Here is a 57,047-nt window from a genome sequence, read left to right on the forward strand (position 1 = left end):
AAAGGCTGCTCGCCTTGCACAAGGGAGACAAGCCGCCGCTCGTCCATCGCATGATCGAAAGGCAGACTGTGCCGGTTCATGACGACATGCCGCTGAAGGCGCATCTGGACCTGTCGTGAGCGGCGATTTCAAATTGAGGCAAAACCGCGATTTTTGCCTAAACCTGCGTTTTTCGCATCGAAATTTGTGGCGAAGGACGGATTATTTTGTGGCGAAATAAAGGCTAGAAGCCCAGGCGCTCCCGCAGGGCTTTCCGGTAGGATCGTGACACGGGCCATGATTGATTGATGCCGCGCATCCTGACTAACCATTTGTCGATTGTGCTTCGGTCTATGTCGGAGACGTGCAGGGCGTTTACGAATGCCGTGCGGTGAATGCGGAAAAACAGGCTTGCCGGCAGGATGCCTGCCCATATGCCAAGCGGTCGGGAATCAAGAATTGCAGAACCGTCGGCAAGCCAGACCTCGCTGTAATTGCCTGCCGAGCGGACCCCGATGATCTCCTCCGGTGAAAATCCGCGCATTACGCCGCGTTTGCTGACATAGATCACCGATGTCGGGTCGGGTTCCTCGCAGGAGGCTTGTCTATTTTCGGGCGTCGCGTATTTCGCCTGGGCGATCAGGCTTGCGCACTGGAACATCGCCTTGATTTCCGCGCGGGACCAACGCCGGGTTTCTTCCGTCGTGTCGAAACCGATTATTCCGCGCAGCCGATCATGATGAAAAAGCGGGATACTGAGAATACTCTGATTGCCCTGCCGCAGAAATTCCGCCTGAAGCGCGCGTGCGCTGCGCGGCAGTCCCTTTACGTCATGAACCGCGACGGCCCGCCTTTCGGTCAGGTAGCGATGCAGCCATGCAATAAGCGTGGTTGGAGCCTGCTGAAGCTCGGAAATATAGGCTACCGTATCGCCCTTGCACCATTCATGCGTGTTGCGAAACCGCAGGAGGTCAGGCCCATATTCGATCATCCATGCCCGGTCTGACCGTGATGCATTGCCGACGGCGGCGAGGAATTCCGAAATGGCCTTTTCGACGGGTTTCCTGAGCAGGTACAAGGCACAAACATAGGGCCAGTCGAGCGCCGGTGCTTCCGCACACTCGGTCTCGGAATAGATCCGGTAGGCGCCAGCCGTGCTGTCCAAACTGTCTCCCCTGATGTTGCGGTATCAATATCCGCCGCCCGGCCATAGCCGGACAGTATATTGAATATAATTGCCCGCTATTTGCAATAGAGCTAAAGCAAGCAATGCAACCACTGTGACGGGTGGCTTATCTTTCCGTATGGGAGATGAGCTGGAATGGAGCGCCCGCAAAACGGCTGAAATCTCCAGAAAGCTCAAAAGAAAGCCTCGGTATGTGTGGTGATAGCATAATCATACCGAGGCTGCGCATTTGCCTGATTCCGCCGAAGCGTGCGCCACACCAGATTAAGGATCATTGCGACAGAAAGAAGTCTTTCTTCGATCCTGTATGGAATGGCTGTGGATCAATTAATCCGAAGCAAAATTGCTCGCATATCGCATGTATTTTATTTCAAATACTGCGTGCGCCAACTTTGATTTAACTTCCGTTCAGCCGATGTCTTCGACCTGATCGAGATACTGACCGTATCCTTCCGCTTCCATCCGGTCCTTCGGAATGAAGCGAAGCGAGGCCGAGTTGATGCAATAGCGAAAACCGCCGCGGTCTATCGGGCCGTCAGGGAAAACATGTCCCAGATGGCTGTCGCCATGGGCCGAGCGCACTTCGGTGCGCACCATGCCGTGAGACATATCGGTCAGTTCGGCGACATTGGCGGGTTCGATCGGCTTGGTGAAGCTTGGCCATCCGCAATGGGATTCATATTTGTCGGACGAGGTGAACAGCGGCTCGCCGGAGACGATATCGACGTAGATTCCCGGCTCCTTGTTATAGAGATATTCGCCGGTGCCGGGGCGCTCGGTGCCGCTTTCCTGCGTGACGCGATATTGCTCCGGGGTAAGCTTCGCAATCGCTTCGGGATCTTTTCTGTAGGTCATGATGTGCGCTCCCTTGATAGGTGCCCTGAATCTAGGCTGTAGGAAGCAACTATTCCAGTCCCGCGCAAATGACGAACTGTTGAAGAACCCCGGAAAAAACGAACTTACCGGCTGATCCGAACGCGCGGGAAGATTTCCATGGTCAGGTAATGCTCGTCGAAGCTTGAAATGTGAACGAGCGCGGAACGGTTCAGAAACTCGACTTCATTATTGCGAAAAACCAGAAGGTCATCCTCGCGCAGTTCGCGCAGCATACGGTTGATATGGATCGGCGTAAGCCCCAACGCATCGGCCAGTTCGCTCTGCGTCAGCGGGCAAAAGAAGCTGTTCTCGTCGCCGGTGCCGTTGATGCGGGCCCGTTGGCCAAGCTCCAGCAGAAGATGCGCGATGCGCACGAGCGCGCTGCGGCGGCCGATGCTGATGAGATGCTCGATGAGAATGGCCCGCTGCCGGGCCATCAGTTCCATGAATGTCATGGCAAGGCGCGGCGATTTGAGCAGGCTTTCGGTGAGATGGTCCAGCGAGATTTCGAGGACAGAAAGCTCCGTAACCGAAATCAGCGTGTAATAGTTGAAGCCCAGCCCGGTGCGGAAACCCAGAAAATCGCCTTTCATGGGGAAATCGAGGATCTGCCGGTCGCCATCGGGCAGATCGCGATAGATGCAGCCCCAGCCGCTCTTGATGATGTGAACCGAATTGGCCCAATCGCCCTGGCTGCTGACGACAGTGTGCGATGCGTAGTTCTTTGATGTTATTGGCAGGGCCCCGAGCACGCCAAGATCGCTTTCTTCAAAGACCGCGCCAATGGGGGCGCTTTCCAGAAAATGGCGCAGCGTTTTTGCTTCGTCGGCATTTACCACCATTGAGCCTACCTGCCGTTTCGCCCAGCAAAGGAAATATAAATTTTAAGTCTGGTATCCCCGCGTTCTTTCCCCGCTCTCGCCCGGAAGCAGGGCTTCGCAAGAGTGTTATCGAGGGAGCGTGTTTTGGCAAGGTAGTAATTTCTACCACTAATTGGGTATATATCCGCGCTTCTACTAAACCATATTTTCCTGAAGTCCTTAATCTAGGTTAATGACACTGAAGCAAATGCGAGGCAGTATCTCGGTGATCTGATAACAATAAATAAGAATTTTTTGGCGAGTCAAATATATCTAATAATTACTAGGAATAGTAGGCTGGATAAGTATCCGCTAAAACTGTACAAAAATTATGGAGTATTTTTTATACAACAGGGTAGAGGGCGAGCAAATGAACATTTCTCCACAGTTTAGCAACAGAACCACTGAATTAAAGAATAACGGTTTGGGGGTAACGAAAGACACTTCCTTTAAGCCTGAACTGCCGAGCGACAGCGTGCTGCCGCTGCTGGTTATCATAGACAACCGCGCACTGGATCGCGAATGTCTTGCGCATGGGCTGACGAACCACAGCATCGAAATGTCGATTGCCACATTCAGCTCGTTCGAGCAGTGGCAGCATCAGCGCCGTGGCCGCACGGCGGGCGCGGTGCTTTTCAACATCGGCGGTCAGAAGGTTTCAGACCCGGCGGTTGGTAATTACCTCAATCGCATTGTCACTGATTGCGCTCCAGCGCCTGTCATTCTCCTGGCCGACAAGGAAGAAATTTCTCAGGTTCTCAAGGCGCTCGACCATGGTGTGAAGGGCTATATTCCGACATCGGTCAATGTGAATGTCTGCGTCGAGGCATTGCGGCTTGCCATGGCGGGGGGAACCTTCGTTCCGGCCAGCAGCGTGCTGGCTCTGCGCCATGCCACCGATCCGAACTCACAGCGGCTGCAACCCCTTGGCGGCATGTTCACCCAGCGTCAGGCCGAAGTGGTCAATGCGCTGCGCCGGGGCAAGGCGAACAAGATCATCGCCTATGAACTGAAGCTGCGGGAAAGCACCGTGAAGGTTCATATCCGCAACATCATGAAGAAGCTGAAAGCGTCCAACCGTACCGAAGTGGCGTGTATCATCAACGAGCTGTTCCCGTCGGAAACATCGTTTGCCGATCTGCAATAGGCCATTGGCGGGCGTTTGCCAGCCGGCGCATTGAATTATTCCGTGAAGGAGAATTTGGGTGATTATCTCCGACGTTTCGGCAGGAAACGGGCGGCAGCCGGTGGCTGACCTGCTCGACACAATAAGACGCAGAAAAATGATGCTGATCGTGCCGGTGGTCGCGGGCATCGGCGTGGGTTTTGCGGGCTATCTTACCGCGCCGGTCAGTTATGTGTCGGAGTCCGTGCTGGTGCTGGATATGCGCCGCTTGCAGGCGCTTCCCAATGAAACTGCAATCACGCCGTTGCCACAGGACAGCCCGGTGCTGCGTTCCGAACTCGATATCATCAATTCCCGCATGATGGCGCGCAAGGTCATCGACATCCTGCAAGCGGAGAACATTGCCGTGCCGACGGAATTCCGTTCGCGCACGGTGCTGTCGTCCGCTTCAGATACGAGTTCGCGCGCCAAAGGCGCCCGGGATGTCGATCCTGCCTTGCGTGAACGCCAGCAGATAGACCTGCTTCTTTCGCGGCTGCGCGTCACCAATGATGGGCGGTCCTATACGATCTTCATATCCTATCGCGCTTCCGACCGGGTTTATGCGGCGCAGGTCGCCAACGCCTTCGCCACCGCTTATCTCGACCATCAGATCGATGTGCAGCAATCGGCGACACGGCGCATCAGCGAGTGGCTTGGCGACAAGCTGGGCAACCTGCGCAGCGACCTTGAAAGTGCGGAACGTGCGGCGGAAGAATTCCGCCAGAAGTCACGGCTTGCAGGCGATCAGGGACAGATCAGCTTTCAGGCCCAGCGCGTGGCGGCGCTGAACAGCGAGATTGTCGCGGCGACGGGCGCCGTTTCGCTTGCCGAGGCGCGGTTGCGCACGGCGGAAGAACTCAAGAGTAACGATGAAGCGCCTGCACTGGCCGAGGTTCTGGCCTCGCCTGCCATCCAGACCTTGCGCAGCGAGCAGGCGCGCGTCGAGCGGCAGCTTGGCGAGTTACAGTCGAACGGGGCGCTGAAGAGCGCCGAAATCCCGGTTCTGAAGGCTGAACAGGAAGCGCTGAAACAGCAGATTTCCAGCCAGGTTGGCGAAATCATCAAGAGCCTCGGCAACGAAATCCAGATAGCGCGCCAAAGGCGCAGCGGACTGGAAGAGGCGTTGCGAAAAGCGGAGGCCGATCTTGCCGAAGCCAATCAGGCGCAGGTGAAAGCCGTGCAGCTTGACCGGGAAGCCAATGCCAGCCGCACGGTCTATGAAAGCTATCTGACGCGGTACAAGCAGCTGATCGAGCAGGACGGCATGGCCGCGCCCGAAGCGCAGATGATTTCTCCGGCGGAACCGGCAATGGCCAAGGCCAGCCCCAACTTGCCGAACTGGCTGTTGCTGGGGCTGGGGCTTGGCGGCCTGGTAGCACTTGCGGGCACGATGCTTAAGGAAACGTTCGACAAAATCAGGCCCGCGCAGACGGCTTCGCTGATGCTGCCCGGCATTCCGGCAGCGACGCTGCTGCCGGTTTCGCCGCAAATGACCGTGCCGCTTCTTGTCAATCGCGGCCTCGACCCGGCAAGCCCGTTCGGTCGGGCGATCAAGTCCGTGCATGATCGCCTGCGGGCTTTGACCCGCGGTCGGGATTCGCTGGCGCTTTCGGTCGTTTCCCTGTCCAACGGGGAGGGAAAGACTTTGCTGATCACCGCGCTCGCACAACAGATCGCCGCCACCGGCCTGACGGTTGCGGTTATCGATGCGACCAGCAGGCGGTCGGGGCTGGCGGAGGCTTTCGGGCTTCCGCAAGGGGATAACGGCATCATTTCCAGCGGCCGCGCGCTGGCAGGCGCGACACTGGTGCACGACCATGGTTCGGGCATCGATATCGTCACGCCCAACAGCCAGAGGCGCGAGGGCGACTGGCTGGCCGAGCTGATTGCCCAGTTGCGCACCGATCACAAGATTATTCTGGTCGATCTCCCGGCGGTCATGGAGGACAAGCGCTCGGTTCTGCTGTCGCGGGCAACGGATACGGCGCTTCTCGTGGTGCCGTCGGACCGGCAGGACCAGTATGCGACCAATGCGCTGATCCAGACGATGGCGTCCTTCGGGCGCAAGCCAGCGCTTGCGGTCGTGAACCATAATTCGTCGTCCTATCACGGCTGGCAGGCCGTCATTGGCGTCATGGGCGGGATGGGCCTGTGGGCGAAGCGAGGCGTGAGTGCCATCTTTTCGCGACGGCCAAAGTCAGCCGCAGGCAGCGTTCAGGAACAGGCGTGAGGGCAAGCCATGTCACACAGGATCATCAGAAACCGCATTGTCACCCACCTGCGGGCCACGATGCTCTCGGGGCTCATTCTGGCTGGCGGAAGTTTTGCCGCGCTTGGCGAAGGGCAGGCCTACCGGGTCGGCGCCAACGACGTGTTGCAGGTGACCGTTTATGGCCAGCCGTCCCTCACAGGGCTTTACCCGGTCGATGTGGATGGCAATATCGGCTATCCGATCGTGGGCAACATCCCGGTAAACGGGCTGACCATAAACGAGGTTGGTGAAAAGATCGCCGGGTCGTTGTCCCAGCATATTCCCGGCCTGACGGTCACGGCAACGGTCAACCAGTACGCGCCGGTGTTTGTGGTCGGCGACGTGAAGATGCCGGGAAAATATCAATTTCGGCCCGGCATGGTGGTGCTTGAACTGACGGCGCTTGGCGGCGGGGCAGGCAAGACCGAGACGCCAGCGCTGACCGCCGGAATGCAGCTCATCACCGTCCAGCAGGAATATGCGGATTTGCAGATGCAGATCACCGCCATGACAATCCGGCGGGCGCGTTTCGAGGCGGAGCTGAACGGTGCGGAATTCAATTATGCCCTGCCGGAACAGCCTGCTGCGAACAAGGAAACGGCGGCGCTGACGCAGCAGATGCTGGACGGGGAAAAGACCGTCTTCAATGTTCGCCGCAACAATCTCGTCGCCGAACGTCAGGCACTGGAAGCGCAAGCCGCAAGCTATGGCGACGAGATCGAGACCTTGCAGCAGAGCATCAAGTTGCACGACACGGAAATCGGGCTGTTGCAGGAGAATGTGGATTCCAGCAAGTCGCTGGTGGATCGCGGCCTTGCCGCCAAATCCAACCTTCGCGACATGGAGCGCGATCTGTCGGCTACGCGGCGGGCCGCGCTGGAGCTTGCCTCCTTCCTCGCGCGGGCGAGGCAGAACCAGCTTGCCATGCGGCAGCGCATCGCCAATCTGGACGAAATCCGCAGGAGCGAGGCTGCGACTGCGTTGCAGGACATTGACCTCAATATTGCCCGTATGGAGCACCGCAGCAATGCGCAGCTTCAGACCATGGCCGAAATCGCCAAGTCATCCGGCAATATCGCTTCATCCACGCTGCGCCAGAAGCTGATCTTTTCGATCAGCCGTATCGTTGATGGCAGCTTCCAGGATATCGTTGCCAATGAGCGCACGGAGATCAAGCCGGGCGATATCCTGCGCGTCGAACTGGATATGAGCAGGGTAGGCGGCTCGCCTTCATAAAGCGAGCTTCTCAAGCCGCGACGGGATCCGCGGATTCCTGCAACCAATCGCGATAGACTTGACGCAAGCCATCTTCGAGACGAATACGCGGCTTCCAGCCAAGCGCCCGCATCTTCGACGTGTCGAGAAGTTTGCGCGGCGTGCCGTCGGGCTTGCCGAGATCATGTTCAAAGCGGCCTTCATAGCCGACGACGCGGGCAACCGTCAGCGCCAGATCCCTGATCGAAATCTCGTCGCCCGTTCCGATATTCATCGGCTCTATGCCGTCATAGAAGCGCAGCATGTGCAGGCAGGCATCGGCAAGGTCGTCCACATGCAGGAATTCCCGCAAGGGCTTGCCGCTGCCCCAGAGCGTCACATGGTCGACGCCCCGCACCTTGGCCTCATGAATCCGACGGATCAGTGCGGGCAGCACATGCGAGCTTTCGGGATCGAAATTGTCGTTCGGGCCGTAGAGATTGGTCGGCATAGCCGTCATGAAGCGGTTGCCATATTGCCGCGCGCAGGCTTGCGCATATTTCAGTCCGGCGATCTTGGCGACGGCATAGGCTTCGTTGGTCGACTCCAGGGGGCCGGTCAAAAGCGCGTCTTCGGTGAGAGGCTGCGCCGCGTCGCGCGGATAGATGCAGCTTGAGCCGAGCCATAAGAGGCGCTCCACGCCTGTTTGATGGGCGGCGCGGATGAGGTTCATGCCGATGGCGAGATTGTCATAGAGAAAATCCGCCGGATATTGCGAATTGGCCAGAATGCCGCCGACGCGGGCGGCAGCGATGATGATGACATCCGGCTTGCGGCCGCTGATGAAATTTTCCGTCGGTCCCTGCCGGGTCAGGTCGAGCGTGCTGTGCGCGGCAGTGATGATGTCGCAATCCGTGCCATGCAGGCGGCGGAGGATGGCCGAACCGACCATGCCCGTGTGCCCGGCAACGAATACCTTCTTGCCTTCCAGCGAATAGAGTGGGGCGATATCAGCCGTAGAAGTCATTGCGTCCGACCTCCCGCATGATGTTGCGCAAATCCCAATCGACCATTTCGGCAACAAGGCTGTCGAAGCCGGTCGTATGCTGCCAGCCGAGGCGATCTTTCGCCTTGGACGCATCGCCGAGCAGGAAATCGACCTCGTTCGGACGGAAATAGCGCGGATCGATCTCGATCAGGCAATTGCCGGATTTACGGTCGCGGCCGATTTCTTCCACGCCGTCGCCTTGCCACACGATTTCCTTGTCGACCGCCTTGAAGGCGCGTTCGACGAACTCCCGCACGGTGTGCGTTTCTCCGGTTGCCAGCACATAATCGTCGGGAACATCTTCCTGCAGGATGCGCCACATACCCTCGACATAGTCACGGGCATGACCCCAGTCGCGGCGGGCATCGAGATTGCCGAGCCGAAGCCTGTCCTGAAGACCGCGTTCGATGGCCGCTACGGCGCGGGTGATCTTGCGGGTGACGAAGGTTTCGCCGCGAAGCGGGCTTTCGTGATTGAACAGGATGCCGTTGGATGCATGGAAGCCATAGGCGTCGCGGTAATTCACCGTTGTCCAATAGGCATAGAGCTTTGCCGTCGCATAGGGACTGCGCGGCGCAAAAGGTGTCTGTTCGTTCTGCGCCTTGGGCGAACTGTTGCCGAAAAGCTCCGATGTGGAAGCCTGATAGAACCGGCATGTTTTACCCAGCCCCAGAATGCGCATGGATTCAAGCAGGCGAAGCGTGCCGAGCGCATCGGCATTGGCCGTATATTCGGGCGTCTCGAAACTCACCTGCACATGGCTCTGGGCGCCGAGATTGTAAATCTCGTCGGGCCGCACTTCCTGAATGACCCGGCACAGATTGGTCGCATCCGTCAGGTCGCCGAAATGCAGGCGAAAGCGAATGTTCTCTTCGTGCGGGTCCTGATAGAGATGATCGATGCGGGCCGTGTTGAACGAGGAAGACCGCCGCTTCAGACCATGCACGCGATAGCCTTTCTTGAGCAGAAGCTCGCTTAGATAGGCGCCGTCCTGTCCGGTCACGCCGACGATGAGAGCTGTTTTCTCCTGCAAGACCCTGCCTCCGATCATAAACTCGATAGAAGCATGTTAGCGATTTCCGGCGCGGGCAGAACGGCTCCAAAACGGCAATCGCGGGCCGGAACATCCCTCTTCGGATGAGGCTTGCGGCGTGTCCGGCATGGCCGGTTTCACCCAATGAGGTAGGCAGTTCGCCCGCTGTCGGTGCCTGCCATGCCTTTGTGTTTCTTGCGGTATCTGTCGCGCTGTTGCGATCCTCTGGGTAAGGGATCGTACAACAGGAAGCGAAATCATGCGTGTGGTGCTTGCCAATCGTTACTACTATCCGGACCAGTCGGCGACGAGCCGGATGGTGACGAGTCTTGCCCACACGCTGGTGCGCGAAGGCATAGAGACGACGGTGCTGGCAAGCCGCAGCTATCACGACAGGCGGAAGGATGTGCTCCCTGCGCGCGAGACGATAAACGGTGTCGACGTGCACCGCATATGGACCTCGGGCTTCGGTCGCGGCAGGCTTGTCGGGCGCGCGGTGGATTATGCGACCTTCCATCTGTCCGCAGCCGCATGGTTCGCGGCCCATGCCAAGAAGGATGATGTGTGCGTCGTCTGCACCGATCCGCCGCTTCTGTCGGTTTCGGCTGCGCTGTCGGTCCGGCTGCGCGGCGCAAGGCTGGTCAACTGGGTGATGGACCTTTTTCCCGAAACGGCGATGGAGCTTGGCCTTATCCGGCCCGATACCATTTCCGGCAAGCTCGCCCTGATCCTGCGCAACTGGTCGATGCGCCAGTCGGCACTGACCATTTGCCCGATAGAGCGCATGGCGCATTATCTTGCGACGCGAGACATTCCGGCGGAAAGCCTGAGCGTGGTTCACCACTGGGCTGACCGGAACGAGATCGTGCCGATCGAACCGGCGCACAATCCGCTCCGCCGCGCCTGGGGCCTCGGACGCAAGTTCGTTATCGGCTATTCAGGCAATTTCGGGCGTGCGCACGAGTTTCAGACGGTGCTCGATGCAGCCGAGCGGCTGCGGCATATGAAAAGCATCGTCTTCCTGATGATCGGCGAGGGGCAGCAGCGCGCCTTCGTCGAAAGCGAGGTCAGGCGGCGGGGCCTGACCAATGTGATGATGAAGCCGTTCCAGCCGGTTGAAAAACTGTCCGAAAGCCTTGGCGCTGCCAATGTGCATCTGGTTTCGTTGAAGCCGGAACTGGAGCATTGCATCGTTCCCAGCAAGTTTTATGGCGTGCTTGCCGCCGCCCGCCCGACGATCTTCGTCGGCGACCCGGAGGGCGAGATCGGCACGATTGTCCGCGATTTCCAGTGCGGCATGGCGTTGAGACCGGGCGATGTCGATGCGCTGGTCGGTGCGATCCTTCATTTGCGCCGTTCGCCAGTCGGACGCATGTCGATGGGCAACAATGCCCGTTATCTGATGGAAACCGCCTATTCGCGGGAATATGGCGCAGCCGTCTGGCAGTCGGCCATCTCGCGGCTTGAGGAGAAGGTGGTGCCGCAGGCCATGCCAGTTCTCGACCGCCAGTTCCAGCCGAGGGAACTGTGATGGAAGGCTCGGTCGTTGTCAGCCAGCTTGGCGCGCGCCGGCATTATGCGGTCCCGCGCATTTTCGCAAACAACCAGAGACTGGCGCATTTCTATACAGATATTTGTGCCTTTCAGGGATGGCCGCGTCTGCTCGGCAGCGTGCCGCCCACTGCGCTTCCATCCTCGGTGCGACGGCTGGTCGGGCGCAAGCCGCAGGGAATCCCGCTCAAGCAGATGACGACCTTTCCGGTTTTCGGACTGCATTCCGCTATCCGCAGGCTGTCGAACCAGACCGGGCCGAAATCCACCGCCAATGCGATATGGGCTGGCGAAACATTCGGCAGGCTGGTCGCCGAAAGCGGTTTCCACGGCGCGGGCGGGGTCTATGCTTTCAGCGGCGAAGCCGTGGAAGTGCTGTCGGCTGCTCGGAAAGCGGGGCTGTGGACCGCTGTCGATCAGGTCATCGCGCCGCGCGCAATCGTCGACCGGCTAGGGCAGGAAGAGGAGCTGTTGAATCCGGGCTGGCAATTGCCGGTCGAAGACGATGGCTATTGCGAGGCTTTCGCGGAACGCGAGCGAACCGAATGGCGGCTCGCCGATCTGGTCGTGTGTCCATCGCCCTTCGTTGCCCGTCATGTTGCCGAGGAAGGTTGCGCGCCGGAAAAGATCGTCGTGGTTCCGACCGGGGTCGATACACGCTTCCAGATCGAACGAAAGGCGCGGAAGCCGGGCAAATTGCGCGTGCTGACGGTGGGCGCTGTTGGCTTACGCAAAGGCTCGCCCTATGTCGGCGCGGTTTCAAGGCTGCTGGCGGGGCAGGCAGAATTCCGGATGGTGGGGCCGCTGGAACTTTTGCCGGAGGCGCAGGCAAAGCTGGCTGCAACGGTTGAACTGACGGGCCCCATTCCGCGCAGCGAGATGCGCAAGCAGTTTGAATGGGCCGATGTCTTTCTGCTTCCCTCCTTATGCGAAGGGTCCGCGATTTCCGTTTATGAAGCATTGGCCGCGGGGCTGCCCGTGATCTGTACCGAGAATACCGGCAGCGTGGTGCGCAACGGTGTCGACGGCTACATCGTGCCGATCCGCGACGTCAGGGAGACAGCCGAAATCCTGCGGGAACTGGCGGGCAATCCGGCGGCACTGGAACGGATGGGAGAAAATGCGCGCGAGCGTGCAGCCGATTATACCCTGTCACGCTATGGCGAAAGGCTCGCTGCCGCGATTTTCGGGGAGAAGGCGGCATGAACATTGTCCACGTTATCGGTTCCTACGATCCCGCCAAGGGCGGACCGCAGGCGGTCGTGGTGCGGCTGGCGGCGGCACAGGCGGCGCTCGGCCATGAGGTGACAATTGTCAGCTACAGCGACCATGAGGTGAGCAGACGGGCTGTCGCGGCTACTGCGACAATTCCCGGTTTCGACAAGGTGCGGACCCTGTTGCTGCCAATGCCCGATCTGCGCGAGACGCTGTCTGGAAGCGCCGCAGCGAAGGCGATGGAAGCGCTGTTGGGGGCCACGGATTTCGTGCATCTGCATGGCGTGTGGGAAACCAATCTGCTGCGCGCATCGATGCTCTGCCGCCGCTTTTCCGTGCCCTATTGCGTGTGCTGCTGCGGGATGCTCGACGTGTGGAGCATGCAGCAAAGCGCATGGAAGAAGAAAGTCGCAATGATGCTTGGCTTTCGCCGGATGCTCGACGGCGCGGCCTTTATCCATGCGCTGAATGCGGATGAGATCGAGCTGATGCGGCCCCTTGGCCTGAAGGCTCCGCCGGTGATTATCCCCAACGGGATTTTTCTGAACGAGGTCGAAGGGGGTGAGGCCGATGTGGGCGGCTTGCCCAAGCGGCCCTATGTGCTGTTTTTGTCGCGGCTTCATTACAAGAAGGGTCTCGACATTCTCGCCGATGCCTTTCGCCGTGTCGCTCCCCTGTTTCCCGAAGTCGATCTGGTGGTGGCTGGCCCTGATGGCGGGGCGGAAGAAGAATTTCGCGAGCGTATCCGCCAATACGGGCTGCAAGAGCGCGTGCACATGACCGGTGGGCTTTACGGCCCGGCCAAGATCGCTGCCCTGAAAAGGTCAGCCTGTTTCTGCCTGCCCAGCCGTCAGGAGGGGTTCAGCGTCGCCATCACCGAGGCGCTTGCCTGCGGCGTGCCGGTGGCGATTACCGATGCGTGTCATTTTCCGGAGGTGGGCGAGGCGGGCGCCGGTATTGTTTCCCCGCTCGATCCTATGGCGGTTGCTGCGACGCTTGAGCGGATTCTGGAAGACCCGGATCGCGCGGCGCGCATGGGCGTAGCCGGTGCCAAACTGGTGCGCGACAATTACACCTGGCCGCGCATCGCGGTTCAGACGATTGCGGCCTATCAGGATTTTCAGTCACAAAAGCCGGACGCGGTTGCAAGTCGCAAGGCGCTCCGGTCCGTTACTGCAAGCTGAGGGTCAGGGCTTTCGCCGTGGCCGCACCGGCTTGGCTGGGTTTCCGGCATAGACCATCCAGGGTTCCATGTCGCGGAAGCTGACCCCGCGCGCGCCGAGAACCGCGCCTTCACCGATATTCACTCCCGGCCCGACGAAGGCCTCGGCTGCAACCCAGCCATAAGCGCCGACATGAATGGGGGCTGCCGTCAGCGGAAAATCGGCCTGATCGATATTGTGGCCCGCGGTGCACAGATGCGCGCGCTGCGAAACGATGGCGAAAGGCGCAAGCGTCACATGCGCCACGTTGTAACACAGCGCGCCCGGTCCCAGCGATGAGTGCGCGCCCATGGTCAGGTTGCCCGGCCACCAGATGCGGGCGCTGCCGCGCACGATGGCCGTCTTGTGCAGCTTTGCGCCGAAGGCGCGCAGCACCGCGCCGCGCCAGCGCCACAGGAAGGAGGGCGTCCATGCAGCAAGCAACAGCCAGCTTCCCTGCCAGCACAGGCGCTGGACGCGATGCCCGAGCGTGAAGGTCGCCCCGCCTTCAAGCGGACGCGACGCATTCATTCTGCCCTTGATGCCTTCTGCGGTTGCCTTGCGGTGGGTCGTTACGGTCATGATGACCATCCTTCCTGAAGCGTGCCGCTATGCGATGGCGGGAGCGGCAAGTGGATCGATCGATTGCGGATTACGCAGAACGAAAGAACCGGAATGAGAAACAATGCCATGTGGATCCAGACCGGCACGACCCAATCCGTATGGTGAGAAATGGAATGCATGGCCGGGACGATGGACAGCATGTAGACCATTTGGCCCAGCATCTCGCCCGCCATCGCGGTTTCCCAGAGCCTGCGCATCGCCCAGGCCAGCACCAGGAATTTCAGCGCGCCGAAATACCAGAATGATGAAAATGCATCGACCAGCCCGGTCTCGGTGGTGCCGGTCAGCGGATTGTAATCGCGGCTGGGTTCGGGGACGTCGAGATAGAGCGCTTCCTTGACGTCGCCGCCGACGAGCTGTGCCGGAACGAATGTGAAGACGATCCGGTTCCAGTGATATTTGCCGTAGTCGAATTCCAGCCGCCGGTCGATTTCATCGATGCGCTGCACGGCATTGCGCATTTCGGGGCCGCCGCGCTCAAGTGTGCTGCGGAAATTGGCGGCATAGTCGATTTCCAGAATTTCATCGAGAACGAAGCTCGCATCCGTGCGCGTTACCTGACGATAATCGCCCATGCTGGTCATCAGGATAGTGCCGGCGAGGATGCCGATGGCCATGACCGTGCGCGGCACGACGATCCGGCGGTAGAACCAGAAGGCGAGAAGGAACATGAGGACAAGCTGAATTGTCTCTGCGCGTTTTCCGGTCACCAGAATCCGGTCCAGATAGAAAACGAGATCGAACAGAATGATCGCCAGCGCAGCCCATGATGGACGCCGCGCAAAGCACAGGATAGCGATGGCAAGACCATAGGGCATGAGCTGTGCGAAGAAGAGATAAACCACCGGCATGCCGGTCATCTGCATGCCGATGGAAACATCACCCGGAAGGCGGCTTAGCAGAAAATAGAATATGGCGCCGAAGGCCGACAGTCCGGCTGCCGCCCAAATCAGCCGCCGCTCGCTGAAACTCATGCGGAGAAACCGGATCGGCTTTTTCGTTGTCCGCCACCCGATGGCAAGCATTGTGAAGGACAGGATGCCCATGATCATCGTCTTGGCATAAGCGCCGGAAGGCAGGAATTGATCGTAAATAAGGGCAGGAAGCTGCGGCAGCAGGAAACCGAAGGTCATCACCCCGGCGAGGAAGGGGAACTGGTACATGCGTTCCGGTCGGGAGAAGAGTCCGCCAGCCAGAAGGCAGAGGACGAAGCCGACAAAGATCCAGGTGAGCGACAGGTTCATTGCGTGCCCCCCGTCGCAGCGCATATGTCCGAAAGGTCGGGTGCGGGCTCGCCTGCCGAAAGATCGTGCGGGAAAATGCGGCCTGAAACCAGATACCAGCCGAGCTTCACATATTCCTTTGCAACGAGCTCCATGTCGGCGGGCGTCGCCGGAAAACCGGGGCGTCCGTCATCGCCGCCGATGGGGGACGAGATGAAGCGCATCTGCGGGCAGGCGGCGCGAAAGCTCGCAATGGCCCGGCGGGAATGATACCAGTTGGTCACGATGAGGGCGCTTCTTGCCCGGATTTCGCGCAAAACAGGCGCGGAAAACTGCGCATTCTGCCACGTGCTGCCCGACCCGCATTCGACGAAGATCGCCGAAGGGTTCACGCCGTTGCGCACCATGATCCGCTTGTTATAGAGGCAGTCGCCATCGCCGGTAACGAGGATCACCGGCGAGCGGCCTTCCTTCCACAGACGGGCGGCCTGCGCCGCGCGCGGCGGGCCGTCACCGCCCGGCACGACGATGACATCCGCCCTGCCGCCATCGTCCTGCAAGGTCAGGACCGGTTCCGATAAGAACATCGCGGCAATGCCGAACAGAATGGCGCAGGGCAGGACGACGAGAAGCATCATACCACACGCCGTTCCGCTGCCCCGGCTTCAAGCGGTCGCCCGGCCAAAGGGATCTCTGTCCGCATGGCTGACTGCCGCTGGCGCTGTTCTTCCATCTTGACCACGATCATGAACTCGTAAGCCGAAAGCAGGCGGCAATAGAGATAGCCGGGCTTGCCGTCCAGAAAACCGCCGCGCAGCAGGTACATGTAGAGGAAGCGCAGGCTTGGCCTGAACGGCATGTGATAGGAAAGCGATTTCAATGCCCGCCGCCGCCGCTCCGGCACTGCCGAAAAAATGCCGCCCCAGTCGATCTTGCGTTCGAGCAGGCGCGAGGCTGACAGATCAGCCTCGGCGGAAGAATAGCGGTTATGCTTGTCGTACCAGGCTTCGAGACCCTTGTTGAAGCTGTAATGGATGAAATGAGCCTGCAAGGCACCTTCCGGCCCGCCGCTGGCGCGCGAATGCACCGAGCGTTCGAACCGCACCCGGTCGGGCCTCACCAGCCGCGTGATCCAGGTGGGATAAAGGCTCGCATGCCGTATCCAGCGCCCCATGAACATGTTCTTGTATCGCGCCTTGAAAAACACCTCCGGCCGGTCGGGATCGGCGGCGATTGCCAGCATTTCGTCGCGCAGGTCCGGCGGGGTGATCTCGTCAGCGTCAGGCGTGTAAACCCAGTCATGCCTGAATTTGATTTCCGTCAGGCCATACATGCGCTGGCGGTCCTCGGTGTCGTAGGCACGCTGGAAAACGCGGGCGCCTGCTGCCCTTGCAATTTCGACCGTGCGGTCGCTGCTGAAGGAATCGAGGACGACGATATCGTCGCACCAGTCCAGCGAAGCCAGACAGGCTGGCAGGTTGGCCTCTTCGTTCAGCGTCATGATGAGTACGGAAACATTCATGAAGTTGCCTCGGGATAGGTGATCTTCGGTTTGGCTTCGGCCTTTGAAACTGCAACCGTCCGACGCGGACCTTTGGTCATGCGCAGCACGAAAAGCGTATGTGCCGCAGCCGGTATCGCCAGCGCCAGAAGCATTGGCCAGACAGGCGTTTCGAACCGGACGGCGATGTAGGCGACGGCACCAGCCATGAGATTGAGCATCATGACCGCGACGGCTGTCTGCCCGCAGGAAAGCCCGGCATCCATCAGCAGGTGATGCAGATGCTGGCGGTCCGGCGAGAACGGGCTTCGGCGCGCCGATGTGCGGCGCACGATCAGGCTCAGCGTATCGATGACGGGCACGATGACGATCCAGATCAAGATGGGAAAGGCGACGGCGGCGGTTCCGCTTGCAAGGATGAGGATAAACCCGGCAAGGGCCGCGCCGAGAAAGGTGCTGCCGCCATCGCCAAGGAAAAGGCTTGCCCTGTTGCGCCAGCGATGCCGCATATTGAAGACGAGAAAGCCGAGGCAGGCGGCGGCGATGGCGAGCGCCTGCAAGCCGAGGCGATGCTCGCCCGCGCCGAAGCCGATGACGGCCAGCCAGAAGAAGGCGGCGGCGCTTGCCGACCCCGCCAGCCCGTCCACGCCATCGCTCATATTGACCGCGTTGACGAGGCCCACGATGAAAGCGGACGCGATGAGAAGAAAAAGCGGTCCGGCGAGAAACTGGGCCAGCATGTCCGGGGCGATGCCACTGGAAGCGAGCCCCAGATAGATATGCCGGACACCGGCTATGCCGATGATCAGAAGTGCCGCCAGAAGCTGGACCGCAAGGCGTGGCGCGACGGGCAGATTGAAGCGGTCATCCAGCACGCCTGCAACGAGGACCAGCACCAGCCCCGGCAGCAGGGCGGCGGCATTGGCGTGACCTGTAGTGCCGGACGCAAGCAGCGCGGCAACGGAAAACGAGAGAAAAATGGCAATGCCTCCGCACAGCGGGACGTCTCCGTCATGCGTCTTGCGGGCATCGGGTATGTCGATGAGATACCATTCACGCGCCAGTCCGCGAAAGCCGAGGCAGAAAGCGACGGAAAGGACGAAGGCCAGAAGCGTGATCCATGAAAGACTTGTCATGTCTCCTCCAAGCCGCGTGCAAAAGATCAAACTCCGCAAATTTTTACCCATTGCCGCGCCGTCCACGACTTGGCTTTAGAGCGTGCCGCATACTCCTTTCAGGTTGGGGGCTAACACCAAGGGCGGCATTTCGTGCCTTTCGCAAAAGGCTATTCTGGTCCTGCCGGGAAGATTGCGCCTGCGGGCGCTGCTGCCGGACTGCGATGAATGAGGGACGAAAGGTGACACAAAATCCGCCGACCGCGCCGGGGAATATCACTTGTTGGAGCGCATCATGAATGGCAGTCGCAGAGGCTTTCTCATGGCGGCGCTGGAGCAGTATGCGGGGCTGCTCTTCAACTTCGTGACGGTCGCTGCGGTTTCGCGCTTTCTGGGACCGGCGGAAACCGGAATGGGCGTGATAGGCTTGAGCCTTACGGCAATCGTGTTCTCACTGCGTGAATTCGCCAGTCCGGAGTTCCTGATAAAGATCGACACGGTGCGCGATCAGGATATTCGGACTTCGCTGACTTTTCTGATGGGCGTGACAGCCCTGCTATCGGTCGCTCTCTATCTTTCTCTGGGTTACTTCGCCGAAGCCTATAACGATCCGAAACTGAAGCTTTTTCTGAGCATCACCATCATAGCCGCGCTGATTGAAAGCCTGTCCTTGCCGATTGTCGCGCTGTTGAGGCGCGAGATGGCTTTTGGAGCACTGGCGCGCATTCGCACCGCAGGGGCGGGTCTCGGTGCTCTGGTAACGGTTGCCATGGCCTATTGTGGCTTCGGCCATATGTGTTTTGCCTTCGGCCTGCTGGCAAGTGCGTTGATGATAACGGCGCTGGCTATCTCGATCCATCCTTTGAAAAATCTGTTTCGTCCGTCGCTGGCCAGTTTCGACACGGCCTGGCGGTTCGGGATCTATCTTGGGGGTAATGCCGGGCTGAACAAGGTCTGCATGACGCTGCCGCAACTCCTGCTCGGGCGCTTCATGCCCATATCGGCGGTCGGGATATACAATCGCGCCGACACGCTGAGCGGCCTGCCTGATCGCATCATCCTTTCTGCCGTTTTTACCGTGGCTTTCCCGATGCTTTCGGCACAGGTCCGTGAGGGCGCGAATATCAGTCAATCCTATATTCGTGCCTTATCCTATATCACTGTCGCCTACTGGCCAGCGCAGGCACTGCTTGCGCTGCTGGCATATCCGGCGGTGCACATCGTCCTTGGCCCCGGCTGGGACGAGGCGGCACCCATTGTTGCAATCCTCAGCCTTGCCTGTCTGTTCTGGTTTCCATTGATCCTCACCTATCCGCTGCTGATGGCATTGGGACAGAACCGCGAGGCGTTTCTGTCCAACCTGATTTCGCGGCTGGTTGCGGTCACCGTCATCGGCACAGCCGCATTTTACGGGCTGCTCGCCGTTGCGCTTGGCCAGTTCATCAGCCTGCCGATACAGATGGTCATAGCCATCATATTCGTGCGCAGGCATGTGGTCTTTTCCTATGCCGAGCTTGGCCGTGCCTTGCTGAAAAGCGGGTTCGTTACCGTGATCACCCTTGCCATACCGCTGGCGATTGTGGCGGCGAATGGCTTCTCGCTGGAAATTCATCGCTCCACGGGCGTTGTAATGGGCGTCATCGCGGCGTTCAGCTGGCTGGGCGCGCTGTTCGTGGCGCGGCATCCCTTTGCCGCCGAGGTCGAACCGATACTGGGCTGGCTTGTCGGAAAGTTTCGGGCGCGGAGCGTGCAGCCGCCAGCTTCCAGACTCGCGGAATAGGACGGCTGGCGATGGTCAAATACAAACTACCGACGATTGACGTCGTGATCCCCAATTTCAACTATGGCCAGTATCTTTCTCTCAGCGCCAACAGCGTTCTGGGTCAGGCAGGCGTCAATGTCCGCCTGCTCATTATCGACAATGCCTCAACCGATGACAGCGTCGAGGTGGCAAAGGGCCTTGCCGCCGGGGACAGCCGGGTGGAGTTGCTGCTTCGCAGCAAAAATCTGGGGCCGCATGCTTCGTTCAACGAAGGCATAGACTGGGCTGCATCGGATTATTTCCTGATCCTCTGCTCGGATGACCTGCTGGCAGGCGGCGCGCTGGAAAGGGCGGCGGGATTGCTCTCGCAACACGCGGACGTTCATCTGGCGCACGGCGCAACCGGCAGGATGAAGGCCGATGACGGTGAACCCCATCACTCTATTACAGACCAGGCGGGGGATGAATGGCGGATCCGCTCCGGGGAGGAATTTATCGAATTTGCCTGCCGCCATGCATTTAATCCGGTGATCGGCCCCACCGCAGTCGTGCGGACCGCGATCCAGAAACAGGCTGGATATTACCGCACTTCGCTTTCCCATACGGACGATCTGGAAATGTGGCTGCGCATCGCAATGCGCGGGGCTGTTGCATCGACGAAGCGGATACAGGCCTTTGCGCGTTCGCACGCCCAGAACCAGTCGGCGGCGGTGAATGGCATTTTGAACTGGAATCGGGAGTTCGAGGCTGGTTTCCGGTCCTTTTTCGATCATGAGGGGGCGAGCCTGCCGCACCGGGACCGGTTGTTCGCGATGGTCCGGGATTGCCTGACCAAGCGCGCCTACTGGTCCGCGATCTCCAGTCTGGCGCGGCAGCCGAAAGTGGCGGGTTCGCTGATGGCGTTCGCGCTGAAGCGGGAGCCCTTACTGGCAGTCATGCCGCCGTTCGACTACTTGTTGAAACGATCCGCCTGGCGCAACGGACGCGGCGCATGACTGGGTGGCGCAATCGGCCTTTTGTCGTGTCGGATCGAGAAAAAGGACGCGAAGGATTTCTTCCTGTCCTGCCAGCCTGCTTCGATAGCGCTCCACCCCGGCTTTGACATGCTGGCTCAATGCCGTTCGCTGCGTGAAGGCAAGATCGATCTGGGAGAGGATGGTTTCGGGATCGAAACTATCGATCCGGTGACAGAAGGCCGCGAGACCGGTATCGTGCAGAAGCGCATCGTTCTTGCTCGCATAAGCCAGCGAGATTGCAGGACGCCCCATCGCAAGAGCGCAGACAATGTTATGGTAGCGGCTGGCAATAACGACATCTGTTTTGGCTATCTGCTGCATGAGGTCGTGCAGCGATGCGGATGGCTCAAATATCACCTTGTCCGCTTCCGCCGCAGGAAGCTGTTCCAATATGTCGCCCGCCGCTGCCATATCACCCTTGTCGCCAATCAGCAGCCGGACCTGTCGCCCGCTGTCCAGAAGTCTTTTCGCAAGTGTCGCCATCTTGGCGACATAGTTCCTGTAGATCGAGTTGCCATCCTTCTCGGCCTTTTCCCATCCGCGATAGGTCATCACACCGATGCCCACGCATTGGTGGGAACTATCCTGAATTCCATCCGGAACCGTTGGCAGCGCGAAGGCGATATCCGCGCTGACGAAATCCCCGGAAGGGGCTACGCCGAGTTGCTTCATGAAGTCGTGGGACACCTGATCCCGATAAGACCGGAAAGCGGCAAGCTTCGCGGCCCAGCGTACGAAGCACCGGCTCAACGGGTGATTGACGGGTCCGGCGCCAATCGACACGAAAATCATGCGCGTGCCGGTCAGCCGCGCAGCAAGGGACCATCGCAACACTGCGAAAGGCCAGCCAAAAGGATTTTCGTTAAAGTCGTCCAATATGCCCGTGCCCGGCACGACAATAAAGTCGAGTTGAGAAGCGAGTAGCAGCGCGCAGCAGAAGCCGATCGTTCGGCGGGGCGCATGCAACATTGCCTTGTTGATGGCGCGCAGCAACCAGTTGGATGGATAGGGCCGGGAGACCGGATGGGCTGGAAGATCGAATTTCCGCGCAACAATGTCGGGCCTTGAGCAGATGCAGACAAGTTGCGCGTCGGGGCAGTTGCGCTTCAAGAGCTGCAGCATGGCCTCCAGCGAACCGTCATTGCCGGTATTGCCCGATCCAAATTGCCCGAAAAGACCTACCCGCATATGCGCAACTCCAGACATACCTAGAAGCTACTGCCGGACTGGCGTTCGGGAAAACTGGCAGAAGGGTGAACACCATCCTCTATTGTAGGAGGGGATGTACCCCTCATAGCCGAAATGCGCAGCGTTGCGATTTCGATACACTGGCCAGCGGTATATCCATTGCCCCCCCGATATACCGGAGTAAGGCTTCGAGGGAGTTGTTCCCTCGAAGTCTTGGCTCCCTTGCAATGTCACGTGGCAACAAGGTTCCGGCCATGAAATGTGCTTACTTTGTCCGTCCCCACATTGGCGGGACCTATTCGGTCTTTACACGGCTGCGCTCATCACTGGGCCAGTCGGGGATCGAGCTTCGCTGGCTGGCCGCGGGCGCCGCCGGCGATACGGTCAGCGTGCCGAGCGGGCAGGGGCTTGAGGATGCGCTGCGCAAGGGCGATGCCATCGACCGCATGGGGCTGCTCGACGAAGAAACCCGCGCCCGGCACATGATCGGCTTTCTGCGCGACAACCGCTTCGACGCCGTTTTCGTCAATGTTCTCGCCAACCGTTTTGAAACCAATCTGGTCCGCTATCTGCCTGCCGATATTCTGCGCGTCATGATCGTGCACAACATCACCCCCGGCACCTATGCGGCGGCAAGGGCGATCCGCGATCATGTCCACGCCACGGTCGGCGTTTCGAAACGCTGCCGCGACGATCTCGTCCGCCAGCACGGTTTTGATGCGGCGCGCACGCTGGTCATCCCGCACGGATTGAACCGGGGCATTCATCTGGCGCGCAATGGCGCCAAACAGGATGAAAGCGGTCCGCTGCGCCTGCTTTATCTCGGGCGTATCGAGGACAACTCCAAGGGCATTTTCTGGCTGCCGAACATATTGCGCGAGCTCGATTGCCCCTACCATCTGACAGTCGCCGGTGACGGTCCCGATCTGGCGGAACTGCGCCACCGTCTTGCGCCGTTTGGCGACAAGGTCAGCTTTGCGGGCTGGGTTGCGCCTTCCGATGTTCCGTGGCGGGTAAGCCAGCATGACGTTCTGGTCATGCCGTCGCGCTTCGAGGGGTTCGGCCTCACGCTCATCGAGGCGATGAGCCAGGGTTGCCCTGCTGTTGTATCGAGGATCGCCGGGGTGACCGATACTATCGTCACCGATGGCGAGGACGGTTTCCTGTTCCGGGTCGGCGATTTCCGTCAGGCGGCACGTCATATCGAACGGCTTGCCCGCGACCGCAAACTGCTTGCAGGCATGGCCGCCGCCGCGCGGCAAAAGGTGGAAACCGTGTTCGACAACGATGTTGTGGGCCGCGCCTATGCGAACCTTCTTGAACATCTGGCGATGGAACGTCCGGCCATTGCCGCGCCGCTGGCGCTGTCGCAATGGGCGATGCCGAATGCACTTCATTCCAGCCTGCGCAGCCGCCTGCCGAAGCCGGTCAAGAACTGGCTGCGACAGATGCGCGAGCGCCTGCATGCGGGATGGTCGGCAGCATGACCTGTGAATAGAAAGGAGAAGGGGCATGAACCTTTTCACATCGCAGTTCCGCAATTCCCAATTGCTCGCCAGCAAGGCGCATGCGCTTATTCCCGGCGGCTGTCACACCTATGCCAAGGGCGACGATCAATACCCGGTTCTGGCACCCGGTTTCATCCAGCGCGGTTCCGGCTCGCATGTCTTCGACGTCGACGGGCATGAATATATCGAATACGGCATGGGCAATCGCGCCGTCGGCCTCGGTCATGCCTATCCGCCCATCGTGCGTGCCGTGCGCGATGCCTTGCAGGACGGGTGCAATTTCACGCGCCCAAGCGCCATTGAGGTCGAATGTGCGGAAAGCTTTCTCGAGCTGATCGACAATGCGGAGATGGTGAAATTCTGCAAGGACGGGTCGGACGCGACCTCCGGCGCGGTGCGGCTGGCGCGCGCCTATACCGTGCGCGACATGGTTGCCTGCTGCGCCGATCATCCATTTTTTTCGACTGATGACTGGTTTATCGGTACGACCAAGATGAATGCGGGCATTCCCGCATCGGTCTCGGCATTGACGGCGACGTTCCGCTATAACGACATTGCAAGCGTGCAAGCCCTGTTCGATGATTATCCGGGGCGTATCGCGGCCCTTATCCTCGAGCCTGCAAAGGCTGATGAGCCGCAGGGCAATTTTCTGCAGGAAGCAAGGCAGATCGCCCATGAAAACGGGGCCTTGTTCATTCTGGACGAGATGATTACCGGCTTTCGCTGGCACCTGAGCGGGGCGCAGAAGCTTTACGATGTCGAACCCGATCTTTCCTGTTTCGGCAAGGCGCTGGGCAACGGTTTTGCCATTTCCGCACTCGCGGGCAAGGCGGAATATATGCAGCTTGGCGGTTTGACGCAGACGGACCATCCTCGCGTTTTTCTGCTCTCGACCACGCATGGCGCGGAAACCCACGCCATGGCCGCAGCGATTGCCACGATGACCATCTATCGCGACGAGCCGGTAATCGAAAGGCTCTATGAGCAAGGTTCCAAACTGGCAGAGGGCGTGAATGCAGCGATTGCCGGTCACGGGCTTCAGGAACATGTTCGCCTGTTCGGGCGACCGTGCTGTCTTGCCTATGGAACGCTCGATGAAGAGGGCCAGCCGTCGCAGGCTTTTCGCACGCTGTTCCTTCAGGAGACGATCCGGCGCGGCGTGCTGATGCCGTCGCTGGTGGTAAGCTACACCCATAGCGATAGCGATATTGCGCGCACGGTGGATGCGATCGACGGTGCGCTCGGCATTTACGTTCGAGCGCTCAATGACGGGGTGGGTTCCTATCTGACCGGACGTCCTTCGCAGGTGGTCTATCGCCGCTTCAACGAAGCGCCGACCTATCCGCCCGCGATGCGATGAAGCGCCTCGCAGCGGCTTTGATCGCCACAATCCTGCTATGTTTGGCAGCAGGGGTTACTTATGCGGCTGATCTTTTCCCGATCAGGATCGATCAGGACCGGCGCATTTTCGAGGATGCGACGGGCAGGCCCTTCCTGCTGCAAGGCGATACCGCATGGTCGCTGATTGCCGAACTGAAGCGGGAGGACGCCGAGATCTATCTGCAGGATCGCAGGAAGCGCGGCTTCAATGCCATTCTTGTCAATCTTCTTGAACACCGGTTTTCCAGCCATCCGCCTGCCAATGCCTATGGTGAGAAGCCCTTCGAGGGCGATGCGTTCGGCGAGCTCAATCCGAGATATTTCGACCATGCCGCCTGGGTGATCGGGCGGGCGGAGCAACTGGGAATGGCCGTATTCCTGACGCCAGCCTATCTGGGCGTCAATGGCAACAATCAGGGCTGGTTTTCCAGAGTTCAAGCTGCCGGACCCGCAAAAATGCGCGCCTATGGCGAAGCGATTGCCCGGCGGTTTGCAAAATTTCACAATATTATCTGGGTGTTGGGCGGAGATTTTAATGCGCCGGATCGTCAGCTTGTCTCTGATCTGGCCGAAGGCCTGGCGCAGGTAGCCCCGGACGCGCTCCAGACGGTGCATTCCGGCCGCAACACCAACACGGCGGAACTGTGGGCCGACCAGCCATGGCTTGGATTCGATACGGTTTATACCTATGACGATGTTCATGCGGCGATTTCTGCCCGACGAAACGCGGGCAGGATGCCGGTCATCCTGCTGGAGGGCGCTTACGAGTTCGAGCGGGACACCACTGCCAGCATGATCCGCCGCAATGCCTATGGCGCGCTGCTGGCCGGTGCCGCAGGGCAGTTCTTCGGCAATAATCCAATCTGGCATTTCACCGGGCCGGGTGTCTTCAACGCTGACCGTAGCTGGCAGGAAGCGCTCGATAGCCCCGGCGCGCAATCAATGACGGTGTTGAAGAAACTGTTCGACAGGCTGCCATGGCCGCAATTGCAGCCCGATCGCGAAAAGCGTATCGCATTGAAGCCTGAAAGCCATGCCTCATCCCTCTCAGACGGCACGCTGTCGGTGATCTATGGCGATGCCGATGGCTTTGCAGTGCCGAAGGATGCGGTGAGGCAAGGGGGGAAAGCAATCTGGTTCGATCCGGTTTCCGGCGTGTTCGAGGAGGCGGGCCAGCCGAAAATCGAGGGGACGGTCGCGACCTATAGGCCCCGGCAGGCAGAAAATGCGGGCGGCGGAACCGACTGGCTTTTGCTGATCGGCAGCGCCGCGCGCCTGCGCGACATCCAAAAGGAGTAGGCGATACGCCCTTTCATACCTTTCATAAACGCATGTCCTAATGGGGCATGCCTTCGGTCAAGTCGCCGCTCCTGGGCTGCGTCGCTAACATACATTTATCAAAGCTTGAGGAGCTGGACATGAAGGTATTGGTTACGGGCAATCAGGGCTATATCGGGTCGGTCATGGTGCCGGTCCTGATCAATGCGGGGCATGACGTGTCCGGCTATGACATTGGGCTTTACGAACATTGCCTTTTTCAGGAAGGCGGCGCGGTAATGAATGTGCCGACCATCCGCAAGGATGTGCGCGATGTGTCGCCGCGCGATCTGGAGGGGTTCGACGCGGTCATTCATCTTGCCGCGCTTTCCAACGATCCGCTTGGCAATCTCAATGAGGAACTGACCTACGATATCAATCACCGGGCAAGCGTCGCCATGGCAAAGGCCGCGAAACAGGCCGGTGTCGGTCGTTTTCTGTTCGCCTCATCCTGCAGCAATTACGGTATCAGCGATGCCGACCTGATCGATGAGACCGGCGAACTGAAACCGGTAACGGCCTATGGCCGCTCCAAGGTGCGGGCGGAACAGGAAATTAGGGAACTGGCGGATGCAAGCTTCTGCCCGGTCTATCTACGGCCTGCCACGGCCTATGGCGTTTCGCCGTTCCTGCGTTTCGATATCGTGCTTAACAATCTGGTTGCCTGGGCGGTGACGAAGGGGCTGATCTATCTCAAGTCCGACGGTACGCCCTGGCGTCCCATCGTGCATATCCGCGATATTTCCCGCGCCTTCATGGCGGCCATGGAAGCCCCGCGTGAAAAAGTCTGGAACGAGGCCTTCAATGTTGGCTCGACGGAGCACAATTACCGCATTCGCGACATTGCAGGCATCGTTGCCGAGAATGTTCCTGATTGCCGCATCGATTATGCGGATGATGCCGGGCCGGACACGCGCTCCTATCGTGTCAGTTTTGAAAAGCTGGCGCGGGTGCTGCCGGAAGCCAAACCGGAGTGGGACGCGGTTGCGGGTGCGCGCGAACTGCTCGCAGCCTATAGCCGCTCGACCCTGACGCTTGAAGAGTTCGAGGGGCCGCGCTTCCAGCGCATCGCCCATATCCGCAAGCTGATAGCGGAAGGCGTGCTTGATTCCGATCTGCGACGGATTGATGAACAGCCGCAACCGCTGCGGGCGATGGCGTAATGGATACCGGGGCGGTTAGAGGCGCTGAACGGGCCGTTCCGCAGCCCTCGAACGGAAAGGCGATCTATGATCTTGCCGCCCGTCTTTATCCTCTGTGCCGCAGTCTGGCCGGTGATGGGGTGCGCGAAACGCTTGCCGTCATCGGGGAATATCTGCCGCTGACGATCCATCAGGTGCCAACCGGCACACCGCTTTATGACTGGAAAACGCCGCAGGAATGGATCATTCGCGAAGCCTATATCGCGGACAAGAGCGGCAATCGTGTTGTCGATTTTGCCCGGCACAACCTGCATGTCGTGAATTTCAGCGTGCCCGTGCGGACAAGAATGACGCTCAGCGCACTGAAGGAGCATATTCATACGCTGCCCGATCAGCCGGACCTCATTCCCTACCGCACCTGTTATCACGCGGAGGACTGGGGCTTCTGCATGGCGCATAATGCGTTTCTGTCGATGCCGGAGGGCGATTATGATGTCGTGATCGATGCGGAGCGTCGCGACGGGTTCCTGACCTTCGGCGAGTTCATTCACCCCGGCGAAACCGACGAAACGTTCATTCTGTCGGCCCATCTTTGCCACCCCTCGCTCGCCAACGACAATTGCTCCGGGCTGGCGCTGCTTGCTCGTCTCGGTGAAGTGCTGCAATCACGGCGCACGCGCTTGACCTATCGGCTGCTTTTTGGTCCGGCGACTTTCGGCGCGCTTGCATGGCTTCAACAGAACGAGGCGCAGTTGGGGCGGGTCCGGCATGGGCTGGTCCTGTCCTGCGTCGGTGATGCAGGCGGGCCGAATTACAAGCGCAGTCGTCGCGGCGATGCGGAGATTGATCGCATCATGAGGCATGTGCTGGCCGGGTGCGCCAATACGACGATGCATGACTTCTGGCCTTATGGTTATGATGAGCGCCAGTTCTGTTCGCCGGGATTCAACCTGCCGGTCGGCATGTTCCAGCGCAGCCTCTATGGTGCGTTTCCTGAATATCATACATCGGCGGACAATCTCGATTTCATCAGGCCGGAATATCTCGATCAATCTTTCAATATGGTCATGCAGGCCATTGAAATTGCTGAACGAAACTGGCGTCCAGTCAATACTTCGCCGAAGGGAGAACCGCAGCTTGGAAGGCGCGGGCTTTATGGCAGCATGGGCGGCGACAGCCGCGCTGCGCAAAATGCCATGGCGCTGCTTTGGGTGCTCAATCTGGCAGATGGTGAGCATTCCATCCTCGATATGGCGGAGCGGGCGAAACTGCCTTTCGCGATCCTTGCCGATGCCGCGGACCTGCTCCGTGATGCGGGGCTGCTCAAAGAAGCGGCCACGCCAGATCCTTGTCGGAAATGACGCTCGGCCTGCTCGGCCAAGGTATGCCAAGCGACGGATCGTCATAGCGCAAACCCGCAGCATAATCAGGCGCATAGGGCTTTGAGATCATGTAACGCACGAGAACATCAGGCGTCAGGGTCTGGAAGCCATGCGCGCATCCTTCAGGGATATAAAGCTGCAAGCCGTTTTCGGCGGATAGTTCCAGGCCTGTCCAGCGCCGATAGGTTGGCGAATGCGGGCGCAGATCGACCAGAACATCCCAGATTATCCCTTGCAGGCAGGTGACGAGCTTCGTCTCCGAATGCGGTTCGCTCTGATAATGAAGGCCGCGCAATGTTCCTTCCTCACGCGAGAAGGACAGGCTGTGCTGCGGAAAATGCGTTTCCATCTTTCGCTCGGCGAATGCGGCCTCGCAATAAACCCGCGCGAACCAGCCGCGTTCGTCTTCGAGCCTTTCCGGTTCGATAGACCAGGCGCCGTCGATGTTGAGCGAAGTAAACCGCATGTTTTGCCCCGATTGCCTATATCGGCATTCTGACAGCAGGACGCTCACGCGATAGAACCTTCTTCGATGCATCCGAATGGACTTCCGGATGAGGCCAAGTTGTCCGAATGAGGTAGGCGTCTACGCCCACGCCGCCATTGGGTGAAGATTGCACGCTTACGCCGCGTAGTCCGTCCGGTGAATGTCGCGCCCGATCGTATGTGCGGCTCGCTCCCCATGACAGTCTCGGCAATTTTCAGGCTGCTTAGTAGTTTTGGTTATCCGACGCGGATCGGAGTTCAATCCCACAAGGGGCGGGCCGTACAGGTTCAAAAGACGAGGAATGACGTATGACCATCCAGACGCCGGATTTTTCGCGGAGCACGAGCATGGCGCAAGAGCAAACCGGTTGTCGCCTGTGCGGTAAACTACTCAAGCACACCTTCGTCGATCTCGGCATGTCACCGCCCTGCGAGAGCTTCATCACGGCGGATCGCCTCGACCGTATGGAGCCTTATTACCCGCTCTATGCGCTTGTCTGCGACCATTGTTACCTGGTGCAGCTGAAGGAATATTTCTCGCCTGCCGAAATTTTCACGGAATATGCCTATTTCTCATCCTTCGCGACCAGTTGGGTCAGCCATGCGAAAACCTATTGCGATGAGATAACCGAGCGGCTGGGGCTGAACGAAAACAGCTTCGTGGTCGAGATCGCCAGCAATGACGGCTATCTGTTGCAGCATTTTCTGCCGAAGGGCATCCCGATCCTCGGCATCGAACCGGCGGCCAATGTAGCGGAAACCGCTATTGCCAAGGGTGTGCCGACGCGCGTGGACTTTTTCGGATCGACGCTTGCCGCCGAACTGGTAGGCGCAGGCCGCAAGGCCGACCTCCTGATCGGCAACAACGTTCTGGCGCAAGTGCCTGATCTCAATGACTTTGTGCGCGGCCTGCAACTGCTGTTGAAACCGGAAGGCGTGATCACGCTGGAGTTTCCGCATCTGGCCAACCTGATCGAACAGAACCAGTTCGATACGATCTATCACGAGCATTTCTCGTATTTCTCATTGCTGACAATCCGCTACATGGCGCATCGCCATCACCTCAAGGTCATTGACGTGGAGGAACTGCCGACCCATGGCGGGTCGTTGCGGGTCTATCTTGCCCATAATAGCAGCAAGCGGAAGGCGGGGCCGCGTGTGGCCGCCCTTTTGAAGCGCGAGGAGAGTTTCGGCCTCAACGAGATTGCGACCTATCAACAGTTCGCCGAAAAGACGCGGCGTACCAAGCGCGATCTTCTGTCCTTTCTGATCGCGGCCAAGAATGCGGGAAAACGCATCTGCGGTTATGGCGCGCCGGGCAAGGGCAACACGCTTTTGAACTATTGCGGCATCGGCACGGATTTTCTGGATTTCACAGTCGACCGCAATCCCTACAAGCATGGGCGCTTCACGCCGGGCATGCACATCCCGATCTACGATGTATCGGCAATCGACAAATACCGGCCCGATTACATTCTCATCCTGCCATGGAACTTCAAGGACGAGATCATCAGGCAGATGCAGCACGTGGTCGAATGGGGCGCGAAGTTCATCATTCCCATTCCGCATGTCACGTTGATTGATCCGGCACTACTCACAGAGGAGCGGTAATCATGAAAGTCGTACTGTTCTGCGGCGGTCTTGGAACCAGAATCCGCGAATATTCGGAGACTATCCCGAAGCCGATGATCCCGCTCGGCCATCAGCCGATCCTGCATCACGTCATGGAATATTACAGCGATTACGGGCACAACGACTTCGTTCTCTGCCTCGGCTACAAGGCTAATGTGGTGAAGGATTTCTTCCTGACCATCCGTCCGCAGACCTTCGCGGATTGCGTGGTTTCCGACGGCGGACGCAATGTGCAACTGCTGGAGGAAGTGGATCGCGACTGGAGCGTGACGCTGCTCGATACAGGCATCTGGCGCAATATCGGCGAGAGGCTGTGGAGCGCCCGGTCCCATGTGGCGAACGAGGATATCTTCCTCGCCAATTACAGCGATGGCCTCAGCGATGTCGACCTCGATGACATGACCGAGCGCTTCCGCGCCAGCGGCAAGATCGCCTGTTTCCTCGCCGTCCGTCCGCCGCTGACCTATCACCTTGCCGATATTGCCGAAGGCGGCGACGTGCGGGCTTTCCGAACGTCGAACACATCGGACATCTGGATCAATGGCGGCTATTTCCTCTTCCGCAAGGAAATCTTCGACTATATGCGCGAAGGCGAGGAACTGGTGCTGGAGCCCTTCGGTCGCCTGATCGCCGAAAACCAGTTGATGGCCTATAAATATGAGGGCTTCTGGCGCTCCATGGACACGCTGCGCGACTGGCAGACGCTTGAGGACATGGTGGAAAAGGGCGACATGCCCTGGAAAAGACACAAGGCGGAACGCCGTGCGGCCAACATCGCGATAGCGCTATGATCGACCTGCGTTCGCTGGCAAATCCCAAGCGTCCGCTACAGCTGCTTTGTCTGGGCGCGCATTCCGACGATATCGAGATCGGTTGCGGCGGCACGCTTTTGAGCCTGATCGGGAGCGGCACGCCGCTGCATGTGGAATGGTGCGTGCTCTCGGGAACCGAGGAAAGGCGGGCGGAGGCCGAAGCTTCCGCACGCGATTTTCTGCGCGGGGCGGACAGCTTCAACATCCATCTTGCCTCTTTCGAGGACAGTTATTTTCCGGCACAGGGTCGTGAGGTCAAGCAATGGCTGATCGAACAGCGCGGGCGAGGACAGCCGGATATGGTCTTCACCCATCGCCATGGCGATGCCCATCAGGACCACCGCACCGTCAATGAACTGACATGGAACCTGTTTCGCGATCAGGTGATCCTTGAATATGAAATCCCGAAATGGGATGGCGACCTCGGACAGCCCAACGCCTATTCGGCACTGCCAGCAACGATCATGGATCGCAAGATCGAACTGTTGATGAAGCACTTCGGCACCCAGCGCTCCAAGGATTGGTTCGATCCAGAAACCTTTCGCGGGCTTGGCCGGCTGCGCGGCATGGAGTGCCGTGCGCCCGAGGCTTATGCCGAGGCTTTTCATGCTCGCAAGCTGCGGCTGTTCTAAACGCTATAAAAAATTTGCGGCTTCGGGAATAAATCGTGGGTGCGGATTGTCTTACCTCCATATCGCATGTCGCGATTGGAACCCTTGTGAGGCAAATCATGAAAACGCTTGGTTTTATGTCCGTACTGACAATAGCAACCGTGGCGGCATCAGTCGCTCTGGCTGCGCCATCCGTCAAGACGATGGAAAGCTCGAAGGGACAGGTTCTGGCGGGCGCCAAGGACATGACGCTCTATACTTTCGATAAGGATAGCAAGGACGAATCCTACTGCTATGATAAATGTGCGAAAAACTGGCCGCCCTTCCTGGCGATGAAGGGAGCCAAGGCTTCCGGCGCGTATACGCTGGTCAAGCGCAAGGATGGCAGCGAGCAATGGGCGAAAGACGGAATGCCGCTCTATTACTGGGTAAAGGACAAGAAGCCCGGCGACGTGACTGGAGACGGCGTTAATGGGGTCTGGCACGTCGCAAAGCCATGAGGCCGATGTGAGCCAACCCGCTCCCGAAACTTTCGAGGGCCAGCTTCTGGCCCTCCTGCCGGTCATGCGGCGCTATTCGCGCAGCCTTGCGAAATCCGATGCCGAAGGCGAGGATCTCTTGCAGGACTGTGTGGCGAAGGCGCTGTCCCGACGCGGCCAGTGGCGCGGCCTCAATTTGCGTGGGTGGATACTCACGATGATGACCAACCTTTATCGCAACAGCTATAAAAGCCGGGCGCGGACCCGGCATGAAACGCTCGATGCTGTCGAAAATGTCAGTGTCGCGGCGGCGGAAACCGATCCGTTCCAGTTGCAACAGCTTGAAGAAGCGATCAATACCCTGCCGGAAGACAACCGCGCGGTGCTGATGCTTGTTGTGGTCGAAGGTTACAGCTATGGCGAGGCGGCGGAAATGCTGGGCATACCAGTCGGAACGGTCATGTCGCGGCTGTCGCGGGCACGCCATCGCCTGACCGAATATATGAGCGGCTCGAATATCGTTACGCTTCGGAGAAACCGATGAAAGAACGCAATTCTCCCATAACCGAAGCGGAACTGCATGGCTTTGTCGATGGGCAATTGTCTGAAGACGAACATGCGCGCATTGCCGCATTTCTTGAGAACGATCCCGAACAAACCGCGCTGGTTGCGGAATGGCGCAGGCAGAATGAAGGTATCAGGCAACTCTTTTCCGGTTATGCCGAAGCAAGGAACGACGATGCCGCATTAATCCATTCAGTCGGCCGTCGCCAGTCAAGAAACTATCGCGGAGCAGTTGCCGCGGCTGTTCTTGCTGCCTTGTTGATCGGTGGCGCGGGCGGCTTTGCTGGTTCGCGCCTGTTTGCGGATACTGGTCCGCAACTAGCCAGCATGCAAACCCTGCCGGAGCAGGCTCAGGCGGCTTATCTTGTCTATGCCAGCGAAGTGCGGCATCCGGTCGAGGTGTTTTCCAATGAAGAGGCGCATCTGGCGACGTGGCTCGGCAAAAGGCTCGACATAGCCGATCTTCGTGTTCCCGATCTCCGCTCGCTTGGATTCCAGCTTGTCGGCGGGCGTCTGTTGCCGGTCGGCGGCAAGGCGGGCGCTTTCTTCATGTATGAGGATGAGGCTGGAAAACGCCTTTCGGTGATTGTTGGCCGTAACGCGGAAAATCGCGATACGAGCTTCCGGTTCGCTTCTAGCGACGGTGTCGAAACCTTCTACTGGATCGACAACGATCTGGGTTATGCAGTGAGCGGCGAAATATCACGCGAGCGGCTGCGGCAAGTGGCGGAAGAATGCTACCGCCAGTTTCCGAGCTGAACCATTTTATCGATAGTCGCTGAAAGCGCTGACCATTGCATCTGGGGAGTTGCCGCTGGCGATCAGCGCGGCGAGCAGAATGCGGGCCTGGCCGGGGCGAAGCGTGTGCGCGTGGATGGCTCCCGCATCGGCGAGATCGTATCCGCCGCCGCCGCCGCCATAGCCGGGAACCAGCAATCCCTCCGGCACGCGGCTTGAAACCACGACCGGAATATCGCGGCGCGAACACTCACGGACTGCTTCGACAACGCAAGGCGTGGCATTGCCCGAACCGAGCGCCGCAAGCACGATGCCGCTGGCGCCGGCTTTTATGCTCGCTTCGATATGGAGGGCGTCGCAACCCGGATAGATGGCTATCGTATCGATACGCCGATCACCGACAGGAGCGCCCAGCACCGGACTTTGGGTTTCGATCAGACGGGCCGACCGGAAAGCGTCGGCGCTGTCGCTGCTGAACTTGTATGCGCCCCAGGCAGGGACGACCCGCCCGCCAAAGGCGATAAGCACGCCTTTATCTGCATTGGCCGGATCGCAGGCGAGGCGAATGGCGGCGGCGAGGTTTCCCGGCCCATCTGCCTGAGGATGATCGGCGGTAAACTGCGCGCCGGTGAAGATCACCGGCTTGCCGATGCGGTGTTGCAGATGCACCAGCAACGCGGTTTCTTCCATTGCGTCCGTTCCGTGCAGGACGACGACGCCATCGACTTCGCCATCCTTCAGGCCGGAATCGACGGCATCGCTGATGCGCTGCATGTCCGACAGGGTGAGGCAGGCGGAATCCTTCGCCATCAAATTGACGGGACGAAGCTCTGCATCTAGGCCGGGCACAAATTCCAGCAGATCCTCACCGGACAGGACAGGTGTGCTTGCTCCGTCTTCCCCACGCTTGCTGGCGATGGTGCCGCCAGTGGCGATCAATATGATGGAAGGCTTTGCAGGCGACATAATTCCGAATCCTCTCACTTACCCCGAATGCTGGCGTCTACAGCACGTTCAGCAGCAAGTCGATGGATGCGCTCACGCATCAGATACCAGCCGAGGATGAGGGCAGGCCCGATGATCGCCAGTGAACCAATCGTCAAGGTGCCGACCGGATAGTCGAGCGCCATCAGGACAAGCACGCCGAGCAGGAAGGTGAGCGTAAGAATGCCGGTATAGGGTGCGCCGAACATGCGGAAATCCGGTCGCGCCATCTCGCCGCGACGTGCAAGATGCCACAGTTTCAGCTGGCAAAGGACGATGACGCCCCATGCCGTGATGATGCCAAGGGCGGAGAGATTGAGCGCGATTTCGAATGCTTCCGCAGGCACGACGGCATTGAGGATAACGCCGATAACGGTGACGACGGCGGTAACTGCAATGCCCATATAGGGGACGCCGTTCCTGTTCATCCTGGCCAGGGATGCCGGAGCGGAGCCGGATACCGCCATGGAATGCAGGATGCGCCCGGTGGAATAAAGCCCGGCATTCAGCGATGACAGAACCGCAGTCAGTACGACGAGGTTCATGATAATATCTGCCCCTTCGACGCCGATCTTGCCGAAGAAGGTTACAAACGGGCTCTCGCCAGCGGAATAGGCGGTGTAGGGAAGAAGCAGCGAAAGCAGCAGAACCGAACCCACATAAAAGACGAGCAGGCGGAAGACCACGGTGCGGATTGCTCGTGGCATGACTTCGCGCGGATCTTCGGTTTCGCCTGCCGTGGTGCCCAGCAACTCAATGGATGCATAGGCGAAAACCACGCCTTGTATGATGACGAAGGCAGGCAATATGCCGTTCGGGAACAGGCCGCCGCTATCTGTAATGATGCTGAATCCGGCTGGATGTCCATCGATTGGCGTGCCGGAAACGACAAAGTAAATGCCGACGATCAGGAAGGTCACGAGCGCGATGACCTTGACGAGACTGAACCAGAATTCCAGTTCGCCGAACACTTTGACCGACATGAGGTTCATCGCCAGAACGATGACAAGCGCCGTCAGAGCGAATATCCATTGGTCGATGCCTTGCAGCCAAGGCACATAGTGCTTGAAGAAATTCATGTAGAGCGCCACCGCCGTCACGTCGGCGACCGATGTCATGGCCCAGTTGAGCCAGTACATCCAGCCTGCCACGAAAGCCAGCTTCTCGCCGTAGAACTCGCGGGCATAGGAGACGAAGGAACCGGAGCTGGGGCGATGCATGATAAGCTCGCCCAAGGCCCGCAGAACCAGAAACGCAAAGAAGCCGCACAAGGCATAGACGAAAACCAGAGCCGGGCCTGCCAAAGCCAGACGGCCGCCAGCGCCAAGAAAGAGCCCGGTTCCGATTGCACCGCCAATGGCGATCATCTGGATTTGCCTTGGCCTCAGGGCTTTGTGATAGCCGCGATCTTCTTCAATGAATACGTCACGTTTGGCCGGCGCGGCCTTCATGGTTTCGATCGGCATTGCTCCTCCCTGAGAGCGCTGTTTCGACAGGCGACCGTTCGGCGTAAAAGGCAAATTAGGGCACGCCGCCGGTCATTCAATGGATATGGAATGCATCCCTATTGAGTGGGTATTCTGTAAAGCTGCATGACAGGTTATGCGGGCGGTTTTAACGCATATCGCAGAACGCGCGTCAAGTATTCCGCGCCAGCACACAAGCTTCGTATGTGCTGCACGGAATCTATCGGCGACGAAAAATTCAGTGGGAAGAAAGCTTTATCGGCATTTGCTGAAACGACACGAAAGTGGCGTTACGGTCAGGATCGACGCGAATGGCAGGCTTCGATCCTGTGGAAAAATTAGTAGTCCTGACCCTAGCTGATCTCATCCTTGCCGATGATCGTCGTTACAGCCGTCCGGACCTTGCTCAGATGCGCTTCCATGGCAGTGCGGGCTTCGGCTTCCAACCCGGCCTCGATGGCCTCCGCGATACGGCGATGCTCGACATTCGATGCTTCGCGTCGGCCCGACATCACATTGACCAGCTCGGACTGCTGGATCAGCGCCTCGCGGGCATCCGCCACGATCTTGGTGAAGACTGCATTTCCGGAGGCTTCGGCAATGGCGCAGTGAAACTCTGAATCGAGCAGTTCCCATTTCTGCGGGTCCGTCTGGCGATCCATCTTGTCGCAAAGCTCAAGCAGATGGGCGAGTTGCCCGGCGTTGCGCCGCAGCGCAGCCCAGCCCGCCGCTGGCACTTCAATGAAGGGACGCGCCTCGATCAGATCACGGGCCGAGTAACCGCCGTAACTGAGCTCGCTCGCCGGGGATATATTGAGAACATAGGTGCCGCTGCCTGTGCGGGTCTGCGTGAGGCCCAGCGTCTGCAATGACCGCAGCGCCTCGCGCACGATGGGACGGCTGACACCGAAACGGCCAGCAAGTTGAGCTTCGGAGGGCAGGCGGGTTCCAACGGCAAGACGGCCGGACGTGATGGCCGAGCGAATATCGTCGAACACGACTTCCGCCGCGTTCTTGCGTGTGATCGGTTGGGTGTCCGATAGCCAATCAGCCAGTTCGCTCATGTCCAAACCTCCGTCAATCGCCTCGCTCCTGTCAAGCAGCTAGGCAATTTCCAGAAGGATATCAATCCCAAACCGGCCCTGAAAGGCGAGATGGGCGGACGCAAAATGCCCTGCGGTCCGGCTGGATCGCAGGGCTTATATCTGGAAAATATCAGGCAGCGGTGGCTGCTGTATTCAACTTGTTGGCCGAAAGGATGCTGATAAACGCGGCACCGTAAGCCGTGAGCGGCGCCATCTTTGCAAGTGCGCTCGCAATGGCGTCGTGGTGGCTCAATTCTTCCTCGGAATCGTGGCGGAAGGAAACGCAAACAGTTTCGCCATCTTCACCGATGAATTCGACCTGATAGGAATTTTCTGTGCCGCACCTTTTGACCAGAGCATCGACGATTTGCATGCAATTATTCTCCTTCCGAGCCGCATGAACGCGCTGTGGAGGATATGGTTCCATAAAATTTTATCTTTTTGCCTGCCCCTTACTTCCCTCATGACAGACGGGCTGCACCCCAGCGCCGCTGCGAAAGCGAGGGCGAGCATGACGAAAGTAAATTCGACAACCGCCGTCCATCCGTCGGCAATCCAGAAATAGCCGCCTGCCGCACCGGCGATGCTGGAACCCAGATAATAGGCGAACAGATAGAATGACGAGGCATGTCCAAAGATGGATGATGTGAGAGAACGCATATATTTTGCTTTACGTACCTCAAAACGAAAGCTAATCTTTTATTCGTGACGCTTTGGGAGGAGTTCACGTGCAGCCAGAAATATCGGCGAAAACACCGGGAAAAAGTGTGCTCAGGAAGCGTCAGACGCTGCGGCTCGCCATGGGCGGTTGCCTATGAGTGGGCCTGAAAAAGATGGCAGGCCTGCGCTGCTGGAAGCCGTATCGCTATCCAAATCATTCGGTCCTGTTCAGGTTCTGAAGAATATTGACCTGCGCATTTTCGGCGGCGAAGTCCATGCGATCATCGGCGAGAACGGTGCCGGAAAATCAACGCTGATGAAACTCCTGGCGGGCAATGAGCGCCCGACCAGCGGAGAAATCCGCATCGACGGCAAGCCGGTGTCCTTTTTGGGGCCGGTTGAGGCCGAAGCACAGGGCATCGTGCTCGTGCATCAGGAAATCCTGCTCGCCCCCGATCTGACCGTCGCACAGAACATCTATCTTGGCCGTGAGCTTCACCGGGGCTTGGTCGTCGACGACAAGTCGATGCGAGAGGGTGCGCGCAAGGCCATCCGTGATCTTGGCGCCGATATCGACCCCGATGCGGTTGTGGGTTCCCTGTCGATTGCGCAGCGCCAGCTCGTTCAGATCGCCCGCGTGCTGCTGGTGCCACATCGTGTGGTGATTTTCGACGAGCCGACTGCTTCGCTGACGCCGTTCGAGACGGAAGCATTGTTGAAAGTCATTCGCGACATTCGCGCGAAGGGCGTTGCGGTGCTCTACATCTCGCACCGCCTGCCGGAAGTGAAGGAAATATCCGATCGTGTGACCGTGCTTCGTGACGGCAAGCTCGTGTCTGCGCATCTGGCTTCGGAATTGCAGCCATCTGATATGGCGCGGCTGATGGTTGGCCGCGATGTCGCAAAACTCTATCCTGACCGCGCAAGCCAGTATGACAACGCTGCCATTCTGGAAATCGAGAACTTCAGCGTGCCAGGTTACGTGCAGAATGCGAGCTTTTACCTGAACCGTGGCGAAATACTTGGTTTTGCCGGTCTGGTCGGCGCGGGCCGCACGGAACTGATGGAGGGCATCGTCGGCCTGCGGCCCGGCAAAGGCGATGCGCGCCACAATGGAAAGCCGGTTCACTTCCGCAACGCGCATGAAAGCCAGAAGGCGGGGATTGTTTATCTCAGCGAGGACCGGAAGGGCAAAGGGCTGCTGCTGACCAAGGACCTGGGCGTCAACCTGACGCTTGCTTCGCTGAAGAAATTCGTGAGCGGTTTGCAGATCAATCGCGACCGGGAACGCACCGCACTCGATGATGCGATCCGCGAGTTTGATATTCGTACTGGCCGCAAGGACATTCTTGCGGGCCAGCTTTCCGGCGGCAACCAGCAGAAGCTCTTGCTCGCCAAGATGATGATGCTCGATCCGTCCATCGTCATCATTGATGAACCGACACGCGGCATCGATGTCGGCACGAAGGAGCAAATCTACCAGTTCATCGCCAATCTGGCCGATGAGGGGAAATCGATCATCGTCGTTTCGTCGGAAATGCCGGAACTGATCGGTATCTGCGACCGCATCGTCGTGATGCGGGAAGGGCGGATTGCCGGTGAGGTATCCGGCGACCGCATGACGGAACATGATATCGTCGTGCTTGCAACCGGCGTTGAAGCCGAAAATGCCGCATAAAAACAATAAAGTGGGAAATAGATGACACAGGTTGCGACCGATAAAAGCAGAATGCCGAGGACGTCCAAGGATTGGGATCTGCGGGCGATTGCGCCTTTTGTGGCGCTTGCCCTGCTGCTTGTTCTGGGTACAATTGCCAACCCGAATTTCATCAGCATCGACAATCTTCTCAATGTCGCAACGCGCAGTGCATTCATCGCCATTATCGCGCTTGGCGCAACTTACGTGATTTCATCCGGCGGGCTTGATCTGTCGGTGGGCGCGATGGTGGCGTTCGTCGCCAGTATCATGATCCTTTTCATGAATAGCGGGGTGATTGCCGATCCGGTAATGATGTTGATCGCCGCTGTTATGCTGGCGCTGATCGTCGGTGCAGCCTGCGGCCTGTTGAACGGCCTGATAACGACGGTTGGCGGCATTGAGCCATTTATCGCCACGCTGGGTACGATGGGTATCTATCGCGGTCTCACGACATGGCTGTCGCAGGGGGGCGCGATCACCTTGCGCAATCCTGATATTCAGGCGCTTTATCGTCCCGCCTATTTCGGTTCCGTGCTTGGAGTGCCCGTACCGGTTATCGTGATTTTCGTGACGGCGGCGCTCGCGGCATTCGTCCTTTATCGGACACGCTATGGCCGCCATGTCATTGCGGTAGGATCGAACGAAGACGTGGCGCGCTATTCCGGCATTTCAGTCAAGAAGGTGCGCACCATTGCTTTCGTTATCCAAGGGCTTTGCGTCGCTGTCGCCGTGCTCCTCTATGTCCCGCGCCTTGGTTCCACTTCTGCCACCACAGGCCTGATGTGGGAATTGCAGGCGATCACGGCAGTCGTTGTTGGCGGCACGGCGCTGCGCGGCGGCGTCGGTCGCGTATGGGGCACGATCTGCGGCGCATTCATACTGGAAATCATCGGAAATATCATGCTGCTGTCGAGTTTCGTCAGCGAATATCTGCTGGGAGCCATTCAGGGCGCGATTATCATTATCGCGATGCTGGTGCAGCGCTCGCTGGCGCGAAGATAGGTTTTGGAGATTGGCGGGATTGGTGGGGCGATTCCAGCCAGAGAGGAATGAGAGCCCCGCGTTTATACTGGGAGGAAGACTATGCGAGGGAATTTGATGAAGCTTGCTTTCGCCGCTCTGACGGCGGGTGCGCTCGCCTTTGGCGGCGCGGCAAGTGCGCAGGACAAGAAAGTGACGATTGGCGTGTCGATCCCGGCGGCCGATCACGGCTGGACGGCGGGCGTCGTCTATCACGCCGAACGCGTGGCGAAGCTCCTGATGGAAGAACATCCGGGCCTCAACGTCATCGTCAAGACGTCGCCCGATGCGGCATCGCAGGCCAATGCGTTGCAGGATCTGGCCGTACAGGGCCTCGACGGGCTGGTCGTTCTGCCAACCGATCCTGATCCGCTCGTCAACGCCATCAAGGAGATCAAGGACAAGGGAACTTTTGTCGCTCTGGTCGACCGCGCGCCGAGCAGCAACGACAATACCATCCGTGATCTCTACGTGGCCGGCAACAACCCGGCGCTCGGACAGGTGGCTGGCGAATATATCAAGAAGACCACGCCCGATGCACAGGTCGTTGTCATTCGCGGCCTGCCAATCCCGATCGACCAGCAGCGTCAGGATGGTTTCGACAAGGGCATCGAAGGCTCCAACGTGAAGGTTCTGGACCGCCAGTATGGCAACTGGAACCGCGACGATGCCTTCCGCGTCATGCAGGACTTCCTGACCAAATATCCGAAGATCGATGTGGTCTGGTGCCAGGATGACGATATGGCTGTTGGCGTTCTGGAAGCCATCAAGCAGGCGAACCGCAGCGACATTCAGTACGTCGTGGGCGGAGCTGGCTCCAAGGACATGATCAAGAAGGTCATGGATGGCGACAAGCTGGTGCCGGTCGATGTTCTCTATCCGCCAGCGATGGTTTCGACGGCAATGCAGCTTGCCGCTGGTCATTTCTACGATCAGATTCCGGTGAGCGGCAATTACATCCTCGACGCGACGCTCGTCACGAAGGATAACGCCAAGGACTTCTATTTCCCGGATTCGCCATTCTGATCACGGTTCGGCGCGCCTCGTCAGAGGCGCGCCTTAATTCATTCTGGAGGATTTTCGATGAAGACGATCAAGGGGCCGGGCATTTTTCTCGGGCAGTTCGCAGGCGATGAAGCGCCGTTCAACACATGGGATGGCATCACCAAATGGGCTGCCGAAAAGGGCTATGTTGGGGTGCAGGTTCCCACATGGGCGAGCCAACTGATCGATCTGAAAAAGGCTTCTGAATCCAAGGATTATTGCGACGAATTCGCAGGTGTGGCACGCCAGAACGGTGTCGAAGTCACGGAGCTTTCGACCCATTTGCAGGGCCAGCTCGTTGCGGTGCACCCGGCCTATGACGAAGCGTTTGAAGGTTTCGCCGTGCCGGAAGTGCGCGGCAACCCAAAAGCGCGCCAGCAATGGGCGGTCGAGCAGGTAAAGATGGCGATCCGCGCCTCACGCAATCTGGGCATCGGCGCGCATGCCACCTTCTCCGGGGCGTTGGCCTGGCCATTCATCTATCCATGGCCGCAGCGTCCTGCCGGTCTGGTGGAAACGGCGTTTGAAGAACTGGCACGACGCTGGAAGCCGATCCTCGATCATGCCGAGGACCATGGCGTCGATATCTGCTATGAAATCCATCCGGGCGAAGACTTGCACGACGGCGTGACCTTTGAGATGTTTCTGGAGCAGGTCAAAAATCACCCGCGGGCCAATATGCTCTACGACCCGTCGCATTATGTCCTGCAATGCCTCGATTATCTGGACAATATCGACATTTACAAGGACCGCATCAAGATGTTTCACGTCAAGGATGCGGAGTTCAATCCGACCGGGCGGCAGGGCGTCTATGGCGGCTATCAGGGCTGGGTGAACCGCGCGGGCCGCTTCCGTTCGCTGGGCGACGGTCAGGTTGATTTCGGTGCGGTATTCTCCAAGATGGCCGCGAACGATTTTGACGGCTGGGCCGTAGTCGAATGGGAATGTGCGCTGAAGCACCCGGAAGATGGTGCGCGCGAAGGCGCTGAATTCGTGAAGGCGCATATCATCCGTGTCACCGACAAGGCGTTCGATGATTTCGCCTCCGGCGGCACCGATGACGCCGCCAACCGACGCATGCTTGGATTATGAGGACGCAATGACCATCGAAGCTAAAACCAAGGAAACCGCTGTTCCACGCATTCGCCTCGGCATGGTGGGCGGCGGCGCAGGTGCATTTATCGGCGGCGTTCATCGCATGGCGGCACGGCTCGACAATCGGTTCGAATTGGTGGCTGGCGCCTTGTCGTCATCAGCGGAAAAGGCGCAGGCCTCGGGGCGTGAACTGGGGCTGGCCGAAGATCGCATCTATTCCAGCTACAAGGACATGGCCATTCGCGAGGCGCGCCTGAAAAACGGGATCGAAGCCGTTTCTATCGTGACGCCGAACCACGTTCACTACGAAGCTGCCAAGGAGTTTTTGCGACGCGGCATCCATGTCATCTGCGACAAGCCGCTGACCTCGACCCTTGCCGATGCAAAGAAGCTGAAAAAGGTCGCCGATGAAAGCGGAGCCCTGTTCGTCCTGACGCATAATTACACCGGCTATCCGATGGTGCGACAGGCGCGCGAGATGATCGCCAATGGCGATCTTGGCGATCTTCGCGTGGTACAGGTGGAATATGCGCAGGACTGGCTCACAGAAGCGGTAGAGGCAACAGGTGCCAAGGGCGCCGTCTGGCGTACCGATCCGGCGCAATCGGGACTGGGCGGCGCAACCGGCGATATCGGAACGCATGCCTTCAATCTCGCCTCCTTCGTGACCGGTCTCGCGCTCGACAGCCTTGCTGCCGATCTCGACAGTTTTGTCGAGGGGCGTCGTCTCGACGACAACGCGCATGTGATGCTGCGTTTTGAAGGGGGTGCCAAGGGCATGCTCTGGTGCAGCCAGGTTGCGCCCGGCAATGAAAATGCGCTGCGCCTGCGCGTCTACGGCACAAAGGGCGGCATCGAATGGGCGCAGGAAGACCCGAACTATCTCTGGTTCACGCCTTTCGGCGAGCAGAAGCGGCTCATCACGCGGGGCGGTGCCGGTGTGGGGTCCGCTGCCGCGCGCGTGACCCGCGTACCGGCGGGACACCCCGAGGGCTATCTGGAGGCTTTCGCCACGATCTATTCGGAAGCCGCCAATGCCATTGAGGCCCATCGCAACGGCAAGAAGCCGGATAGCGCTGTGATCTATCCAACCGTCGATGACGGCTTGAAGGGCGTCGCTTTCATTGATGCCTGCGTGCGCTCGTCACAGAAAAACGGTGGCTGGGTCAAGCTTTAGAAATCGATATGGAATAGAAGAAAGGGCGCGAGTGGCGCCCTTTTTATTATCGCCGCTTTGCCGGTTCAGACATACCGATTGACGACGTTTTCGAGATATTCCTGACGGCCGGATTTCGGCTGCGGATTGATATCCTTCGCTTCCACTTCGGCTGTAATCTGATCGAGCGAGAGGCCGGTCAGAAGCTTCTTGCCGAAGTCGCCGTTCCAGCCTGCATAACGCTCATCGAGCGGCTTGGACAGAGCGCCATCTTCGAGCATTCCGGCGGCTGCCTTCAGCCCGCGCGCGCAGCAATCCATGCCGCCGATATGGCCGATCAGCAAATCCTGCGGATCGAGCGACTGACGGCGCAGCTTGGCGTCGAAATTGGTGCCGCCGGTCGTGAAGCCGCCTGCAAGCAGGACCTGATAATAGGCAAGCGCCATTTCCGGCACATTGTTCGGGAATTGGTCCGTGTCCCAGCCGGATTGATAGTCATTGCGGTTCATGTCGATGGAACCGAAAATGCCAAGCGCGCGGGCAAGCGCAAGTTCATGCTCGAAGGAATGACCGGCGAGAATGGCGTGGCCCTGCTCGATATTGAGCTTCACCTCGTTTTCGAGGCCGTAGCGCTTCAGGAAACCGTAGACCGTCGCGACATCGTAATCATATTGATGCTTGGTCGGTTCCTGCGGCTTCGGTTCGATCAGGATCGTGCCCTTGAAGCCGATCTTGTGCTTGTATTCCACCACCAGATTGAGGAAGCGGCCCATCTGATCAAGCTCGCGGCCAAGATCGGTGTTGAGCAGCGTTTCATAGCCTTCGCGACCGCCCCACAGCACATAGTTCTCGCCGCCGAGCCGTTTGGTCGCATCAATGCAGCTTTTCACGGTCGCGGCGGCAAAGGCGAACACGTCCGGATCGGGATTGGTTGCAGCGCCCGCCATATAGCGGCGGTTGGAGAAAAGGTTGGCGGTGCCCCAGAGAAGCTTTACGCCGGTTTCGGCCTGCTTCTTCTCGAATATGTCGACGATCTCGTTCAGATAGCGCGTATTTTCCGCAAAGTTGCGTCCCTCTGGCCGCACATCGGCATCGTGGAAGCAATAATAGGGCGCGCCGAGCAGGGAGAAAAACTCGAAAGCCACGTCAGCCTTGAGTTTTGCCGCATCCAGCTCGTTCGAATACCATGGGCGGTCGAAGGTGCGACCACCGAAAGGATCGCCACCCTCCCAGGCAAAGCTGTGCCAGTAGGCGACCGCGAAGCGCAGATGGTCTTCCATGCGCTTGCCCAGCACGATTTCATCCGGATTGTAGTGTCGGAACGCCAGCGGGTTGTCGCTGTCCGGCCCCTCATATTTAACCTTTTGAATGTCGCCGAAAAATCCGGTGCTCATTATGTCCTCCCGTTCGAATGACGTTCATGTCTGATTGTGGCGGCAGCATCACGAACCGGCGAGGGCGTGAAGTGCCGGATAAAGGGCGTGATAGCGCTGATAGGCTTCTTCATAGGCCGGGAGCAGGGCCGCTTCCGGCTCTATGGTCCGCTCCGTGCGCGGCGGTGTGCAGACAGCCAGCGGATCAACGCCGGTAGCGGCGATGAGACCCAGTCGCGCGGCGCCAAAAGCCCCGCCGAAATCGCCTTCTTCCGGCAAGGCAATCGGCACATTCAAGGCGGTCGCGATTGCCTTCACCCAATAGGTGGAGCGGGAGCCGCCGCCGACGGCGGTGAGCGACCTGATTTCCGTTCCTGCCGATTGCAGTGCGGCGAGGTTGTCGCGGATCGCGAAGGCGACGCCTTCCAACACGGCCTGCGTCAATGCGCGCTGATCGGATTCATGTTCCAGACCGGAAAACACGCCGCGTATCTTCGCATCGTTATAGGGGGTGCGTTCGCCCGAGAGATAGGGCAGGAAGGTCGCGCTGCCCGGCGCATGCAGCGTGTCGCCGAGTGCCTTGTCGAGTTCATGGGCCGTTTTGCCGACAAGCCGTGCATACCAGTCGAGCGCGCTCGCTGCAGACAGAATGACGCCCATCTGGTGCCAGGTGTCGGGCAGGGCGTGGCAGAAGGCGTGAACCGCGCTTTCCGGCTTCGGCTGATAAGCGCCGTTCGCCGCGAAAAGCACGCCTGATGTGCCGAGCGAAACGAAGGCATGGCCGGGCTTGACCGTACCCATGCCGCAGGCCGAAGCTGCGTTGTCGCCAGCGCCGCCCGCCACGACCGGCTGACCGACGATGCCCCATTCGGCGGCAAGCTCAGCCCGCAGCCTCCCGGTTGCGTCCGTGCCTTCTGCAAGACGCGGCATCTGGTTTTCATCAAGGCCGGTCTTGTCCAGAAGTTCACGCGACCAACGGCGTGCGCCGGTATCGAGCCAGCTCGTGCCTGCTGAATCCGACATATCCGACACATATTCGCCGGTCAGCCAGAGGCGCAGATAGTCCTTCGGCAGCAGCACCTTACGGATACGTGTGAAAATAGCGGGTTCGTTATTGGCAACCCAGACGAGCTTGGGCGCTGTAAAGCCCGGAAAGACGATATTGCCGGTGATGGCGCGAAAGGCCGGATCGGTATCGAGTGCGGCTGCTTCGCGATAGCTGCGCGTATCGTTCCACAGGATGCAGGGACGTAGCACCTGATCCTGTTCGTCCAGCAGGGTAGCGCCATGCATCTGGCCGGACAGGCCGATACCGGCAATCGCCGAAAACTCCTTCGGGTGGGCCACACGCAGACCGTCGATTGCGGTGCGGCAGGCCTTGATCCACTGGGTCGGGTCCTGTTCGCTCCAGCCCGGATGGGGGCGCGAAACGTCCAGTTCGCCATGGGCCGAACCGATCACTGTCTGTCCGTCATCGATCAATAGCGCCTTGACACCCGATGTTCCTAGATCGATCCCGAGATACATATTTGCTCCTGTTGGAAAGGCCCCGTTGGAAAGGCCTTGTCGCCTGCGCTTCAGTCGAAATGCGGCAGGTTGTCTTTGAGAAAAATTTCAATGCGGATGTGTTCCTGACCCGGCACGATCGCCAGACGGTCCGCAGAGGCTTTCAGCACCCGGATGGCGCTGCGGATTTCATGGCCCGCATCCTGCGCCAGCACCGCGTGGATGATGCCATCCGTCAGTGCTTTTGAGGTCACGCTGTCGCGTTCATGCGCAATGACTAGCGGGCGATTGGCACTGTGCTTTGCCAGCGCCTTCACCAGACCGCTATTACCTGCACCGAGGCTGTAAATTCCGGCAATGTCGCTGCGCTCTTCGAGCAGCTTGTCGACAAGCTTTTCCACGCGCGGACCCTCATCGAAGCCCTCCAGTACGGGCAATATCTCGCGGCCCGGAAAATCCGCTTTCATGGCAGCGGTAAAACCGTCGAAACGTTCCTGATGGTCGCGAACCTTCAACGAGCCGGCGACGACCGCAAGCGCACCTTCGGTTCCGTTGGCAAAAAGCCCGAGAAGCCGCGCTGCCGTGCGCCCCGCTGCACCGTTGTCGACGCCGACATAATGCGTCCGCGTGGAATGCCCCAGATCAGATACGAGCGTGACGGCGTGAATGCCATGCTCTCCCAGCCGGGCGCAGGCCTCACGCACCGGATCGGTATCGACTGCCACGAATGCAACGCCATTGGGCTTGCGTTCGGTGCAGTCGTCCAGCGCCGCGACAAGCGCCGCTTCATCGAAGGCGGGTACAAGCACGAGATTGATCAATACACGCTCAGCCAAGGCCCGTTCTGTCGCGGCTTGCAGTTCCGCGCGAAGGCTCAGCATGAAGGTGTTTTCATTGTCCGGCAAAATAAAATCGAACTGATAAAGCCGCCCGCGCGCAAGGTTGGCCGCACCCACATCGCGCACATAGCCAAGCGTGTTCATCGCGGCCATGACCCGCTCGCGGGTCTTTGCTCTTACGCCCGGTCGCTCATTCAAAACACGGTCAACCGTGGCAAGGCTGACGCCCGCTGTTCTGGCTATATCATGGACTGTCGGTTTCATTCTCGCTCCTCGACGCGGACCATAAGATCAAAAATGAGGTACGTAAATCAAAAAATACTTGCTATTCATTTTTCTTCACGTATCAATGGTTCGCGAGGATGGGGCGGTGTGCCTTTGCGCACTGTCCTGATGGAGTGATCTTGGCGCAAAGCGCATTCGGGAGGATCAGCCATTCAAGGAATAAGCAGCTCCAAAGTGGGCTGTTTTGTCGTGCCGAATTCCGGGGGCGGATACGTTCGGGGCGGGCTTTGCAATCAGCCGGCGAAGGCCGGTGGTGTTTGGAGGAGGAGTGCATGAAACGTCGTAATTTTCTGACCGGCGCGCTGGTTGCTGCGGCTTTGGGCATCGGCGCCATGGCGTCGACGCCGGTCCATGCTTCGCCGGAAAATCCGGTTATCGGCTTTTCCATCGACGATCTTCGCGTCGAGCGCTGGGCGCGCGACCGCGACTATTTCATTGAAGCGGCCGAAAAGCTGGGTGCGAAGGTCAATGTGCAATCGGCTGACGGCAACGAGGAAAAGCAGGTCAAGCAGGTTGAAAACCTGATTGCGCAGGGCGTTGACGCCATCGTCATCGTGCCGATGAATTCCAAGGTTTTCGATGCGGTCGTGGCTGACGCCAAAGCTTCGGGCATCAAGGTTCTTTCTTATGATCGCCTGATCCTCAATGCCGATATCGACGCCTATATCTCGTTCGACAATGAGCGCGTTGGCTTCATGCAGGCGGAAGCGGTTCTGAAGGCCAAGCCGGAAGGCAATTATTATCTCCTCGGCGGCTCGCCGACGGATAACAACGCCAAGCTTCTCCGCGCCGGTCAGGAAAAGGCCCTCAAGGAAGCCATCGATTCCGGCAAAGTGAAGGTCGTCGGGTCGCAGTGGGTTAAGGAATGGAGCCCGACCGAAGCGCTCTCCATCATGGAAAACGCCCTGACGGCAGCGCAGAACAAGATTGACGCTGTTGTGGCTTCGAATGACGGCACTGCCGGTGGCGCTATTCAGGCACTTGCAGCGCAAGGACTGGCCGGAAAGACTGCGGTTTCCGGGCAGGATAGTGACCTTGCTGCCGTCAAGCGCCTGATTGATGGCACGCAGACCGTAACGGTCTACAAGCCGCTGAAACTTATTGCTTCGGAAGCGGCAAAGCTGACCGTCCAGATGGTCAAGGGAGAGACGCCGGAATTCAATTCCAAGCTCGACAATGGCGGCAAGCAGGTCGACACGCTTCTGCTGACGCCGACTGCCGTGACCAAGGACAATATCGACATCTACGTTCAGGATGGCTTTTACACCAAGGAGCAGATCTACGGGAAGTAAGCCTTTCCGGCGGTTTTGCCCTGTGCACATAGGCACATAGGGGGCCGGAAGTTTGGGAGTTACTGTCCCGCTTCCGGCCCCTGCTGGATTGTTGAGACTGCTGCTGACAGCGTTGTCCGGCTCAATACTGCAAGGTCATATACGATGTCCGAATATCTTCTGGAGATGCGCAATATCGGTAAGGACTTCAACGGCGTGAAAGCGCTTGATGGTATTTACCTGAAAGTGCGCGCGGGCGAGTGTGTCGGTCTTTGCGGTGAGAACGGCGCTGGCAAATCCACGCTGATGAAAGTGCTTTCCGGCGTCTATCCCCATGGTAGCTGGAGCGGCGAGATTTTCTGGGAAGGCCAGGAACTGAAGGCGACGGGCATTCGCGACACGGAAGCCGCTGGCATCGTCATCATCCATCAGGAACTGATGATGGTGCCGCATCTGTCGGTTGCGGAAAACATCTTTCTGGGATCGGAGCCGACAAGCGGCGGCTTCATCGACTATGACCAGATGAACGCGCGCGCGACGGAACTTCTGGCGCGCCTCAATATTCACGACATCAATGTCGCGCTTCCGGTCTATCACTATCCGGGCGGCAAGCAGCAATTGATCGAGATCGCAAAGGCGATCAACAAGAATGCGAAGCTGCTCATTCTTGACGAACCGACATCGGCGCTGACGGCATCCGAAACGCGCGTCCTTCTGGATCTCATCAAGGACTTCAAGGCGCAGGGCATGGCCTGTGTCTATATCTCCCACAAGCTGGACGAAGTGGCTGAAATCTCCGACACGGTGACGGTTATTCGCGACGGGACACATATCGCGACGAGGCCGATGGCGGAACTCACCACGCCAGCCATCATCACCATGATGGTGGGGCGCGAGATGAAGAACCTGTTTCCGCGCGAACCGCATGATATTGGCGAGGTTATTTTCGAAGCGCGCAATATCAATTGCTGGGACGTGACCAATCCCGACCGCAAGGTGGTTGACAATGTCTCGTTCGCGCTTCGGCGTGGTGAAATCCTCGGCATTGCCGGACTGGTGGGGGCGGGCCGAACGGAACTTGTGTCCAGCCTGTTTGGCGTCTGGCCTGGTGCTCATGATGGGCGGGTGTTCCTTGAAGGCAGGGAACTGAAGATCCGCACGCCGCGCGATGCGGTTCGGCAGGGCATCTGCATGGTGCCGGAGGACCGCAAGAAGGACGGTATCCTGCCCATCATGCCAGTCGGCCATAATATGACGATCTCGGTGCTGGACCGGTTTTCCTTGCGTGGATTGCTCGACAAGGAGGCGGAACTGGCCACGATCCAGCGCGAAATTCTACGCCTCAAGGTCAAGACTGCCGACCCGATGCTGGAAATCGCGTCGCTGTCCGGTGGCAACCAGCAGAAGGCCGTGCTGTCGAAAATGATGTTGCCAGACCCCAAGGTGCTCATTCTCGACGAACCGACGCGGGGTGTCGATGTTGGCGCGAAATATGAAATCTACAAGCTGATCTTCGCGCTGGCGAAACAAGGCGTAGCGGTGCTGATGGTCTCTTCCGAAATGCCGGAAGTTCTGGGCATCAGCGACCGTGTCCTCGTGATCGGCGAGGGCAGGCTGCGCGGCGATTTCCCCAATGAAAATCTCACCCAGGAAGAAGTGCTCGCCGCCGCAATCGGCAAGCCGACAACCAATGCGGCGTAATCCGCAGCAAATCTGACCGGTGCACGACATGACGTTGACAGGCAAAAGCCTCCGAAAATTTCTGGCGGAATACAAGATCGTCGCCCTGTTGATCGTGGTGGCGCTCATCTGGGCCTTGTTTGCGGTCCTGACCTATGATCCGGAGATGGGGCGTTCGCAGTTCCTGACAGCGCGCAATTTTTCCAATCTCCTGCGCCAGATGGCGATTACGGGAATGCTCGCATCGGCGATGGTGTTCGTTATCGTTGCCGGTGAGATAGATCTTTCCGTGGGCGCGTTATTGGGGCTGTTGGGCGGCATTGCCGCTGTCCTCGATGTTCTCCTGGGATGGCCCTTGTGGGCTACGATCAGCACCGTTCTGGTGCTTGGTGTTGCGCTTGGCGCCTTCAATGGCTGGCTGACCGCCTATCTCGGCATACCGTCCTTCATCGTCACGCTTGGCGGACAGCTTGTCTTTCGCGGTATTGTGCTGGGTATCATGGGCGGCGTCACCATCGCGCCGATCTCGTCGGAGTTCAAATATATCGGGCAGGGCTATCTGCCGGGTTGGCTTGGCAATCTCTGTGCCATTGCCTTGTTCGGAGTGCTGATCCTGATGACGTTGCGCACGCGGGCCAGCAAACGCAAGCACAATCTCCAGATGCTTTCATCCGGTATGGAAGTTGCGAGGCTTCTCGGCATCGGTATCCTGATCCTTGGCTTCATCCTGATCCTCAACAGTTATCAGGGCGTGCCGGTTCCGGTCCTGATCCTGCTGGTGATCCTTGGCGTCTTCACCGTTATCGCGAAACAGACGGTTTTTGGCCGCCACATTTATGCGGTCGGCTCCAACACAGAAGCGACCCGTTTTTCCGGCGTGAACGTCAATTTCGTCAAGATGGCGGTCTTCGCGCTGATGGGGCTGATGGCGGCGGTAGCCGGTCTGACGACAACTTCGCGCCTTGCGGCAGGCACACCATCGGCGGGCATGGGCGGCGAGCTCGACGCCATTGCCTCATGCTTCATCGGCGGCACGTCCATGCGCGGCGGCGTCGGCTCCGTGCTTGGCGCACTCGTTGGCGCGCTCATCATGTCGAGCCTCGACAATGGCATGTCCATGCTCGGTGTGGATACGTTCTGGCAGCAGATCATCAAGGGCAGCATTCTTGTTCTTGCTGTCTATCTCGACATCGTCTCTTCCGGCACGCGGCGCGGATAAGCCATGTGGTCCTTCGGTTCAAGCCAGTTTAACTCTCCTCGACAAATACCTCATCGCGCTTCTTGCGTACCGATGGAAGCAGCACGACCACGAGAACGGCGGCGGCTATTGCAAGCAGAATGGCGCTGATCGGCCGGGTGAAGAACGTTGCGGGGTCGCCGCGTGACAGGATCATGGCGCGGCGCAGATGCTCTTCCAGCAGCGGACCGAGAACGAAACCAAGCAGCAGGGGAGCCGGTTCGCAGCGCAGCTTGGCCAGCAGATAGCCGATGAAGCCGAAGAAGGCGACCGCATAAAGATCATAGACGTTCGAATTGACGCTATAAACGCCGATGGAACAGAAGGTCATGATGATCGGAAATAGCACATAATACGGCACGGTCAGAAGCTTCACCCAAAATCCGATGAGCGGCAGGTTGAGGATGATGAGCATGAGATTGCCGATCCACATCGACGCGATCACCCCCCAGAACAGGGCAGGCTGTTCGGTCGCTACATTCGGGCCCGGCACGATGCCTTGGATGATCATGGCGCCGATCATCAGCGCCATGACCGGATTGGCTGGAATGCCAAGTGTCAGCATGGGGATGAAAGATGTCTGTGCGCCTGCATTGTTGGCGGATTCCGGTCCAGCGACGCCTGCGATCGCGCCTTTTCCGAACTCTTCCGGCGTATCGGAAATGCGTTTTTCCACGGTGTAGGAAGCAAATGATGCGAGAATGGCCCCGCCGCCGGGCAAAATGCCAAGCGCCGAGCCGATAACGGTTCCGCGCAATATTGGAGCTGTCATGCGCTTGAAATCGTCGCGTGTCGGCATCAGGCCTGTGACCTTTGCCATCAGCACTTCGCGGGTATGTTCGCTTTCAAGATTGCGCAAAATTTCGGCAATGCCGAACACGCCTACCGCAACGGCAACGAAATTAAGTCCGTCGGCATATTCTGTGATCCCGAGCGTGAAACGCGGCGCGCCGGTATAGATATCGGTGCCGACAAGACCGAGCAGGAGTCCCAGCACTACCATCGCCAGAGCCTTGACAATGGAGCCGTGCGCAAGCGCTACGGACGAGACCAGCCCCACGACCATCAATGAGAAATATTCAGCCGACCCGAACTTAAGGGCGATTTCAGTTAGCGGCGGAGCGAAGACTGCGACAAGAAAAGTTGAAACTGTACCGGCGAAGAATGAGCCGATTGCCGCGATTGCAAGTGCCGCGCCAGCCCGTCCGCGTCGCGCCATCTGGTAGCCGTCAATGGCGGTTACGGCCGATGAGGACTCGCCCGGCATGTTGATGAGAATTGCGGTCGTCGAGCCGCCATATTGGGCACCGTAATAGATGCCTGCGAGCATGATCAGCGCCGAAACCGGGTCGCCGATCTGAAACGTGACCGGAAGAAGCATGGCGATTGTTGCGGTGGCGCCGATGCCCGGCAGCACGCCGATCAATGTGCCGAGCAACACGCCGATTAGGCAAAAGCCAAGATTTGCAAGCGTTGAGGCTGTTGAAAAACCGAGCGCGAGATTGCTGAAAAGTTCCATATTCGTGCCCCCTAGAACGGCCACCAGGGCCCGAAACGCTGATAAGGCAGCGCGAGGGCGTAACTGAACACAATGACGGAGAAGACTGTGATTGCAGTTGCAAGAACGAGTGCTGCGGGCAACTTCATGCGCATTGAGGCGAAAGAGGCAATCAGACAGGTCAGGAACAGCGACGGCACGAAACCGAGGCCGCGCACGGTCAGGCCAAAAAATATCGGCGCAGGCAGAATAAAGAACAGGCCGCGCCATGCGATCGGCCCCATCGGCTCACCGGAGACACGTGTAGCCTGAACAAGAATGACCAGTCCAAGCAGGACCAGTACGCCTGAGAGAACAAGGGGGAAATATCCCGGCCCCATGCGCAGCGACGTGCCGAGATCCAGATCTAGCGACTGATAGGCAAAGAAAGCGCCGGTCAGGGTGAGAAGGGCACCGCACAGCCCGTTGGTGGGGTCTATTGAAAATTTCTTCAAAGGCTTGTTCATGGGCCAATCATCTTTCGGATTTACCATCGAAAGGGCTGTGCCGGAGGACCGGCATGTGAAATCGGATAGCTATCCCGTCAGCCGCGATCCTGATCAGCGGCAGACGAGAAAACGACCATCAGGGCGCGTCAGAGGACACGCCCTGACAGGCTGCCATAGGATCAGTCGGCGTATTGGCCCGCCGCCTCGATGATTGGCTTCCAGCGTGCGACTTCGGATTCGAGCTTGGCCTTCAATGCCGCCGGCGTCGCGTCGGAATCCGGCGACGGCTTTGTGCCGAGTTCGGCGAAGCGGGCCACGACGTTCTGGTCCTTCAGGGCCAGCTGAAGTGATTTCGACAGGCGCTCGGTAATTTCCGCAGGGGTTCCCTTGGGCGCATAAATGCCATGCCAGATACCCACTTCCATGCCGTCGAGACCTGCTTCCTTGGTTGTCGGAAGGTCTTTCAGCACGTCCAGACGTTCGGGCGAGGTCACCGCATAAGCCTTGATGGTGCCTGCCTGAATTTGCTTTGTCGTATTGGTCGTCTGGTCACACATGATATCGACCTGACCGCCGAGAAGATCGGTCATGGCCGGGCCGGTTCCCTTGTAGGGAACCGTGACGAGCGGCGTTTCAATCGCGCTCATGAACAGCATGCCGCAAAGATGCGAGGCCGCGCCGATACCTGCATTGGCGACCGTCACCGTATCCTTGTTGGCCTTGGCATATTCGATCAGTCCCTTGAGATCGGTTGGTTCAAGGTCCTTGCGCGCAACGATGGTCATCGGAACTTCCGTGACGAGACCAACATATTCAAAGCCGTTCAGTGTGTCATAGGCAAGCTTGCGATAGAGTGTGGCGCTTGTCGCCATGCCGATATGGTGAAGCAGGAGCGTATAGCCATCCGGATCGGCGGTTGCCACCCGTCCTGCGCCGAGCGTTCCGCCTGCGCCGCCAACATTTTCGACGATAACCTGTTGTCCGAGATCCTTCGACATGGATTCCGCGACAAGCCGCGTCACTGTGTCGGTAGGCCCACCGGCAGCAAAAGGCACGACCATGGTGATCGTTCGCTCAGGATAGTTTTGTGCCTGTGCGGAGAAGGCAGCGGTGGAAATAGCAAGTGTCGTCGCCAGAGCGGCGATAAGCTTCATCATAGTGTCCTCCCAGACTATGTTGCGGCGGGCGCGCCGGTATTTTGAATTTATTTCCCACGCCTCTTCGGGCGTTACAGGCAATTGAATTCGATATTATCAAGTCACTGCATAAGAGTTTCGGCATCGCGGTCGCTGTTGAATCAGCAGGGCTGTCCGGTTTCCTCCAAAAAGAATGTAGATGTATCCCGGCGGCTTGCCAATGCCCGAGCTTCAATGAAAACGATTATACTACCAAAGTCTGGGTAGCTCCGGCGTTGCCCCCTGAATCGCCTCAGAAACGCTCTTGAATTGCCCGGAGTTCCGTCAAGGAAAGCCGCTTTCTGTTCTGAAACATTGGCAGATAGAATGCCGGTTCAGAACGTCTCCGGGAACCTGTTGAAACCATTGTTCTCTACAAGTTGATGAATGGAGGACGATTTTTCCGTTACAGCGGTGCTTAGACGGATTTGCTTTCCTGTTCGAATCCGGCAAGGGCGGGATATTGTCTCACTCCCCAGAGAATAGTTATCGCTTCACCGAGTTTTCGCTGAAGCCCTTATGATCGGCCTGAACCACGGAATGACCCAGAGAGATACCGAACAACAGCGGTCGCGCATGTCCCGACTGTTCAAGCCGATCCTTGCCGGTGCGACGTTGCGGGAACGGTCGATTGCCTGCCTCGGTGCGCTGATCGGTATCGCGCTGACCGGCTTCATATCGAGTATGCTGCTTGGAAACGGCCCGCATCTGCCTTTGATCGTTGCGCCGATCGGCGCTTCGGCGGTTCTGCTTTTCGCAATTCCGACAAGCCCGCTGGCCCAGCCATGGTCCATCATCGGTGGCAATACGATTTCTGCCTTTGTGGGATTGGCCGTCACCCAGTTTGTTGATGATCCGGCGCTGGCAATCGGCCTTGGCGTCGCTCTGGCCATCGCTGCAATGTCCGTTACACGCAGCCTCCATCCCCCAGGCGGTGCGGCGGCGCTGACGGCGGTTCTGGGCGGTTCGGCGGTTGCCAAATGGGGTTTCCTGTTTCCGCTTGTGCCTGTTGCGCTGAACTCGTGCCTTCTGGTTGGCCTGGGTATCCTGTTTCACAAACTGTCACGCAGGAAATATCCGCACGTGGCGGCCGCAGCCCCGGTAAACAAGCACAGCACGGAAGACCTGCCGCCTTCGGTTCGCATGGGTATCCGCGAGGAAGACATCGACCGCGCCTTGCTTGCTTTGGATGAAAGCTTCGATATCGATCGCAATGATCTGGGACGGTTGTTGCGGCAGGTGGAGCTCGAAGCGTCCATTCGCTCGCATGGTGACCTGACATGCGCTGATATTATGTCCCGTGATGTGGTCAGCATCGACGAGGATGCCACGGCGAGCCAGGCCCGCGACCTGATCCTGCGGCACAATCTCCTGACCTTGCCGGTGCGCGCCCATGATGGTCGCCTCAAAGGCGTGGTCGGGTTACGCGAATTGATGCATCCG

The 57,047-nt window shown here is 58.8% G+C and carries 51 protein-coding genes (2 of these 51 only partly in view); 29 read left to right on the plus strand and 22 right to left on the minus strand.

Annotated elements, in window-relative coordinates; genetic code table 11:
• A protein-coding gene (locus AC0TOF_RS18065) for an MFS transporter (protein ID WP_122002526.1) crosses the window boundary here: on the plus strand, positions 1–119 show its 3' portion. Its footprint begins 1,510 nt before the window's first position; only the last 119 of its 1,629 coding nucleotides appear in the window; its start codon lies beyond the left edge, outside the window; the stop codon is at positions 117–119.
• 104 nt (positions 120–223) lie between these two features.
• On the opposite strand, the gene AC0TOF_RS18070 is transcribed toward AC0TOF_RS18065, so the two are convergent.
• The 3 genes from AC0TOF_RS18070 to AC0TOF_RS18080 all read right to left on the minus strand — a co-directional run bounded on the left by AC0TOF_RS18070 (position 224) and on the right by AC0TOF_RS18080 (position 2,883).
• Entirely contained in the window at positions 224–1,144 is a 921-nt protein-coding gene (locus AC0TOF_RS18070; RefSeq protein ID WP_473769253.1) for a LytTR family transcriptional regulator DNA-binding domain-containing protein, read from the minus strand.
• Positions 1,145–1,573: 429 nt separating this feature from the next.
• Positions 1,574–2,020 carry a peptide-methionine (R)-S-oxide reductase MsrB gene (gene msrB / locus AC0TOF_RS18075; protein WP_473769254.1) on the minus strand — a complete coding sequence of 149 codons (447 nt, stop codon included), beginning with the start codon at positions 2,018–2,020 and terminating at the stop codon, positions 1,574–1,576.
• 104 nt (positions 2,021–2,124) lie between these two features.
• Positions 2,125–2,883 carry a Crp/Fnr family transcriptional regulator gene (locus AC0TOF_RS18080; protein WP_473769255.1) on the minus strand — a complete coding sequence of 253 codons (759 nt, stop codon included), beginning with the start codon at positions 2,881–2,883 and terminating at the stop codon, positions 2,125–2,127.
• Positions 2,884–3,271: 388 nt separating this feature from the next.
• Between AC0TOF_RS18080 and AC0TOF_RS18085 the strand changes: the two genes are divergently transcribed.
• From AC0TOF_RS18085 to AC0TOF_RS18095, 3 genes are read left to right on the plus strand one after another with little or no spacing between them, the layout of a single operon-like run.
• Complete coding sequence (locus AC0TOF_RS18085) at positions 3,272–4,048, plus strand: response regulator transcription factor (protein ID WP_473769256.1); 777 nt, start codon at positions 3,272–3,274, stop codon at positions 4,046–4,048.
• Positions 4,049–4,106: 58 nt separating this feature from the next.
• On the plus strand, positions 4,107–6,299 hold the full coding sequence (locus AC0TOF_RS18090) for a GumC family protein (protein WP_473769257.1): 2,193 nt from the start codon (positions 4,107–4,109) through the stop codon (positions 6,297–6,299).
• 9 nt (positions 6,300–6,308) lie between these two features.
• Positions 6,309–7,556, plus strand: coding sequence for a polysaccharide biosynthesis/export family protein (locus AC0TOF_RS18095; protein WP_473769258.1), 1,248 nt, complete (start codon positions 6,309–6,311; stop codon positions 7,554–7,556).
• Positions 7,557–7,566: 10 nt separating this feature from the next.
• Here the strand turns inward: AC0TOF_RS18095 and AC0TOF_RS18100 are convergent, their stop codons facing one another.
• Both AC0TOF_RS18100 and gmd read right to left on the minus strand, forming a co-directional pair.
• Positions 7,567–8,541 (minus strand): GDP-L-fucose synthase family protein, encoded by a 975-nt coding sequence (locus tag AC0TOF_RS18100; protein ID WP_473769259.1) that lies wholly within the window; start codon positions 8,539–8,541, stop codon positions 7,567–7,569.
• On the minus strand, positions 8,525–9,595 hold the full coding sequence (gene gmd, locus AC0TOF_RS18105; protein ID WP_473769260.1) for a GDP-mannose 4,6-dehydratase: 1,071 nt from the start codon (positions 9,593–9,595) through the stop codon (positions 8,525–8,527). The genes AC0TOF_RS18100 and gmd overlap by 17 nt, the downstream gene beginning before the upstream one ends.
• 259 nt (positions 9,596–9,854) lie before the next feature.
• Here gmd and AC0TOF_RS18110 point away from each other — a divergent pair, with 259 nt between their 5' ends.
• The 3 genes from AC0TOF_RS18110 to AC0TOF_RS18120 are packed head-to-tail and all read left to right on the plus strand — an operon-like array spanning position 9,855 to position 13,545.
• Complete coding sequence (locus tag AC0TOF_RS18110; RefSeq protein WP_473769261.1) at positions 9,855–11,126, plus strand: glycosyltransferase family 4 protein; 1,272 nt, start codon at positions 9,855–9,857, stop codon at positions 11,124–11,126.
• Complete coding sequence (locus AC0TOF_RS18115; protein ID WP_473769262.1) at positions 11,126–12,352, plus strand: glycosyltransferase family 4 protein; 1,227 nt, start codon at positions 11,126–11,128, stop codon at positions 12,350–12,352. The genes AC0TOF_RS18110 and AC0TOF_RS18115 overlap by 1 nt, the downstream gene beginning before the upstream one ends.
• Entirely contained in the window at positions 12,349–13,545 is a 1,197-nt protein-coding gene (locus AC0TOF_RS18120) for a glycosyltransferase (protein WP_473769263.1), read from the plus strand. The genes AC0TOF_RS18115 and AC0TOF_RS18120 overlap by 4 nt, the downstream gene beginning before the upstream one ends.
• Positions 13,546–13,548: 3 nt before the next feature.
• Here AC0TOF_RS18120 and AC0TOF_RS18125 read toward each other — a convergent pair whose 3' ends face one another.
• From AC0TOF_RS18125 to AC0TOF_RS18145, 5 genes are read right to left on the minus strand one after another with little or no spacing between them, the layout of a single operon-like run.
• Complete coding sequence (locus tag AC0TOF_RS18125) at positions 13,549–14,145, minus strand: putative colanic acid biosynthesis acetyltransferase (protein ID WP_473769264.1); 597 nt, start codon at positions 14,143–14,145, stop codon at positions 13,549–13,551.
• Positions 14,142–15,431 (minus strand): hypothetical protein, encoded by a 1,290-nt coding sequence (locus AC0TOF_RS18130; protein WP_473769265.1) that lies wholly within the window; start codon positions 15,429–15,431, stop codon positions 14,142–14,144. The genes AC0TOF_RS18125 and AC0TOF_RS18130 overlap by 4 nt, the downstream gene beginning before the upstream one ends.
• The gene (locus AC0TOF_RS18135; RefSeq protein ID WP_473769479.1) at positions 15,428–16,045 is read right to left on the minus strand and encodes a YdcF family protein; all 618 of its coding nucleotides are present in this window, start codon (positions 16,043–16,045) and stop codon (positions 15,428–15,430) included. The genes AC0TOF_RS18130 and AC0TOF_RS18135 overlap by 4 nt, the downstream gene beginning before the upstream one ends.
• Complete coding sequence (locus AC0TOF_RS18140) at positions 16,045–16,932, minus strand: glycosyltransferase family 2 protein (protein WP_473769266.1); 888 nt, start codon at positions 16,930–16,932, stop codon at positions 16,045–16,047. The genes AC0TOF_RS18135 and AC0TOF_RS18140 overlap by 1 nt, the downstream gene beginning before the upstream one ends.
• Complete coding sequence (locus AC0TOF_RS18145; protein WP_473769267.1) at positions 16,929–18,047, minus strand: MraY family glycosyltransferase; 1,119 nt, start codon at positions 18,045–18,047, stop codon at positions 16,929–16,931. Before AC0TOF_RS18145 ends, AC0TOF_RS18140 begins: the two co-directional genes overlap by 4 nt.
• Before the next feature lie 274 nt (positions 18,048–18,321).
• Between AC0TOF_RS18145 and AC0TOF_RS18150 the strand changes: the two genes are divergently transcribed.
• Positions 18,322–19,806 carry an oligosaccharide flippase family protein gene (locus tag AC0TOF_RS18150; RefSeq protein WP_473769268.1) on the plus strand — a complete coding sequence of 495 codons (1,485 nt, stop codon included), beginning with the start codon at positions 18,322–18,324 and terminating at the stop codon, positions 19,804–19,806.
• 11 nt (positions 19,807–19,817) lie between these two features.
• Entirely contained in the window at positions 19,818–20,783 is a 966-nt protein-coding gene (locus AC0TOF_RS18155; protein ID WP_473769269.1) for a glycosyltransferase, read from the plus strand.
• On the opposite strand, the gene AC0TOF_RS18160 is transcribed toward AC0TOF_RS18155, so the two are convergent.
• Entirely contained in the window at positions 20,712–21,992 is a 1,281-nt protein-coding gene (locus AC0TOF_RS18160; RefSeq protein WP_473769270.1) for a polysaccharide pyruvyl transferase family protein, read from the minus strand. The genes AC0TOF_RS18155 and AC0TOF_RS18160 overlap by 72 nt on opposite strands.
• A gap of 254 nt (positions 21,993–22,246) precedes the next feature.
• Here AC0TOF_RS18160 and AC0TOF_RS18165 point away from each other — a divergent pair, with 254 nt between their 5' ends.
• The 5 genes from AC0TOF_RS18165 (at position 22,247) to AC0TOF_RS18185 (ending at position 28,700) form a co-directional block, all read left to right on the plus strand.
• The gene (locus tag AC0TOF_RS18165) at positions 22,247–23,479 is read left to right on the plus strand and encodes a glycosyltransferase family 4 protein (RefSeq protein WP_473769480.1); all 1,233 of its coding nucleotides are present in this window, start codon (positions 22,247–22,249) and stop codon (positions 23,477–23,479) included.
• A gap of 25 nt (positions 23,480–23,504) precedes the next feature.
• The gene (locus tag AC0TOF_RS18170) at positions 23,505–24,860 is read left to right on the plus strand and encodes a glutamate-1-semialdehyde 2,1-aminomutase (RefSeq protein ID WP_473769271.1); all 1,356 of its coding nucleotides are present in this window, start codon (positions 23,505–23,507) and stop codon (positions 24,858–24,860) included.
• Complete coding sequence (locus AC0TOF_RS18175) at positions 24,857–26,179, plus strand: glycoside hydrolase family 140 protein (protein ID WP_473769272.1); 1,323 nt, start codon at positions 24,857–24,859, stop codon at positions 26,177–26,179. Before AC0TOF_RS18170 ends, AC0TOF_RS18175 begins: the two co-directional genes overlap by 4 nt.
• A 119-nt stretch (positions 26,180–26,298) precedes the next feature.
• Complete coding sequence (locus AC0TOF_RS18180; protein WP_473769273.1) at positions 26,299–27,360, plus strand: NAD-dependent epimerase/dehydratase family protein; 1,062 nt, start codon at positions 26,299–26,301, stop codon at positions 27,358–27,360.
• On the plus strand, positions 27,360–28,700 hold the full coding sequence (locus AC0TOF_RS18185; RefSeq protein WP_473769274.1) for a DUF4910 domain-containing protein: 1,341 nt from the start codon (positions 27,360–27,362) through the stop codon (positions 28,698–28,700). The genes AC0TOF_RS18180 and AC0TOF_RS18185 overlap by 1 nt, the downstream gene beginning before the upstream one ends.
• Here AC0TOF_RS18185 and rfbC read toward each other — a convergent pair.
• On the minus strand, positions 28,663–29,187 hold the full coding sequence (gene rfbC / locus AC0TOF_RS18190) for a dTDP-4-dehydrorhamnose 3,5-epimerase (RefSeq protein ID WP_473769275.1): 525 nt from the start codon (positions 29,185–29,187) through the stop codon (positions 28,663–28,665). The two genes, AC0TOF_RS18185 and rfbC, sit on opposite strands and share 38 nt — an antisense overlap.
• Positions 29,188–29,516: 329 nt before the next feature.
• Between rfbC and AC0TOF_RS18195 the strand changes: the two genes are divergently transcribed.
• From AC0TOF_RS18195 to AC0TOF_RS18220, 6 genes are all read left to right on the plus strand, one after another.
• Positions 29,517–30,818 (plus strand): methyltransferase domain-containing protein, encoded by a 1,302-nt coding sequence (locus AC0TOF_RS18195; RefSeq protein ID WP_473769276.1) that lies wholly within the window; start codon positions 29,517–29,519, stop codon positions 30,816–30,818.
• 2 nt (positions 30,819–30,820) lie between these two features.
• A complete protein-coding gene (locus AC0TOF_RS18200; RefSeq protein WP_122002502.1) occupies positions 30,821–31,630 on the plus strand; it encodes a sugar phosphate nucleotidyltransferase in 810 nt (269 codons plus the stop codon).
• Positions 31,627–32,283 (plus strand): PIG-L deacetylase family protein, encoded by a 657-nt coding sequence (locus AC0TOF_RS18205; RefSeq protein ID WP_473769277.1) that lies wholly within the window; start codon positions 31,627–31,629, stop codon positions 32,281–32,283. The genes AC0TOF_RS18200 and AC0TOF_RS18205 overlap by 4 nt, the downstream gene beginning before the upstream one ends.
• Before the next feature lie 98 nt (positions 32,284–32,381).
• On the plus strand, positions 32,382–32,762 hold the full coding sequence (locus AC0TOF_RS18210; protein ID WP_473769278.1) for a COG4315 family predicted lipoprotein: 381 nt from the start codon (positions 32,382–32,384) through the stop codon (positions 32,760–32,762).
• The gene (locus tag AC0TOF_RS18215) at positions 32,734–33,285 is read left to right on the plus strand and encodes a sigma-70 family RNA polymerase sigma factor (RefSeq protein ID WP_473769279.1); all 552 of its coding nucleotides are present in this window, start codon (positions 32,734–32,736) and stop codon (positions 33,283–33,285) included. Before AC0TOF_RS18210 ends, AC0TOF_RS18215 begins: the two co-directional genes overlap by 29 nt.
• The gene (locus AC0TOF_RS18220; RefSeq protein ID WP_473769280.1) at positions 33,282–34,064 is read left to right on the plus strand and encodes an anti-sigma factor family protein; all 783 of its coding nucleotides are present in this window, start codon (positions 33,282–33,284) and stop codon (positions 34,062–34,064) included. The genes AC0TOF_RS18215 and AC0TOF_RS18220 overlap by 4 nt, the downstream gene beginning before the upstream one ends.
• A gap of 6 nt (positions 34,065–34,070) precedes the next feature.
• Here AC0TOF_RS18220 and AC0TOF_RS18225 read toward each other — a convergent pair whose 3' ends face one another.
• From AC0TOF_RS18225 to AC0TOF_RS18240, 4 genes are all read right to left on the minus strand, one after another.
• A complete protein-coding gene (locus AC0TOF_RS18225; RefSeq protein WP_473769281.1) occupies positions 34,071–35,009 on the minus strand; it encodes an asparaginase in 939 nt (312 codons plus the stop codon).
• 14 nt (positions 35,010–35,023) lie between these two features.
• Positions 35,024–36,493 carry an amino acid permease gene (locus tag AC0TOF_RS18230; protein WP_473769282.1) on the minus strand — a complete coding sequence of 490 codons (1,470 nt, stop codon included), beginning with the start codon at positions 36,491–36,493 and terminating at the stop codon, positions 35,024–35,026.
• Positions 36,494–36,846: 353 nt separating this feature from the next.
• Positions 36,847–37,557, minus strand: coding sequence for a FadR/GntR family transcriptional regulator (locus tag AC0TOF_RS18235; RefSeq protein ID WP_473769283.1), 711 nt, complete (start codon positions 37,555–37,557; stop codon positions 36,847–36,849).
• 151 nt (positions 37,558–37,708) lie between these two features.
• Entirely contained in the window at positions 37,709–37,951 is a 243-nt protein-coding gene (locus AC0TOF_RS18240; RefSeq protein ID WP_235925425.1) for a hypothetical protein, read from the minus strand.
• Between the two features lie 441 nt (positions 37,952–38,392).
• Here AC0TOF_RS18240 and AC0TOF_RS18245 point away from each other — a divergent pair, with 441 nt between their 5' ends.
• The 5 genes from AC0TOF_RS18245 (at position 38,393) to AC0TOF_RS18265 (ending at position 44,273) form a co-directional block, all read left to right on the plus strand.
• The gene (locus AC0TOF_RS18245; RefSeq protein ID WP_473769284.1) at positions 38,393–39,916 is read left to right on the plus strand and encodes a sugar ABC transporter ATP-binding protein; all 1,524 of its coding nucleotides are present in this window, start codon (positions 38,393–38,395) and stop codon (positions 39,914–39,916) included.
• A 21-nt stretch (positions 39,917–39,937) separates the two neighbouring features.
• Positions 39,938–40,939, plus strand: coding sequence for an ABC transporter permease (locus AC0TOF_RS18250; protein ID WP_473769285.1), 1,002 nt, complete (start codon positions 39,938–39,940; stop codon positions 40,937–40,939).
• Positions 40,940–41,020: 81 nt separating this feature from the next.
• Entirely contained in the window at positions 41,021–41,983 is a 963-nt protein-coding gene (locus AC0TOF_RS18255; RefSeq protein ID WP_162792626.1) for a substrate-binding domain-containing protein, read from the plus strand.
• Positions 41,984–42,040: 57 nt separating this feature from the next.
• Positions 42,041–43,093 carry a sugar phosphate isomerase/epimerase family protein gene (locus AC0TOF_RS18260; RefSeq protein ID WP_473769286.1) on the plus strand — a complete coding sequence of 351 codons (1,053 nt, stop codon included), beginning with the start codon at positions 42,041–42,043 and terminating at the stop codon, positions 43,091–43,093.
• Between the two features lie 7 nt (positions 43,094–43,100).
• Positions 43,101–44,273, plus strand: a complete 1,173-nt coding sequence (locus AC0TOF_RS18265; protein WP_473769287.1) for a Gfo/Idh/MocA family protein — start codon at positions 43,101–43,103, stop codon at positions 44,271–44,273.
• Between the two features lie 65 nt (positions 44,274–44,338).
• Here AC0TOF_RS18265 and xylA read toward each other — a convergent pair whose 3' ends face one another.
• The 3 genes from xylA to AC0TOF_RS18280 are packed head-to-tail and all read right to left on the minus strand — an operon-like array spanning position 44,339 to position 48,234.
• Positions 44,339–45,646, minus strand: a complete 1,308-nt coding sequence (xylA, locus tag AC0TOF_RS18270) for a xylose isomerase (RefSeq protein ID WP_473769288.1) — start codon at positions 45,644–45,646, stop codon at positions 44,339–44,341.
• A gap of 48 nt (positions 45,647–45,694) precedes the next feature.
• Positions 45,695–47,152, minus strand: coding sequence for a xylulokinase (gene xylB / locus AC0TOF_RS18275; RefSeq protein WP_473769289.1), 1,458 nt, complete (start codon positions 47,150–47,152; stop codon positions 45,695–45,697).
• 50 nt (positions 47,153–47,202) lie between these two features.
• Positions 47,203–48,234, minus strand: a complete 1,032-nt coding sequence (locus AC0TOF_RS18280; protein WP_473769290.1) for a LacI family DNA-binding transcriptional regulator — start codon at positions 48,232–48,234, stop codon at positions 47,203–47,205.
• Positions 48,235–48,527: 293 nt separating this feature from the next.
• On the opposite strand from AC0TOF_RS18280, the gene xylF reads away from it, so the two are divergent.
• The 3 genes from xylF to AC0TOF_RS18295 all read left to right on the plus strand — a co-directional run bounded on the left by xylF (position 48,528) and on the right by AC0TOF_RS18295 (position 52,425).
• The gene (gene xylF, locus AC0TOF_RS18285; RefSeq protein WP_473769291.1) at positions 48,528–49,547 is read left to right on the plus strand and encodes a D-xylose ABC transporter substrate-binding protein; all 1,020 of its coding nucleotides are present in this window, start codon (positions 48,528–48,530) and stop codon (positions 49,545–49,547) included.
• 144 nt (positions 49,548–49,691) lie between these two features.
• Positions 49,692–51,227: a xylose ABC transporter ATP-binding protein gene (locus AC0TOF_RS18290; RefSeq protein WP_473769292.1), complete on the plus strand. Its 1,536-nt coding sequence runs from the start codon at positions 49,692–49,694 to the stop codon at positions 51,225–51,227.
• Positions 51,228–51,255: 28 nt separating this feature from the next.
• A complete protein-coding gene (locus AC0TOF_RS18295; protein ID WP_473769293.1) occupies positions 51,256–52,425 on the plus strand; it encodes a sugar ABC transporter permease in 1,170 nt (389 codons plus the stop codon).
• Positions 52,426–52,453: 28 nt separating this feature from the next.
• Here AC0TOF_RS18295 and AC0TOF_RS18300 read toward each other — a convergent pair whose 3' ends face one another.
• The 3 genes from AC0TOF_RS18300 to AC0TOF_RS18310 form a co-directional block, all read right to left on the minus strand.
• On the minus strand, positions 52,454–53,962 hold the full coding sequence (locus AC0TOF_RS18300; RefSeq protein ID WP_473769294.1) for a tripartite tricarboxylate transporter permease: 1,509 nt from the start codon (positions 53,960–53,962) through the stop codon (positions 52,454–52,456).
• 11 nt (positions 53,963–53,973) lie between these two features.
• On the minus strand, positions 53,974–54,435 hold the full coding sequence (locus AC0TOF_RS18305; RefSeq protein WP_473769481.1) for a tripartite tricarboxylate transporter TctB family protein: 462 nt from the start codon (positions 54,433–54,435) through the stop codon (positions 53,974–53,976).
• Positions 54,436–54,608: 173 nt separating this feature from the next.
• Positions 54,609–55,586: a tripartite tricarboxylate transporter substrate-binding protein gene (locus AC0TOF_RS18310; protein WP_473769295.1), complete on the minus strand. Its 978-nt coding sequence runs from the start codon at positions 55,584–55,586 to the stop codon at positions 54,609–54,611.
• Positions 55,587–56,144: 558 nt separating this feature from the next.
• On the opposite strand from AC0TOF_RS18310, the gene AC0TOF_RS18315 reads away from it, so the two are divergent.
• On the plus strand, positions 56,145–57,047 hold the 5' portion of the coding sequence (locus AC0TOF_RS18315; RefSeq protein WP_473769296.1) for an HPP family protein. Its footprint extends 219 nt past the window's final position; the window shows 903 of its 1,122 coding nt (coding positions 1–903); it begins with the start codon at positions 56,145–56,147; its stop codon lies beyond the right edge, outside the window.

The sequence above is a fragment of the Ochrobactrum sp. PL_is501 genome (genome assembly GCF_055816895.1).

Bases quoted from the DNA above. Each gene is read 5' to 3' on its own strand.
- msrB (WP_473769254.1), bottom strand. From the start codon at position 2,020: ATGACCTACAGAAAAGATCCCGAAGCGATTGCGAAGCTTACCCCGGAG.
- AC0TOF_RS18080 (WP_473769255.1), bottom strand. From the start codon at position 2,883: ATGGTGGTAAATGCCGACGAAGCAAAAACGCTGCGCCATTTTCTGGAA.
- AC0TOF_RS18085 (WP_473769256.1), top strand. From the start codon at position 3,272: ATGAACATTTCTCCACAGTTTAGCAACAGAACCACTGAATTAAAGAAT.
- AC0TOF_RS18095 (WP_473769258.1), top strand. From the start codon at position 6,309: ATGTCACACAGGATCATCAGAAACCGCATTGTCACCCACCTGCGGGCC.
- AC0TOF_RS18100 (WP_473769259.1), bottom strand. From the start codon at position 8,541: ATGACTTCTACGGCTGATATCGCCCCACTCTATTCGCTGGAAGGCAAG.
- AC0TOF_RS18110 (WP_473769261.1), top strand. From the start codon at position 9,855: ATGCGTGTGGTGCTTGCCAATCGTTACTACTATCCGGACCAGTCGGCG.
- AC0TOF_RS18115 (WP_473769262.1), top strand. From the start codon at position 11,126: ATGGAAGGCTCGGTCGTTGTCAGCCAGCTTGGCGCGCGCCGGCATTAT.
- AC0TOF_RS18120 (WP_473769263.1), top strand. From the start codon at position 12,349: ATGAACATTGTCCACGTTATCGGTTCCTACGATCCCGCCAAGGGCGGA.
- AC0TOF_RS18125 (WP_473769264.1), bottom strand. From the start codon at position 14,145: ATGACCGTAACGACCCACCGCAAGGCAACCGCAGAAGGCATCAAGGGC.
- AC0TOF_RS18130 (WP_473769265.1), bottom strand. From the start codon at position 15,431: ATGAACCTGTCGCTCACCTGGATCTTTGTCGGCTTCGTCCTCTGCCTT.
- AC0TOF_RS18135 (WP_473769479.1), bottom strand. From the start codon at position 16,045: ATGCTTCTCGTCGTCCTGCCCTGCGCCATTCTGTTCGGCATTGCCGCG.
- AC0TOF_RS18140 (WP_473769266.1), bottom strand. From the start codon at position 16,932: ATGAATGTTTCCGTACTCATCATGACGCTGAACGAAGAGGCCAACCTG.
- AC0TOF_RS18145 (WP_473769267.1), bottom strand. From the start codon at position 18,047: ATGACAAGTCTTTCATGGATCACGCTTCTGGCCTTCGTCCTTTCCGTC.
- AC0TOF_RS18150 (WP_473769268.1), top strand. From the start codon at position 18,322: ATGAATGGCAGTCGCAGAGGCTTTCTCATGGCGGCGCTGGAGCAGTAT.
- AC0TOF_RS18155 (WP_473769269.1), top strand. From the start codon at position 19,818: ATGGTCAAATACAAACTACCGACGATTGACGTCGTGATCCCCAATTTC.
- AC0TOF_RS18160 (WP_473769270.1), bottom strand. From the start codon at position 21,992: ATGCGGGTAGGTCTTTTCGGGCAATTTGGATCGGGCAATACCGGCAAT.
- AC0TOF_RS18165 (WP_473769480.1), top strand. From the start codon at position 22,247: ATGAAATGTGCTTACTTTGTCCGTCCCCACATTGGCGGGACCTATTCG.
- AC0TOF_RS18170 (WP_473769271.1), top strand. From the start codon at position 23,505: ATGAACCTTTTCACATCGCAGTTCCGCAATTCCCAATTGCTCGCCAGC.
- AC0TOF_RS18175 (WP_473769272.1), top strand. From the start codon at position 24,857: ATGAAGCGCCTCGCAGCGGCTTTGATCGCCACAATCCTGCTATGTTTG.
- AC0TOF_RS18180 (WP_473769273.1), top strand. From the start codon at position 26,299: ATGAAGGTATTGGTTACGGGCAATCAGGGCTATATCGGGTCGGTCATG.
- AC0TOF_RS18185 (WP_473769274.1), top strand. From the start codon at position 27,360: ATGGATACCGGGGCGGTTAGAGGCGCTGAACGGGCCGTTCCGCAGCCC.
- rfbC (WP_473769275.1), bottom strand. From the start codon at position 29,187: ATGCGGTTTACTTCGCTCAACATCGACGGCGCCTGGTCTATCGAACCG.
- AC0TOF_RS18195 (WP_473769276.1), top strand. From the start codon at position 29,517: ATGACCATCCAGACGCCGGATTTTTCGCGGAGCACGAGCATGGCGCAA.
- AC0TOF_RS18200 (WP_122002502.1), top strand. From the start codon at position 30,821: ATGAAAGTCGTACTGTTCTGCGGCGGTCTTGGAACCAGAATCCGCGAA.
- AC0TOF_RS18205 (WP_473769277.1), top strand. From the start codon at position 31,627: ATGATCGACCTGCGTTCGCTGGCAAATCCCAAGCGTCCGCTACAGCTG.
- AC0TOF_RS18210 (WP_473769278.1), top strand. From the start codon at position 32,382: ATGAAAACGCTTGGTTTTATGTCCGTACTGACAATAGCAACCGTGGCG.
- AC0TOF_RS18215 (WP_473769279.1), top strand. From the start codon at position 32,734: ATGGGGTCTGGCACGTCGCAAAGCCATGAGGCCGATGTGAGCCAACCC.
- AC0TOF_RS18220 (WP_473769280.1), top strand. From the start codon at position 33,282: ATGAAAGAACGCAATTCTCCCATAACCGAAGCGGAACTGCATGGCTTT.
- AC0TOF_RS18225 (WP_473769281.1), bottom strand. From the start codon at position 35,009: ATGTCGCCTGCAAAGCCTTCCATCATATTGATCGCCACTGGCGGCACC.
- AC0TOF_RS18230 (WP_473769282.1), bottom strand. From the start codon at position 36,493: ATGCCGATCGAAACCATGAAGGCCGCGCCGGCCAAACGTGACGTATTC.
- AC0TOF_RS18235 (WP_473769283.1), bottom strand. From the start codon at position 37,557: ATGAGCGAACTGGCTGATTGGCTATCGGACACCCAACCGATCACACGC.
- AC0TOF_RS18240 (WP_235925425.1), bottom strand. From the start codon at position 37,951: ATGCAAATCGTCGATGCTCTGGTCAAAAGGTGCGGCACAGAAAATTCC.
- AC0TOF_RS18245 (WP_473769284.1), top strand. From the start codon at position 38,393: ATGAGTGGGCCTGAAAAAGATGGCAGGCCTGCGCTGCTGGAAGCCGTA.
- AC0TOF_RS18250 (WP_473769285.1), top strand. From the start codon at position 39,938: ATGACACAGGTTGCGACCGATAAAAGCAGAATGCCGAGGACGTCCAAG.
- AC0TOF_RS18255 (WP_162792626.1), top strand. From the start codon at position 41,021: ATGCGAGGGAATTTGATGAAGCTTGCTTTCGCCGCTCTGACGGCGGGT.
- AC0TOF_RS18260 (WP_473769286.1), top strand. From the start codon at position 42,041: ATGAAGACGATCAAGGGGCCGGGCATTTTTCTCGGGCAGTTCGCAGGC.
- AC0TOF_RS18265 (WP_473769287.1), top strand. From the start codon at position 43,101: ATGACCATCGAAGCTAAAACCAAGGAAACCGCTGTTCCACGCATTCGC.
- xylA (WP_473769288.1), bottom strand. From the start codon at position 45,646: ATGAGCACCGGATTTTTCGGCGACATTCAAAAGGTTAAATATGAGGGG.
- xylB (WP_473769289.1), bottom strand. From the start codon at position 47,152: ATGTATCTCGGGATCGATCTAGGAACATCGGGTGTCAAGGCGCTATTG.
- AC0TOF_RS18280 (WP_473769290.1), bottom strand. From the start codon at position 48,234: ATGAAACCGACAGTCCATGATATAGCCAGAACAGCGGGCGTCAGCCTT.
- xylF (WP_473769291.1), top strand. From the start codon at position 48,528: ATGAAACGTCGTAATTTTCTGACCGGCGCGCTGGTTGCTGCGGCTTTG.
- AC0TOF_RS18290 (WP_473769292.1), top strand. From the start codon at position 49,692: ATGTCCGAATATCTTCTGGAGATGCGCAATATCGGTAAGGACTTCAAC.
- AC0TOF_RS18295 (WP_473769293.1), top strand. From the start codon at position 51,256: ATGACGTTGACAGGCAAAAGCCTCCGAAAATTTCTGGCGGAATACAAG.
- AC0TOF_RS18300 (WP_473769294.1), bottom strand. From the start codon at position 53,962: ATGGAACTTTTCAGCAATCTCGCGCTCGGTTTTTCAACAGCCTCAACG.
- AC0TOF_RS18310 (WP_473769295.1), bottom strand. From the start codon at position 55,586: ATGATGAAGCTTATCGCCGCTCTGGCGACGACACTTGCTATTTCCACC.